Below are 47,290 nucleotides of genomic sequence, written 5' to 3' on the forward strand. Positions count from 1 at the left end.
TTCCTGTGCATGAACGTGCGCCTGAATCTGATGATGCAATGTTCGAGGATAATGCGGAAGCTGCCGACGAAGTTGCTGAAGAAGAAGCTGCAGCGGTACTTGCCTCTGTAGAAAATGAGCCTGGTCGCACCACAGACCCTGTGCGTATGTATATGCGTGAAATGGGTACGGTTGAGCTGTTAACGCGTGAAGGTGAAATTAGCATTGCGAAACGTATTGAAGAAGGGATTCGCGATGTACTTCACTCGATTGCCTACTGGCCAAACGCAGTGCAAGTGGTACTGCAAGAATATAAAGATTATGAAGCAGGCGAACGTCGCCTTGCCGATATTTTATCAGGTTATTTAGACCCTGAAACCGATGAAGAAATTCCAGAAGTTTTAGAAGACGAAGCCGATTTAGACAAAGAAGAAGACACCAGCAACAAACCAACCAAAGACGTCAAACTTGATGATGACGATGAGGAAGAAGAAGCTGAAGCCGAAGAAGAATCTGAAGCAGATTCAGGTCCAGACCCAGAAATTGCAAGAATGCGTTTTGGTGAATTGGAACAGGCTTATCTTGCAAAAATTGCTGCCATTGAAAAACATGGTCGTGAAAGTGCCGAAGCTCAAGAGGCTTTAGAAGCTTTAGCGACTGTATTCATGATGTTTAAATTTACGCCACGTTTATTCGATATTATTTCGGAAATGATTCGTGGTACACATGAACAAATTCGTACTGCTGAACGTGAAGTGATGCGTTATGCGGTGCGTCGTGGTCGTATGGATCGTACTCAATTCCGTACCTCATTCCCAGGTCAGGAATCTAACTTTGCTTGGTTAGACGAGCACATTGCCAAAGCACCTGCCGACCAAAAAGGCTATTTGGAAAAAGTACGTCCAGATATTTTGGCGTTCCAACAAAAAATTGCCGACATTGAAAAAGAGTTAGGCTTAGATGTTAAAGGCATCAAAGAAATTTCTAAGCGTATGGCAGTAGGCGAAGCCAAAGCCCGTCGTGCGAAAAAAGAAATGGTTGAAGCCAACTTGCGTCTGGTTATTTCGATTGCAAAAAAATACACCAACCGTGGTTTACAATTCCTAGACTTGATTCAGGAAGGTAACATCGGCTTGATGAAAGCGGTAGACAAGTTCGAATACCGTCGTGGTTATAAGTTCTCGACTTATGCAACATGGTGGATTCGTCAGGCGATTACCCGTTCTATTGCCGACCAAGCGCGTACCATTCGTATTCCAGTACACATGATCGAAACCATTAACAAGATCAACCGTGTATCGCGTCAATTGCTTCAGGAAATGGGTCGTGAACCGACTCCAGAAGAATTAGGCGAACGCTTGGAAATGGATGAAGTTAAAGTTCGTAAAGTTCTGAAAATTGCCAAAGAGCCGATTTCTATGGAAACGCCAATTGGTGATGATGAAGATTCACATTTGGGTGACTTCATTGAGGACAGCAACATCACCTCACCTGTTGATGCGGCAACCTCTGAAGGCTTAAAAGAAGCGACCCGTGAAGTGCTTGAAAACTTGACTGAACGTGAAGCCAAAGTTCTGAAAATGCGTTTTGGTATTGATATGCCAACCGATCATACTTTGGAAGAAGTTGGGAAGCAGTTTGATGTGACCCGTGAACGTATCCGTCAGATTGAAGCCAAAGCCTTACGTAAACTTCGTCATCCTTCGCGTTCTGAACACTTACGCTCGTTCTTGGAAAATGACTAAGATTGCTGCATAAATGAGCTATTGAAATTTTTAAATTCAGCCTCATTTATTCAACAAGACAAAAAACGCCTGCCCTATGCAGGCGTTTGATATAGAGATAGAGACACACGCTTATGACGTTATTCAACCGTACCCCATCTCGTGAACTACAAGAGCATCTTTGGGTGTTTCCAATGGATTACCCAATTAAACTCATTGGTGACGCGGGTGATGAACTGCGTATTGCTGTGGTTGAAATTTTAGTGAAGCACTTCCCTGAGTTTGATGCACAAAGCATCAGCATTACCCCATCACGCACAGGCAAGTATCATTCAATTACAGCACAATTGCGTTTTGAAGAATTGGAACAAGTGCATGCCATTTATGCAGATTTGGCAGCTTGCCCACTGATTAAAACTGCATTGTAATTTTGTAGATTGATTTTCAAATAACACGCTTTCGGGCGTGTTTTTTGTTTCTGCGCTGCCAAAATCTTATTCAATCCACAAATCCCCTACAGCCGCCACATTTTCGTATAATAAAATCAATTTCTTGCTTTTATGGATAGGACTGCATCACTGTGGATACTGCACAACGGCCAAACCTGATTATTCGTCAATATCATGACCTGACTGACTATCAAGCTCGCTTTCAGGAAATGAAAGACTGGACTGAACAACGTGATGCAGACAGCCCTGACCAACTCTGGATTTTGCAACATCCGAATGTACTGACCCAAGGGCAAGCAGGCAAAGCCGAACATATTTTAATGGCGACAGATATTCCTGTGGTACAGACTGATCGTGGTGGTCAAGTCACATGGCATGGCCCAGGCCAATTGGTCGCCTACTTCATGTTTGACCTGAACCGTTTAGGCTGGAATGTCCGCACTTTGGTATCTTATGCTGAAAACTTGATGATTGAGCTGCTTAAAAAATACGGCATTGAAGCCTATGCCAAAGCCGATGCACCGGGGGTATATGTCAATGAACGGAAAATTGGCTCACTTGGTTTTAAAATTCGTAAAGGCCGTAGTTATCATGGTTTAGCCCTTAATATTGATTGTGACTTGACTGGTTTTCAAAGTATCAACCCTTGCGGCTATGCAGGTTTGGAAATGGTACGTGTGATGGATTTAGTCAATGACTATCCACATTTTGAAAACTTCTGCGCAGATATCATTGAAACTTTACAAAACAGCGGTTACTTTAATGACGTTCAAGTCATTCACGTATAAATGGCTTTCTTTTCAATAAGAAATAAAATAGAGTATTTACTCTAAATAATGATTTATAACACAGGGATTCAGCGCGTGATTTCAACTAAATCTGTGAAACCCGCTTTGCAACTGGCCTATGTCAAACTCATGATGGATGTGATTGGCAGAGGTTTAGTCATGGCAAGTCAGGTCGATGAAGAAATTAAACAAGAAGTTGCCAAATTTCCCAGCAACTTTGTGTTGTCTATGAAAGTTTTTCCGAATGGTCCAGCCTTTGTTGCCAAAGTCACTGCAGATCATCAATTAGAACTGTTACAGAATACGGCACAAAAACCCGATTTAACCATTACCTTTAAACACTTAAATCATGCATTTTTAGTGTTTTCATTTCAGGAAAGTACCGCACAGGCCTTTGCGCATGACCGCATGATTGCCGATGGTGACGTGTCTTATGCAATTCGCTTGGTACGTTGCCTGAACAAAATGGAAGCACTGATCTTGCCTAAATTACTGGCAGAACTGGCGGTAAAACAATATCCGACTGAACTCAGCTTAAAAGAAAAACTATCAGGTGCAGCCAATATCTATCTAAAAGTTGCCCAATCTTATTTCAAACGGAGTGCATAACATGGCGAAGCCTTATTACGAATTTTTTTGCCCAGTCAAAGTCATTGCAGGTCATGCCGCGCTTGAACATATTCCGTTTGAATTGGCGACACTCGGTTCGCAGCGTCCAATGATCATTACCGACAAAGGTGTGCGTTCCAACAATTTGCTTGCACCGATTGAAGCGGCTTTTGAATCTACCGATGCCGTGATTGGCTATGTTTTTGATGATGTCCCGCAAGATTCAAGTGTGGCAACAGTGCGTCGTGCGGCACAGTTGTACCGTGAAAATAACTGTGATGCCATTATCGCGGTGGGTGGCGGTTCAGTCATTGACACTTCTAAAGCCACCAATATTTTAGTCAGCGAGGGCGGTGATGACTTATTGCAATATTCAGGTGCGCATAACTTACCACGTCCACTGAAACCTTTTTTTGTGATTCCAACCACATCTGGAACAGGTTCAGAAGTGACTATGGTTGCGGTGGTATCCGACACAGAAAAGAACGTCAAAATGCCATTTGCATCGTATTACTTAATGCCACATGCAGCCATTTTAGACCCGCGTATGACGCAAACTTTGCCACCACATTTAACAGCAATGACGGCTATGGATGCCATGACGCACGCCATTGAGGCTTATAGTTGCATGGCAGCCAACCCAATTTCTGATGCTTATGCCACTGCAGCAATTAAAAAAATCAGCAATAACCTGTTCAATGTATTAGACAACCCAAGCGATGAACAAGGCCGTTTGGAATTGGCACAAGCATCTACTATGGCGGGCATTGCATTTTCAAATTCCATGGTTGGTTTAGTGCATTCCTTAGGTCATGCCTTGGGTGCTGTGGCACATTTGCCACATGGACTGTGCATGAATTTATTCTTGCCATACGTGTTGGAATACAACGAAGACGTCAATGCCGATAAAATTGCCGAGCTACTATTACCTTTGGCTGGCGCAGACGTCTATGCACAAACCCCTGCACATTTACGTGCCGATAAAACCATTTCGACACTCTTAGCCATTCGTGATCGCTTATATGCACTGACCAAATTGCCACGCACTTTACAAGAAACTGGTAAAGTCAGCGAAGCACAATTAGATGAAGTCGCTGAAAAAGCCCTGAACGATGGTTCGATTATTTACAACCCGAAAGAAGCCAATTTAGAAGAACTCAAAGCCATCTTAAAAAAGGCTTGGTAATTCCTACAAAATAGGCGAACATAGCCGAAAATCTAGCCTGATGTTTTTCTAAACATCGGGCTTTTCATTGGTAGACTGCTGCGTCTGATGTTTTTTCATCAATATGGCGTTTTTTCTGCTAAAAAAGAAAGCAAAGATACTGACAAAGCGCGTCATTATGGAGTAGATTGGCGCGTTTTTACTTTTTATGTAGGGGGGATTGTTCGTCTCAAACAATCCTGAACAAACATGACTGATCCTTGATCAACGATTAAGAGGATAACGCCGTTGACAAATATCTCTGGGACTCAATCGGCAGCTAAACTGCAAAAAACGCTAGGACTCTGGCACATTATTATTATTGGTTTAGCCTACATTCAACCGATGACGTTATTCGACACTTTCGGCTTAGTATCGGAAGAAAGTCATTTTCACGTACCCACATCTTATATTTTTGCACTGGTTGCCATTCTTTTAACTTCTTTAAGTTATGGTCACATGATTCGTCGTTATCCTTCTTCTGGGTCGGCGTATACCTATGCACAAAAATCGATTCACCCCAACGTTGGTTTTATGGTGGGTTGGTCATCTTGGCTAGATTATTTACTCTCGCCAATGGTCAACATCATCTTGGCGGTGATTTATCTGGAAGCCTTATTCCCTGATGTGAATCACTGGATTTGGGTGGTGGTACTCACGGCATTTATGACGGGTGTCAACTTGCGTGGCGCGCGTTTTGTCGCCAACTTTAACAGTATGATCGTTTTGGTACAGTTGGTGGTCATTGGCGTATTTACATGGATGATGTACACCAAACTTCAGGCAGGTTTCAATGCCGATGGTCCAATCACTGCCGAGCAACGCTATCAGTTATGGAGCTTAGAACCTTTCTGGAATGAACTGACTTCGGTAGGCGCATTGATTACAGGTGCAACCCTACTCTGCTTTTCATTTACAGGTTTTGACTCACTCAGCTCGCTTGCAGAAGAAACCAAAGACACTGAAAAAACCTTACCGAAGGCAATGTTCTTAACTGCGCTGATTGCGGGTGTGATTTTTATTGTCAGCACCTATTTCATGCAGATTTTCTTCCCGAATGAACCAGGCAGCTACTTTAAAAATATTGCTGAAACACAGCCAGAAATTCTGCTCTTGGTCGGCGGCTCGTTGTTCCAGTCATATGTGCTTGCCTTTGCTATTGTAACGGTAATGGCATCGGGTATTTCGGCTCATGCGGGCGTATCGCGTTTAATGTACGTGATGGGTCGTGATGGCGTGATCAACAAAAAAATCTTTGGTCATATCAGCCCACGCAGCTATACACCTTCATACAATATTTTAATTGTAGGTGCTGTAGCGTTAACTGCTGGTTTTATGGACTTGGATTTTGTCATTTCATTAATCAGTTTTGGTGCCCTCACCGCATTTAGCTTTGTGAATTTATCGGTGATTTCACGTTACGCGCTACGTGATGGTCGTACCAAAGGCTTTAAAGACCTTCTCAATTTTGTGATCGTACCGTTGTGCGGCTTTATTGCAGTCTTTGCTTTATGGCTCGAAGTCGATGAAACTTCATTGAAGTATGGCTTATGGTGGGCAATGTTTGGGGTTTTATACCTCGGTTATAAAACCAAAGGCTTTAAACACCCTGCTCCGCAGCACAATGAGTTTGATGATCGCTAAGACAAATAGCATCACAACTTTAAGATCAGGCGCTTTATGCGCCTTTTCTTATGCCTCAAATGGATTGCAGCGTTAAATCAGCAAAATAGCGAAAACAAAAATGCTAAGTACAATTTTGTCTCAGCTTTTTATCTATCAATGCATACAATTACGATGAAGATCGCATCAAATTTGAAATGAATTGATGCTCAAATTAGAGCAATGCTTTAAAACCTTGCTGACGCCATGCCTCATACACAATCACAGCCGTTGCATTGGACAAGTTTAAACTACGTGAGTTTTCTGCCATGGGTAAACGAATCCAGTGCTGCTGCGGAAACAACATGCGTACGGCTTCTGGCAAACCGCGTGTTTCAGGCCCCATCAACAAGGCAACAGGTCGGTTTAAATCCGAAGTATGTGGTGTTTCTGTGCCTTTGGTGGTTAATGGATAAATCGCATCTAAACCCACGCCTTTGCTGTCTAAATCAGCCAAGCATTGCTCAAGATTGTCCCAAATTTGCATACGTGCCCATTCGTGATAATCCAAACCTGCACGTTTCAGCTTTTTATCATCCAGCTCAAAACCCAATGGCTTAATCAAATGCAATTGCGCACCTGTATTGGCACACAAACGAATGATATTTCCTGTATTGGCTGGAATTTCAGGCTCATATAAAACAACGTGGATCACAAATTTTCTCTACTTTTCACAATCCCTCCTCAGCTCCCTTTAGAAAATGTGGGAACTCCCCTCTTTTTAAAAGAGGGGTTGGGGGAGATTCATTACCATTTCAACTGTTCACGTAAATTGACCACTTCACCAATAATGGTCAAGGTAGGTGCCTGAATGTGATGCTGTGCGACTTTACTGGCAATATCCGCCAACGTCCCCACCACCACTTTTTGTTCAGGTGTCGTGCCTTTAGAAATTAAGGCGACAGGCATATCCGCCCGTTGTCCATGTGCAATCAGTTTTTCACAAATGCTTTCTAAGCCAACCAAGCCCATATACAGCACCAAAGTCTGGTGTTCATACACCAATTCTGACCACGGCAATTCAGGCGAACCTTCTTTTAAATGCCCAGTAAGAAAACGCACACTTTGCGCATAATCTCGATGAGTCAGTGGAATGCCTGCATAAGCCGAACAGCCCGAGGCTGCGGTGATGCCCGGTACGACCTGAAATGACACACCTGCTTCATACAATTCTTGAATTTCTTCACCGCCACGCCCAAAAATAAACGGATCGCCACCTTTTAAACGGCAAACTCGCTTACCTGCTTGTGCATATTTCACCAATAATGCATTGATGCCTTCTTGCGGTACAGCATGGTTAGAACGTGCTTTTCCGACATAGACTTTTTCGGCATCACGGCGACACAATTCTAAAATAGGTGCAGACACCAAACGATCATAAATCACCACATCGGCTTGCTGCATTAAACGCAAGGCTTTTAAGGTCAGTAACTCAGGATCACCTGGCCCTGCACCAACCAAATACACCTCGCCTTTCGGTGTTTGCCATTCCGCTAAAGCCTGTTGGATACTTTGGTTTGCAGCGTCAAGATTGTCGTTGAACACCTGTTCTTTAAGAGGACTGGCATATAGCTCCTCCCAAAAAATACGGCGCTCATCTGGATTTACAATTTTCTGTTTTACTGCGGCACGCCACTGACCTGAAAACTCTGCCAGTTTGCCCATACCATGCGGAATGGTACTTTCCAGTTGTGTACGAATTTGACGTGACAATACAGGCGATGTGCCATTACTCGCGACTGAAATCACCAAAGGCGAACGGTCAATGATGGCAGGCACCATAAAACGGCAATGTGGTGGATCATCAACACTATTGACCAGCACATTTTCGGCTTCGCAAGCTGCAAAAACTTGCTGATTGACCAAATTGTTATCCGTTGCAGCAATCACCAAACGATAGTGACGTAACGCAGTAGATGGACTAAAAACATCCTGTACATACTGCCCCTGACTTTGTTGCACCAGTTGCAATAAATTGACATCAATTTCAGGGGCAAGCACATCAACTTTTGCGCCCGCTTTAGCCAGTAACACCGCTTTGCGATAAGCAATATGCCCACCGCCCACAATCAGACAAGGTTGCTGCTGCAACTTTAACGAGATTGGAAAAATATCCACACTAAACCTCAATATTTAAATCTGATTGTAAGCAATTTCATCCTAAGTCGACCTGCACTCAACTTAGTCAATAAACTCTAAACCGCCCATGTACGGACGTAATACTGCAGGAATTTCAATCGAACCATCGGCACGTTGATAGTTTTCCATAACAGCCAATAAAGTACGTCCTACCGCCAAACCTGAACCGTTTAATGTATGCACAAATTCAGTTTTCTTTTGGTCGGCACGGTAGCGTGCTTTCATACGACGCGCTTGGAAATCCCCCATGTTTGAGCATGATGAAATTTCACGGTAAGTGTTTTGACTTGGCACCCAAACTTCTAAGTCATAGGTTTTGGTTGCGCCAAAGCCCATATCGCCACCACATAGAATAATTTTACGGTACGGTAAACCAAGTGCCTGCAAAATACCTTCTGCATGTCCAGTCAATTCTTCTAAAGCCTGCATTGAGGTTTCTGGTTTTACAATCTGCACCATTTCGACTTTATCAAATTGGTGTTGGCGGATTAAACCACGAGTATCGCGACCATAAGAACCTGCTTCGCTACGGAAACAAGGGGTATGCGCTGCATATTTTAATGGCAAGCGTTCAGGGTCAATGATTTCATCACGCACAAAGTTGGTTACTGGAACTTCGGCAGTTGGAATTAGATAGTATTCTTTTTCACCTTGTAATTTGAACAAATCTTCTTCAAATTTAGGCAGCTGACCTGTACCACGCAATGAATCTGCATTGACCAAATACGGTACATACGCTTCGGTATAACCATTTTGAACAGTATGCGTATCTAACATGAACTGTGTAATCGCACGTTGTAAACGCGCCAATGGCCCTTTCAGAACGCTAAAACGAGAACCTGTTAATTTGGTTGCAGTTTCAAATTCCAAACCACCCATCATTTCGCCAAGGTCGGTATGATCTTTAATTTCAAAATCAAACTGGCGTGGTGTGCCCCATTTCAATACTTCCACATTATCAGCTTCATCTTTACCTTCAGGCACAGACTCATCTGGCAAGTTTGGAATAGACAATGATTTAGCTTCTAACTCATCTTGCAACTCTGCCAAAGCCACTTCAGCGGCTTTGATTTCATCGCCAATAGCAGCCATACGCGCCATAATTTCAGAAGCATCACCACCTGCTTTTTTAATCTGACCGACTTGTTTTGCGCCCGAATTACGCTCTGCCTGTAATGCTTCGGTTTTAGATTGCAATTCTTTACGACGTGCTTCAAGTGCTGCCCACTCTGCCACATCTAATTGCACACCACGTTTTGCCAAGGCTAAATTTACAGCCTCAATATTATTTCTGAGTAATTTCGGGTCAATCATAGCCAATCTTGGAATAAGAAAAAAACTGGCTATAGTGTAAGCGCTTCGGGTTAAAAAATACAGTAACCCGATTCACGGCTGCACCTTATTACAGCAATCTCTGCGTATTTTTGTGCAATTTTATTGGCTAGGATACTGCGGCAAACTTGGCAAATATTCAGACTTTATTAATTTTTCTGTCGCGTAGTAAGGCAGAATCAACTCAGGCATACCTTCTGCATAAGATGCCAATTCATACAACGGGTAGACAAAGACCAAACCATTGGCGCCATAATAAAAATTATCGCTCAGTTTAAACTTTTCACGGGAAATATCATGTTCATCTAGCCAGTTATAATTATGGTTAAATAATTCTTCTGTCATTTTGGCTTCCGTATTGGGCAGCATAATATCTTGCAACGCCAAACGCTTTTTCTGTTTTAAATCAAAAGTCACAAATTCTTGGTGATGAATACCATGTGCTGCACCCGCAGGGTAACTATAGCTTTGCAAACTAAACGTCGCTAAATTGGCATGTTGCCCGATATAACGCACATAGCTCGAACTCTGACTCAGTCGCATAGGATCGGTTTCTTCTACCTTTGGCGTTGCAGTTGATGCCGCAGCTTCAGAAAATGCAATTGGGTCTGCCTTTTGCAAACGCTGCATAAAATATTCATCAATCCACGCCACATTGGTTTTTACTGTCTGAATATCGTAAGCAGTACAGCCTTCTTCATCACAAATTTGCTGTTGTGGCAATTGAAGCGCCACCACTTTAGCTTGAATCACAGGAATCTCGGCTGTGACAGATGCAGGCGCAGCTTGCTCAGTTTCGGTTTTAGAAGTTGCCTCACTCTTTGGCTGACATGCAGTCAACAACAGAACCGAACTTAAAGCGACAGCACCCAAAAACACCTGTGATTTTAAATATTGCATTAAATTCCCCTCAGCCACGATTCACAAAGTCTAATGATTTGAAATGCAAGCCTGCACAAATCTTGCGATAAAATTGGTTCAATTGAATTAGTCAAGACTATAGATAACTCTCGCTGTTCAATCCTAGAGCAGTTGTGTAACGGAATAATCGGTGGATAAAACTGTTTAAAATTACTACTCAAATTTTTGCGTGATTATTTTTATTTTTTCATTGTAAATCAAAATTTTGATAACAAATCCTTAATATAAAATAATGATCTGTGATGACTCAATCTATATCCCGCATACTGCAAAATATGAATTATCCCGAGATTTATCCACAGAAATTGTGGATTTCTCAGGAAGAATATTCAAATAAATTTCCGCTGTATTGAAAATGCTTCAACTAAAAATCTATGATTAAAACCTAAATAATCGGATTAAATTTCTACAAGTACAGACTCACCTGTTGAACAATCACCATTTAACCATTGCCAACGTTCAAGCAATTTGATTTTTCCGTTTTCATCCAAAATGATAGTTGAGTTGCATTGACCAATACGTAGTTCATCTAACTGATTGACATGATGATAAACCATACTAAATGTATCTACTGAAGTCATGACTCCCAACAGATGCCCTTGCCTAATACTTCCGCCAGAATAAGTAGCTTCAATTGTTTCCCCTACTTGTTTATAGTAAAAAACTGTTGAGCCAGATACCTCACCATTCGCGGTGTTTTGCTGATTTACAAACTTTTTATTATGTAAAATTGACACCAGAGTCCTTCCATAAGCTAAAAATTATGAGCGATAAACCAAATTGGGATTAAAAGAGCCTTCTCCCTGTGGGAGAAGGCTAGAAAGGGATAGCAAATTATGCTTTTAAAAGAACGTATAAAACATTCAATTATTGATCAATAATGTCCGTGCCTTTTGGCGGCGTGAAATTAAAAGTTGAGGCTGGTATCGCCGCATTGACTTTTACATTATTAAAGCGCACATGCGTGGTTTGTCCCAATGAGTCCTGTAAAATCATTAAGGTTGGCGCGTTACGCGCACCAAAACTAATGGTTAAACTCTGAAATACGCCATCATCACTTTTTGGGTATAAGGTGTAATAAGTCTTTGACTTATTCGGCTGGGTCACACGATACGACTGCATGATTTGATTGGTATTGCCCGAAAGCAACAACGCAGGCGTATTTGCCACTTGATCATCTAGGCTTTGGCGTACAGCTTGTTGTAAGTCTGGGTCATAAATCCATACGGTTTTACCCGTAGTCACAATTGTTTGTTTGGCTGGACTGGTGGTTTCCCAAAAGAATTTACCCGGACGCTCAACTTTCATAACCCCTTTAAAATTCTGGTTCATGTGCTGTGCCGATAAACCACGGTTTGGCAAAGCCTTGCCATTGTTGCTAACTTTTGTGGTTTGCTCAAAATTGGCGGTAAAACTTTTAATACCATTCAATTGTTTAACAAGGTTTGCTGTCGCTTGTTGCTCCGATGCTGCCACTGGCGCAGCAAACACTGTAGTACTCATGATTGGCGCTAAAGTGGTTGCACCCAATGCCACAGCACACATCGTTTTACGAAGCATATTCATAGATTCACCTTTTTATATTTGCTCAATCGCAATGTTTTGGATGTCCCATCTTAAACCAATTTCTGGCGCTAATATGATAGAAAATAAGAAGTTTTGTATGCTTATTAATATAAAATGTAGAAATTTATCCATCATGATGAAGAACTAAAAGTTATCCTTTGACCCTAATTTTCCATCATACAAGCATAAAAAAACCCACAATCACTTGTGGGTTTTTTCACTATTTCAGCTTACGCTTCAACAGATACGTAGCGACGGCCAAATTGACCTTTCACTTCGAATTTTACTACGCCGTCAGCAGTAGCAAATAAAGTATGGTCACGGCCCATACCTACGTTTGCACCAGCGTGGAATTCTGTACCACGTTGACGAACGATGATGTTACCAGCAGTTACAGTTTGACCACCGTAAACTTTAACACCTAACATCTTAGGATTCGAATCACGACCGTTCTTAGTCGATCCACCGGCTTTTTTAGTTGCCATGTCTATTTACTCCTAGTGATTAGCCTGCAATACCAGTAATTTTCAACTCGGTAAACCATTGACGGTGACCTTGTTGCTTACGGTAGTGTTTACGACGACGCATTTTAACAATACGGATTTTGTCGTGACGACCATGACCAACCACTTCTGCAGTTACTTTAGCGCCAGCAACAACTGGAGCACCGATTTGAACGTTGTCACCGTTTACAACCATTAATACGTCATCAAACGTAATAGTTGCGCCAGTTTCAGCTTTCAATAATTCAACTTTAAGGGTTTCACCCTCAACAACACGGTGCTGTTTACCACCGCTTTGGATTACTGCGTACATAATGTACTCCAAACATGCCCGTGTCGTCGTGCCGATAAAGGGATATATCGATCTTAAAACGAACGCCACTGGGGGTTATTCAAGGGCAAAGATTTTAAGCGATATTCGCACAAACAACAAGCCATTTACGGCAATTATTGCACAACAAGGTTGATTGTTTAATACCCAGCCGCGTAAATGACTTTCTGCAGCCTCATCCATATTCAATGGATCAATCAATATAGACAGATTGTGTTGGCGTAAACTGCTGTGCTTGTTAAAATCAGGCCCAACTTGAGCAAATAACTGAATTTACCCACAAAGTTATTGACTTCATTTTCTAGTAGAATTAACAATTACAGCATTTGGCAGTTGCCTAACTATTGCATTCATTGCGTTATTTTCGCAGACTTAAGCAGTTTTCTTGGCTGTAACATAAGTTACAACTGATTCAACTAAGTTGTCATTCAATATTATTGAGGTTTCTCTTCACATGACCATCGACTTTAAGCAAGACATTCTCGCCCCTGTTGCTTCTGATTTTGCCGCGATGGATACATTTATTAATGAAGGGATTACCTCTAAAGTCGCGTTAGTGATGGCGGTTAGTAAGCATGTGGTCGAAGCTGGCGGTAAGCGCATGCGTCCAATTATGTGCTTACTTGCTGCCAAAGCTTGTGGTGCAGAAGATTTAGAGCGTCAACGTAAACTGGCTGCAATTATTGAAATGCTGCATACCGCAACTTTGGTGCATGATGATGTGGTGGATGAGTCTGGTTTACGTCGTGGTCGACCTACTGCTAACGCCACTTGGAATAACCAAACAGCGGTTTTAGTCGGTGACTTTTTAATCTCCCGCGCCTTTGACTTATTGGTCGATTTAAACGATTTGGTATTGCTAAAAGACTTTTCTACAGGGACTTGTGAAATTGCCGAAGGTGAAGTTTTACAATTACAGGCACAGCATCAACCTGACACTACAGAACAAATTTATTTAGACATTATTCACGGCAAAACTTCACGTTTATTTGAACTTGCCACTGAAGGTGCAGCAATTTTAACAGGCACGCCACAGTACCGTGAGCCGTTGCGTTTATTTGCAGGACACTTTGGCAATGCCTTCCAAATTATTGATGATATTTTAGATTACACATCAGACGCTGAAACATTAGGTAAAAATATTGGCGATGATTTAATGGAAGGCAAACCAACTTTGCCTTTAATCTCTGCATTAAGAAATACCACTGGCGAACAACATCAAATTATTCGTCGCAGTATTGCGACAGGTGGTACTTCTGACCTCGATCAGGTTATTGCCATTGTGCAGTCCTCTGGCGCTCTCGATTATTGCCGCCAACGTGCCACAGAAGAAACAGAAGCCGCTATTGCCGCTTTAGAAGCACTGCCAGACTCGGAGTATCGTCAGGCCTTAAAGAATTTAGCCTTATTGGCTTTACATCGCATTCAATAATTTAAGCAGCTTATGCATATAAAACTCAACGATTTATTTAGAAAAATGCAAGAACAGCTGGATACACCAAAAGCTGTTCTGGATGAAAATCTGCTGATTGAACTGGTCAATCGTATCCGTCCAAGTGACACTCAAGATTTAGAAGAAACTCATCAAAAGTTTCAAGCTTTCTTACAAGCCTTGCTGCTGACACCCGATGCCAGCTCAACCTTGCAACATTTTGTTTTACGTCTAATCAATCAATACAAACAAACCAGTTTATATGCCGACACGGGAATTTTATCGCTCGATGGTTTTTGGAATCAGTTGTTTCAGCGTTTGGGCGCGCACTTTTTACCGCTGATTAATGATGAAAGCCAACTGCAAGATTTAGTCCGTCGAGTTTTTCCACTACGTAGTGATAAATACTGGCTCGACAATATTGAAGATACCGAATGGCAGCAATTATTTACTTTACTGAATCGCGGACATGGCGGACAAACACAAAAACGCCTGATTCGCAGTGAAATTATTAAAGCTCTAACAGTGCTGTCATATCGGGTCAGCGGCATTGGTTTATATCCTGAATTTATTAGTGCCTATCCTGAACTAAGTGAATATGATTCACCTTTTTTGGCACAAAACCGCGAAATCAACGAGTTTATTCAGCTTTATAAAGTTGCCGATCAACAACACGATCAAATCAGTGCCATTCAACCACCCGATGCCTCTCAAGCTTTGGTGATGATTGACCAATGTCATGATGTCAGCAGTAAAATTCGTCGTGCCACCAAACGAACTGGCGTCAGCATCAGTCTGACCTACTTATTGTCTTTACTTGAACAATGTTTAGAGCGGATTGAACTGTTGCTGAATTTAATCGTGGCGCAAGACAAAGTCCGTTATGTTTCGGCAGGACAATTACTGGTAGATGTAACTGCGGCATTGTATAGCGAACGCAGTGTACGCTCCTTGCTTGCAGAAAACAGTGAGTTAATTGCCTTACAAGTCACTGAAAATGCCAGTAAAACGGGTGAGCATTATGTAAGTACCGACAAAGACGGCTTTTGGGGCATGTATAAAGCTGCGGCAGGTGCAGGTGTTTTAATTGCCACGATGGCGACTTTAAAAACCCTCGCCTCGCGTTTAGTGCTCGCTCCGATGATGCAGGCCATCATCAACAGCATGATTTATTCATTTGGTTTTATGCTGATTCATGTCTTGCACTTTACTGTTGCCACCAAACAACCCGCAATGACTGCTGCAGCATTGGCTTCTACGGTGCAACATCGTAAAGGCTCTAAAATGGCACAAATTGCCGAACTTGCTGCCTTAATTATTAATATTATCCGTACGCAGTTCGTCGCCATTTTAGGCAATATCTCGATTGCGATTCCAGTTGCAGCCTTAATTGCTTTTAGTTGGGATGCCATGTTACATGAACCGCTGATGTCACATGCCAAAGCATCGAATATGCTGCACGACTTGAATCCGTTTACGTCACTTGCCATTCCGCATGCCGCCATTGCAGGGGTATTTTTATTTCTGTCTGGTTTGATTGCAGGTTATTTCGATAACATGGCGGTGTATCGTAAAGTCGGGCCGCGCTTAAAAGCTCATCTGCATTTAAAGAAGTTACTCGGACAAGAACGTCTCAATATATTTGCCAATTATATAGAACGAAACTTAGGGGCTTTGGCAGGTAATTTCCTGTTCGGGATTATGCTCGGCAGTACCGCTACGCTGGGTTATATTTTGGGTTTACCGATTGATATTCGCCACATTGCCTTCGCTTCTGCCAACTTTATTCAGGGTTTAATGAATATTAATGGCTCACCTGAAATTGGCCTGATTATTGTGTCCTTTTTAGGCGTACTGCTAATTGGTTTAACCAACTTATTTGTCAGCTTTACTTTAACCATTATTGTGGCATTGCGTGCGCGTCGGGTACGTTTTGAACAGTGGAAACCTTTGGCAAAATTGGTGCTGACTCACTTCTTAACCCGTCCAAGTGATTTCTTTTGGCCACCGAAACAACCAATTACAGTGGATGACGATTCATCCTCAAATACTGAACGAAATGCTAAAATTTAGTGCACATTTACATTGCGCACAAAGTAACAAAAAAAGAAATTCTTCTCATTTACATTGGCTTGAAATAAAGTGTACTGACTAGTACACTTTATTCCATTCATCAACCGTGCTCAAATCGGTTAAACTTACAGGGATTTTTAGCATGCCTAAAATACTGCTTTATCTCGGTAGTTTACTATTTATAATCAGTGTGTTAGTGCTAAACATTCCAAGTTGGCAACAATTTGATGTTGCCAGTGTGGAGTTTTTAAGTACCCAGCGCACCGCACATTTGAATCAATTGGCAATCACACTTTCTGTATTAGGTGGCATGCCATTTGTATTATTTTTAACCTGCCTATGGTGTTTCTATTTGGCATGGTATAAAAAATACACAAAAATTGTTTTTATCAGTGTAGGACTGGTCGTAAGTATTGCGCTTTCATGGCTGCTCAAATACCTATTCGCGCGACCTCGCCCGCCTGAAGCATTGCATTTGGTGGAAACTTTTGGCGCATCATTTCCAAGCGCTCATAGTTTTTATGCTGCAACTTTAGGTTGTTTGGTGATTTACCTGAGTTTGCAACATCCAGCGCATAAAATTTTGTCTGTGTGCGCGTGGTTATGGATGTTGCTGATGGGCATTTCCCGTGTGTATCTGGGAGTGCACTATCCTTCAGATGTCCTCTCTGGTTGGAGCATAAGTTTTATTTGGATCACATTGTGGTATCTGTTTTGCGCTCAATATCTGCAAGACAAACCAATACATAAGTTTAGATAAAAATCTAATAGAGGTGAAAGAATGATGTCTGCAAAGCTTTGGGCTCCTGCCCTGACTGCTTGCGCATTAGCCACAAGTTTAGCACTTGTGGGTTGTAGCAAAGATCCAAAAGATGCACAGCAAGCAGGTGCAGCTCAGGAAATGCCACCGACTGAGGTTGGCGTACTGGTGGCACAGCCACAAAGCGTGGAACAGTCTGTAGAACTGTCTGGACGTACCACAGCCTTTGAAATTTCAGAAGTTCGCCCACAAACCAGTGGTGTGGTTCTGAAACGTTTATTTACCGAAGGCAGCTACGTGCGTGAGGGTCAGGCGCTTTATGAAATTGACTCACGTACCAACCGTGCCAGTCTAGACAGTAGCCGTGCAGCACTCACCCGCCAGCAAGCGCAATTGAATGTGTTACGCATTAAAGAAGGTCGTTACCGTCAGTTGGTAGGCAGCAATGCAATCTCTAAACAAGAATATGATGACATTGTGGCACAGGTAAAACTTGCCGAAGCCGATGTTGCTGCGACTCAAGCAGAAGTACGCAATGCCGAAATTAACCTAGGCTATTCGACTGTACGTGCCCCAATTTCAGGGCAAACTAACCGCTCTACTGTGACTGCAGGTGCATTGGTTACTGCGAGTCAGGCGGAACCGTTGGTGACGATTCAACGCTTAGACCCAATTTATGTAGACATCAATCAGTCCAGCGCAGAGTTACTACGTTTACGTCAGCAATTGAGTCAAGGTAGTTTAAATAGCAGCAACAACACCAAAGTAAAATTAAAACTTGAAGATGGCAGCTACTACCCTGTTGAAGGTCGTTTGGCTTTTTCTGATGCCAGCGTGAACCCAGAAACAGGCACCGTGACTTTACGCGCCGTGTTCCCAAATTCAAATCATTTATTATTGCCGGGTATGTTTGCCACTGCGCAAATTGTGCAAGGTGTGATTCCTAACGCAATCTTAATTCCACAAGCTGCGATTAGCCGTACCCCAACAGGTCAGGCAATGGCAATGATTGTGAATGCCAAAGGTATTGTTGAACCGCGTCCTGTGACCACAGTTGGTACGCAAGGCAGCAACTGGATTGTGACTGAAGGTTTGCAAACTGGCGATAAAGTGATTGTCGAAGGTATTGCCAAAGTAAAACCTGAACAGCAAGTGGTCGCTAAGCCGTATCAACCGCAAGGCGCTGCTCCTCAAGCTGCACCTGCTGCACCAGCAAAATCGGGTGATGCCAAACCAGCCTCAGAAGCCCAAGCAACTGAATCAAAAGCTACTTCAAATGCATAAGGGGTAGACTTCAATGGCACACTTTTTTATTCATCGCCCCATTTTTGCGTGGGTGATTTCATTGGTCATCATGCTGGCTGGGATTATTACTCTCACCAGCATGCCAATTGCCCAATATCCGACCATTGCACCGCCAACGGTCACCATTGCTGCGACTTATCCAGGTGCATCTGCTGAAACTGTTGAAAATACAGTGACTCAAATTATTGAGCAGCAAATGAATGGTTTGGATGGTTTACGCTACATTTCATCGAACAGTGCGGGGAATGGTTCTGCATCAATTACCTTAAACTTTGAACAAGGGATTGACCCTGATATTGCACAGGTTCAAGTACAGAACAAGCTACAATCTGCAACAGCTTTATTGCCAGATGACGTACAACGTCAAGGGGTGAAAGTTACCAAATCTGGCGCAAGCTTCTTACAGGTTTTAGCCTTCTACTCGCCAGATGAAAGCCTTTCTGCAGATGACATTAAAGACTATGTCAACTCCAACATTTCTGAACCGCTTAGCCGTGTTGCAGGTGTAGGTGAAGTACAAGTATTTGGTGGCTCATACGCCATGCGTATTTGGATGGATCCAGCCAAAATGGCAAGCTTGCAAGTTACACCAAGTGATATTGCACAAGCCATTCGTACCCAAAACGCTCAGGTGGCTGTAGGTCAATTGGGTGGTGCACCATCTGTTCAAGGTCAGGCGTTGAACGCAACGGTTACTGCGCAAAGCTTGCTACAAACACCTGAACAATTTAGCAATATTTTCCTTAAAAATACCGCTTCAGGTGCTCAAGTTCGCTTGGGTGATGTAGCACGTATTGAACTTGGTGCAGACAACTATCAGTTTATTTCTAAATACAACGGTAAACCTGCTGGTGGTGTGGCAATTAAATTGTCTACCGGTGCCAACGCACTAGATACCGCTGCTGCCGTAGAAGAACGTTTAAAACAATTACGCCCAAACTACCCTGCGGGTTTAAAGGATGAATTGGCGTTTGATACCACGCCATTTATTGAACTTTCAATCAAGAGTGTGGTTAAAACGCTGATTGAAGCGATCATCTTGGTATTTATTGTGATGTTCCTGTTCTTACAGAACTGGCGCGCCACCATTATTCCAACCATGGCTGTGCCTGTGGTGGTTCTCGGTACTTTTGCCGTGATCAATATGTTTGGTTTCTCCATCAACACCCTCACCATGTTTGCCATGGTACTTGCCATCGGTCTTCTGGTCGATGATGCGATTGTTGTAGTGGAAAACGTAGAACGTGTCATGGTGGAAGAACATCTTGACCCTGTGGCTGCGACTGAAAAGTCCATGAAACAGATTTCAGGGGCACTGGTCGGGATTACCTCGGTACTGTCTGCGGTGTTCATTCCAATGGCATTCTTTGGTGGAACAACAGGGGTTATTTATCGTCAATTCTCTATCACCCTTGTGACTGCCATGGTGCTGTCACTGGTTGTTGCTTTGACCTTTACCCCTGCCCTGTGTGCCACCATTCTGAAACAGCATGATCCAAACAAACCTGAAAGCAACGGCGTATTTGCCCGTTTCTTCCGTTGGTTTAACCGTAGCTTTGATAAGATTTCGGTCAAGTATCAAGGCGGTGTAGACCGTATGACCCACAGCAAAATTTTCTCAGGAATTTTATATGCAGTGGTGTTGGGTATTATTGTGTTGTTGTTCCAGAAACTTCCATCATCGTTCTTACCTGATGAAGATCAGGGTGTGGTGATGACACTGGTGCAACTCCCACCAAATGCGACTTTGGAACGTACTGATGCCACGATGACCAGCATGACTAACTTCTTCAGAGAAAATGAAAAAGAGCATGTGCAGTCGGTGTTTAGTGTTTCTGGCTTCTCGTTCTCGGGTGTTGGTCAGAACGCTGGTATGGCATTCATTAAGTTAAAAGACTGGAGTGAACGTACAAGTCCAGAATCACAAGTGGGTGCCATTATTCAACGTGGTATGGCGCTGAACATGATTGTGAAAGATGCGACCTACATCATGCCATTACAGCTGCCAGCAATGCCTGAATTGGGTGTGAGTGCAGGCTTTAACTTACAGCTGAAAGATGCTGCAGGTAATGGTCACGAAAAACTCACCATGGCACGTAACATTGTCTTGGGTGAAGCAGCCAAAGACCCTCGCTTAATGGGCGTACGTCCAAATGGTCAGGAAGATACACCACAGTACCGTATTCTGATTGATCAGGCGCAAGCAGGTGCAGCAGGTGTCAGCATTGCTGAAATCAACAGCACGATGGGCATGGCTTGGGGTGGTTCGTACATCAATGACTTTATTGACCGTGGTCGTGTGAAAAAAGTTTATGTTCAAGCTGAATCAGACTCACGCATGATGCCTGAAGACCTAAACAAGTGGTATGTGCGCAATAACCGTGGTGAAATGGTACCGTTCTCTGCCTTTGCAACAGGTGAGTGGACTTATGGTTCGCCGCGCTTAGAACGCTATAACGGCGTATCTGCCAAGAACATTCAGGGTGCACCTGCTCCGGGCGTCAGCTCAGGTGAAGCAATGCAAGCCATGGAAGAAATTGTCGCTAAATTACCGTCTATGGGCTTAAATGGCTTTGACTATGAATGGACAGGCCTATCGCTAGAAGAACGTGAATCGGGCGACCAAGCACCGTTCTTGTATGCGTTGTCTTTACTGATTGTATTCCTGTGTTTGGCAGCCTTGTATGAAAGCTGGTCTATTCCATTCTCAGTACTCTTGGTCGTACCGTTAGGGATTGTCGGGGCATTATTGCTCACCTTTGGGGGCATGATCTTGTTCAAGAACCCGAACCTATCCAATAACATTTACTTCCAAGTGGCAATTATTGCTGTGATTGGTTTGTCTGCGAAAAACGCCATTTTGATTGTAGAATTTGCCAAAGAGCTACAAGAAAAAGGTGAAGACCTATTTGAAGCCACTTTGCATGCTGCAAAAATGCGTTTACGTCCAATTATTATGACCACCCTTGCCTTCGGTTTTGGTGTATTGCCACTTGCTCTTTCATCTGGTGCAGGTGCAGGTAGCCAACATTCAGTCGGTTATGGAGTCTTGGGCGGTGTAATTAGCTCAACCTTGTTAGGGATCTTCTTTATTCCAGTGTTCTACGTTTGGATCAGAAGTATCTTTAAATACAAACCAAAACAACAAAATCAACAGGAGCATGTATCGTGATGCAAAACTTATGGTCTCTTACAGGCCGTGGCATTGCGGTTTCTGCCCTTGCGCTTGCTTTGACAGCCTGTCAAAGCATGCGTGGGCCAGAGCCCGTCGCTCAGGCGAGTATTCCGAGCAGCTATACAGCAACAGCAACGGGTACATCGGTTGCCGAACAAGGCTATAAAGATTTCTTTGCCGACCAGCGCTTATTGCAAGTGCTGGATATGGCACTGAACAATAACCGTGATTTGCGCACTGCAACCCTGAACATCCAGCGTGCGCAGCAAGCTTATCAAATTACAGAAAACAACCAATTGCCTACCATTGGTGCTAGCGGTGGCGTACTACGTCAAGATCAGGGCAATGGATTAGGTACACATACCCGTTATAACGTTGGCTTAGGTGTTACTGCCTATGAGCTGGATTTTTGGGGACGTGTGCGTAGCTTAAAAGACAATGCCTTAGATAACTTCTTGGCAACTCAAAGCTCACGTGATGCCACACAAATTGCCTTGATTGGTCAGGTGGCGCAAGCATGGCTCAACTATTCTTTTGCCAATGCCAATTTAAAACTGGCAGACCAGACGTTAAAAACGCAACTTGAATCTTACAATCTGAACAAAAAGCGTTTTGATGTCGGCATTGATAGTGAATTACCTGTCCGTCAGGCACAAATTTCAGTTGAAACTGCACGTAATGATGTCGCCAACTACAAAACCCAAGTCGCGCAAGCACAAAACTTGCTGAACTTGTTGGTGGGCGAACAAGTTCCAAGTGCGTTATTGCCAACGCAGCGTGTGACGCACATTACCAAAACTACCGCAATTGGCGCTGGCTTACCAAGTGACTTGCTGAATAACCGTCCTGATATTCGTACTGCAGAGTATCGACTATCGGCTGCGGGTGCCAATATTGGTGCAGCAAAAGCACGTTTATTCCCAAGCATTAGCCTCACGGGCAATGCAGGCTATGCATCAACTGACTTGAGTGATTTGTTTAAATCAGGCAGTTTTGTTTGGGCAGTGGGCCCGAGCATCGACTTGCCAATTTTTGATTGGGGCACACGCCAAGCCAACATCAAAATTTCAGAAACGGATCAACAAATTGCTTTGGCTGACTATGAAAAATCAATTCAGTCTGCATTCCGTGAAGTGAATGATGCTTTGGCAGTTCGTCAAAATATTGGTGATCGTTTAGCGGCACAAAAACGCTTGGTTGATGCGACCAATACCACTTATAAATTATCTAATGCACGCTTCCGCGCAGGCATTGACAACTATTTAACCGTGTTGGATGCACAGCGTACGTCTTATGCAGCAGAACAAGGTTTATTGTTGTTGGAACAAGCCAATTTGAACAATCAGGTGGAGTTGTATAAATCTTTGGGTGGCGGTGTGAAAGCCAATACTTCAGATGCCACATCACAACCTGCATCATCGGCAGAACGTAAAGCGCAATAAGTCTTTGCGTCTACCTTAAATTTGCTGCTTAACAGCTCAGATATAAAGACTAAATCAGCTCACTTCGGTGGGCTTTTTTATTGCTTTTTGCAAGCACATTTCATATCTTCAATACGTCTTGTTTTTAAATATTAGAATCTTATGTTGCTTAGTAATCTTGAATCTGTACCAGGTCATCGTATTTCACGGCAAATTGATGTGGTCTATGGCAGCACCGTACGCAGTAAGCATGTGGGGCGTGACTTCTTGGCAGGACTCAAAAATATTGTCGGTGGTGAATTAACGGCTTATACCGAATTACTAGAAGAATCACGCCAAGAAGCGATGGATCGTATGATTGCTAAAGCACGTGGTTTAGGTGCCAATGCTATTGTTGGGATTCGCTTTTCTACTTCAAATATCGCTCAAGGTGCTTCGGAATTGTTTGTTTATGGTACAGCAGTGGTGGTCGAGGCAGATATTCCTAAACTTCCAGACCCATTTCCAGCATCACACTAAAGCAAAGATTATTGAACAGGAATAACATCACATGGATAATTTAATTCTGCAAATTGTTGTCTTTGCGATTTTATTTGCCGTAGGCTTTGGTTTTGGGCGACACAACGAACGCAAACATTTCAAATATTTAGCCGAGCAAGAACTGCGTTTAAGTTATATTCAGATTGATAATAACCGCTTCCAGACCAGTCCCAATTTTGGGCAATTGATACACAGCAATGTGGTCATTTCTCATGATTATTTTAAGTTTGTGATTGCCAATATTCAGAACTTCTTTGGCGGGCGCTTGACCAGTTATGAAAGTATTGTCGAGCGGGCGCGTCGTGAAGCCATCGTCCGTTTAAAATTAGAAGCTGAAAAAATGGGCGCAAATCATATTATGGGGCTGCGTTTAAGCACCACAGAATTGGGGATGCAAGGCGGCATGGTCGAAGTCTTTGCTTATGGAACGGCGGTTCAAAATAGCGTTAGTCAATTCTCTGCAAAACGCTGAGTACATCTTTCAGCGTTTGTAAAGAATTTAGTATAAATACTGATCTCGATAAGGCTGAGGAATTTGATATTGCCGACCATCAAATTTTAAAGTGAAACGCTGTTGAGTAGACACTCGTTTAGTTTCTTTGCAATTTTCTAAATCGCCCGACATTTCATAATGTTGAATACGATCACGTAATTGCATATCAAAATATTGTCGAGTTGTATTTCGCAAGATCATTAAAATAGCTTTGCTTTCTATTACTTTGGCATTACAACGTGTATCGGTTTCTGCCTGATAGCGCGCTACGATTAAGCCGTTTAAAATTTTCTTGTTATGTTGTAAATCATATAAATCGAGTACTTGCGCCGAAAATGGATTGGCACTTGAACGTCCTGCATAATTCCTTCTTAAACCAATTGCCCTTAAGCTTTCAGAAACTTGATACGGCGCCAAATCTAAATGGATAGAACGCAGTTCAATTGCATCTGAAGGCAAAAGCTCTTTCACGTGATAGATTGAATGAAGCTTTTGCGTTTTACTATTTACGGTTAAAAAAGTCAGCTGATAATCATCTACAGGTTGATCATCTTTTGTCTGAGTTTCAGCATAAGCAATTAAAGTTTGTTCAGTAACATTGGGGAAATCTGCACAAGCCAAAAAGTCCTCATTCACTGTGGTTGTATTTGTGTGCTGTCGTAAAATCTTTTCAATATATTCAGGTTGTTTACACAACGAATCATCGTTTGTTTGTAATTTGGCAAATGTCGTTTGAGTCATCCCTAAGAAAGCGAAAAGCCACGCGCTGATAAAAAAAAACCTTTCATTATTAAACGCATGGCTCATCCTTCTTTTTGTTTTTATTATTTTATTTTGAAGTCACTTTGATTAAAAATTACTTCACTTTGGTTTTACGAATCATTTTATATAAAGTACTTGGCGATAAACGCGACACCAACACGCCCAGTTTTTCTTTAGCGCCCCCGACCACGATATATTCATCGCCTGCCATGAGTGCTTTAACTGTATTTTTAGCAAAAACATCGGCATCTAAACCATTTTCAATGGCTTCATCTTGATGCCCTTGTGGTTTGCCTTCACCATTCAACGCATTAAAAGACACATTGGTATTCACAAATCCTGGGAAAACAACTGAAACCTGTACGCCCTGCTCCGCTACTTCGGCACGCAAACTATTCGCCCACATGTGAATGGCACTTTTCGCTGCAGAATATGACGCGCGATATTGCGTACCCAATAATGCTGCAACACTAGATACAAAAATAATGCGACCATGTTTTTGCTGTAAAAAGGTCGGCAAGACAGTTTTGGTCAGAAAGACCTGAGAAAAATAATCCACTTCCATAATGGTGCGTTCAGTCTGCATAGTGGTATCGGCAATTAAAGCGCGCTGACTTAAACCTGCATTATTAATTAGCCAGTCAATGCGTCCTTTACGTGCCAAAACTTGTTCATACGCATGTAACACCTGACTTTCATTGGTAATATCTGCACATACAGAAAGATGACGTTCAGGATTCAGCAAACTCACGCGTACTTTTTCAAGTTCTTCATAACGACGTGCGGTTAAAATCACTTGTGCACCTTGTAAAGCACACTCTTTTGCCAATGCCTTACCAATGCCAGAAGATGCACCTGTAATCCACACCACTTTATGTTCCAAGTTTTCCCGTTTTGCCATAACCGTTTGTCCGCGTTATTTAAAAATTTAAGTCATCAAAATTTAAGTCTTAGGTTTTGCAGGATGCTGCAAAAACCCAAGAAAATGGTTTAAATATATCTCTGCACTTTCCAAATCGAATTGCGCACCCATTTTTTCTAGGCGTTTATACCCCAGTTGCGTAGTCAAATGAATCACGCCGTTTAAAGTTTTATCGACCACCAAATTAAATTTCAGCATTTTTTTCGGATCACGAATTAAATAACCCACGCCCTGATCAATAATTTGAGTAAACCCTTTAAATGCAGGCGCAATACATGCACTGTTGCCCTGCCGAATTTGCTCAATACAACCCAACGTTTCTTTCATAACAATACTATCGACAGGATAAGTCACAAAACCTTGCCCTTCCTGCTGATACATCATGCTTGCCAGATAATTCACCATAGGCGTTAAGCGTTCATTGCCAAAAAACGACACCGACCATGGCATATATTTTTGCATGGTTTGTATGACTTGCTGAATAATTTTTTCAGATTCACCATCCAGTGAATGACTAGAACGTGACAATTCACCAAAAAGTTGCTCAATAATTTCACAAGAAATATCGGTCAGTACCGCCCCCAAAGCTTTAGATAAACTTTCCGATTCACCTGCATTGAGTTGTTGATGAATGTGTTGAAATCTTTGATATGTTTCTGGTTTTAATTTTAAAGATACAGCATAAGTCATAACTGAACTTGCCTATTTTGACCGTATTGATGTGTTTTCATCTATTTTAAAATCCATTGCTTAAACCCAGTTTAAAACAGTGTTACAGGCAACGGAGAACTTGAAGTTTTTATCATACTTGTCGCCCATCATACGATGAGTTTGCCCAACTGCCAATTGCGATAAGTTTGGCTGAGTTGAATCTCGCTTAGCGGGCAATTTTTTTGCTACAATAGTTACAATTTTTTATTCACTTTTAACCTGTTCTTACTATGACTGATTCAGCGCAAAATATTGCTACAACCTACGATCCTACCGAGATCGAGAAAAAATGGTACAAGACTTGGGAAGAAAACGGCTACTTTAAGCCGTCTGAAAAAGGCGAATCATTCTGTATCATGATTCCGCCGCCAAACGTCACAGGTAGCTTGCACATGGGTCATGGTTTTAACAACGCCATTATGGATGCCCTCACGCGCTTTAACCGTATGTCGGGTAAAAATACTTTATGGCAACCGGGTACAGACCACGCGGGTATTGCCACACAAATGGTAGTAGAGCGTCAATTGGGCGCGCAAAATATCAGCCGCCATGACTTAGGTCGTGAAAAATTCATCGAAAAAGTCTGGGAATGGAAAGAACAATCTGGCGGTAACATTACCCGTCAAATCCGCCGTTTAGGTTCTTCGGTAGATTGGTCACGTGAACGCTTCACTATGGACGAAGGCTTATCGAATGCGGTGAAAGAAGTTTTCGTGAAACTACACGAAGAAGGTTTAATTTACCGCGGCAAACGCCTTGTAAACTGGGATCCAAAATTACAAACTGCCCTTTCTGACTTAGAAGTTGAGTCGGATAAAGAAGAACAAGGTTCATTGTGGCACTTCAAATATTTCTTTGAAGATAAATCACTACGCACTCACGATGGTAAAGATCACATTGTAGTGGCAACCACTCGTCCTGAAACATTGCTGGGTGATACTGCGGTTGCGGTTGCCCTTGATGATGAGCGTTACTCGCACCTTGTTGGTCAAAACATCATCCTGCCAATTACAGGTCGTGCGGTTCCAATCGTTAAAGATGAATATGTCGATAAAGAATTCGGTACAGGCTGTGTGAAAATTACCCCTGCCCACGACTTCAATGACTATGAAGTGGGCAAACGCTGCGAATTGCCAATCATCAACATCTTCAACAAAAATGCCGAAGTTCTGGCTGAATTTGAATATATCGAAAAAGCCGGTGAACAAATTTCTAAAACCATCCCTGCACCAGCAGATTACATCGGTTTAGAGCGTTTTGAAGCACGTAAGAAACTGATTGAGCAAGCGGAAGCTGAAGGCTGGTTAGATAAGATCCAACCATACACGCTAAAACCACCTCGCGGTGACCGTTCAGGCGTGATTGTTGAGCCATTATTGACCGACCAATGGTATGTCAAAATTGCACCGTTGGCGCAGCCTGCAATTGAAGCAGTGAAAGATGGTCGCATCAAGTTCGTGCCTGAGCAGTACAGCAATATGTACATGGCGTGGATGAACAACATTCAAGATTGGTGTATTTCGCGTCAATTGTGGTGGGGGCACCGTATTCCCGCTTGGTATGATGCTGAAGGTAATGTATTCGTTGGTCGTGACGAAGCAGAAGTTCGTGCGAAAAACAACATCCCCGCTGACGTTGAATTGAACCAAGACGAAGACGTACTCGATACATGGTTCTCATCAGGTCTGTGGACATTCTCAACTTTAGGCTGGACAGGCGATGCTGAAAAAGACAAAGCCAACTACTTCTTAAACACCTTCCATCCAACAGATGTATTGGTCACGGGTTTTGACATCATCTTTTTCTGGGTTGCCCGCATGATCATGCTGACCATGCACTTCATGAAAAATGAAGATGGTACGCCACAAGTGCCGTTCAAAACTGTGTATGTACATGGTTTGGTACGTGACAGCGAAGGTCAAAAAATGTCGAAGTCTAAGGGCAACGTACTTGACCCATTAGACTTGATTGATGGTGTTGATCTTGAAACTTTAGTACAAAAACGTACCACAGGTTTGATGAACCCGAAACAAGCGGCAAAAATTGAAAAATCGACCCGCAAAGAATTCCCAGAAGGAATTCAGGCTTACGGTACAGACGCGGTTCGTTTTACCTTCTGTGCATTGGCAAACACGGGTCGTGACATCAAGTTTGATATGAAACGGGTGGAAGGTTACCGTAACTTTGCCAACAAAATTTGGAATGCAACTCGTTTTGTATTGATGAATGTTGAAGGTCAAACGGTTGGTCAAGAAGCACGTCAAGACCTTTGGGAATTGCCTGAGCAGTGGATTGTGAGCCGTTTACAAAAGGCAGAACAAGCTGTTCATCAAGCGTTTGCAACGTATCGTTTAGACTTGGCTGCGCAAGCGATTTATGACTTTATTTGGAATGAATACTGCGACTGGTATGTAGAGCTGACCAAACCAGTTCTGAATGATGAGTCTGTTTCTGAAGAACGTAAAGCTGAAGTTCGTCGTGTATTGCTTGCGGTGATGGAAGCTTCTTTACGTCTTGCTCACCCAATCATGCCGTACTTGACTGAAGAAATTTGGCAAACACTTGCGCCAATGATTGGCTTGGGTGGCGAAAGCATTATGTTGGCAAACTACCCTGTTGCAGATGAAGCCAAAATCAACGAACAAGCCGAAGCAGATATGCAATGGCTACAAGGTTTAATTGGTGCGGTGCGTAACATTCGTGGTGAGATGGGTCTAGGTAATGCACGTTTATTACCTGTACTTTTACAAAACACCACTGAAGCAGAAAAAGCACAAATTTCTCGTATTGAGCCGTTGTTTAAAGCATTGGCGAAAGTTGAGAGCATTACCTTCTTGGCGGATGGTGAACAACCACCATTGTCTTCTTCTTCTGTAGTCGGCCATGTGTCTGTATTTGTTCCAATGAAGGGTTTAATTGACCCGAAAGCGGAATTGGGGCGCCTACAAAAAGACTTAGACAAGGTTCAAAAGCAGCATGACCAAATTGCCACTAAACTTAGCAATGAAGGTTTTGTAGCTAAAGCCCCTGCGGCTGTGGTTGAAGGCGAGAAAGTGAAACTTGCTGAATTTGCAGATCAGTTAGCGAAAATTAAAGCGAATATGGAGCAGATTGCGGCGCTTTAATGTGTTGTTAGTTTGATCTAAAATCCCCTCAATTGAGGGGATTTTTTATGCATCTAAAATTTTTAAAGCAGTTTCTATATCCATTTGCCAAATATTTTCATTTTCAGACAATTCAAGCATTCTTTTATATTTACTAACCATAGGACAATGACTATTTAAATGATCATTTTGATAATAGTATTGCTTCTGTTCTTGAAATTTACCCTGAATTTCAATTAAAAATCTTGTAAATCCAAGATATTCAGACTCATTATTACCATCAAACCCATTGAAAATACCATAACTATGTTTAGATAAATTTTCATCTTTTGTTCTGCGCTTCAAGTCTTCGATTGCTCGATATAAATCTAAAATATTTAATACAAATCGGCTTTCGTCTTCTGGCATTTCATTATCTATCCATTGATCTAACATTGAATAGAAAATCTCATAGCCATTTTCCAGAATTTGGATTAATTCATTATAATAATGAGCATCATTAGCATCTAATTTAGCTAATATTTTATATTGATTGATCAATATTAAACGATCTTTCTTGTCTAATTTCATTTGTATAACTACCTACAGAATTTTTGTCTTAATATGATTAGAAATTCCAACAATATCAGGATATATAGTAAATTCGTTTAAATTTGCCCATCTTAGAAACTTCCTAGCTTCCTCCTTCGCAGAAGCCTTTAATATGACTTTCCTAAAACACTCTGATGATGTATTTTCAAAATTACCTTGCTGAGTTCCAAAGATCGTAAAGCACCCAGATTGTGCTTTCAAACGATCACTAATATAGTTAGGTTGTATTGCTAGTGGTCTCTCAGCCTTTTGAGGTGTGTGTTCCCAATATATAGTTTTATAATCATATTTACGATTATCAGGAATATTAATAATTTCCTCTTTTCCACTTAAACGATTTAATTGAAGTGGGTTAAGGATATAGATAGCACTCTCTTTGTCATTAGAAAAATCTGAATGCAAAATAAATGCTAGAGCAACACCAAGAACACTTGTCCAATCTAATAACCTTGTAGGAATACCATAATGTTGCATATCAAACAAAGTTTCCCAATCATTAGTTCTGGTTGGAAAAAGTCCAACTGATAGACGTTTAAATTCCTCAAAAAGTATTTTTTCTTTTTTTTCCCAATCGTTAAATCTCGGCAAGCTTGGTTGCAACTCCCAAGTACAATCATATTGTCCTCTATACCAAACCTCATTAGGACTACCTAATTCATCCTCAGCTTTTTTAATTTCTTCTAGAAAATCATTCCAATCACTCATAATTATCTTAACTTATTAAAATTTATATAGATACTTTAACAATCCAATCCCTCCATTACAATGCTGTCATTTCGATATAGTTATTTAAAATGACTATCTTTATATTCACAACACACATTCCACAAATCTTCTAACACCACATCCATCCGACTCAAAACATCATGATTCCAATACCAAACCACTGTTAAGCCCAAAGCCTCTAAAAATTGACTGCGTTCTACATCATAAGCCTGACCATTTTCCGTATTGTGCTGACCGCCATCCAACTTAATGACCAAGCCAACCTCATGACAGTAAAAATCTACAATATACGGCGCAATTACCTGCTGACGTCTAAATTTAAGCGCCATAAAGCGTTTGGCACGAAGTAGTTGCCACAGCAAATTTTCAGCATCCGTAGCAGCATGGCGCATAGATTTGGCAAATTGTAAGAGTTGCGGATTCATCTTCTGATTCATTATTTTTTGTAATTATAGTTTTTAGACAATATAACAGTTTTTTATTTTTTTCTAAACCACTCAAATAATTGCAGTTCTTTACTCAAAACCACTATTTTACCCACTCAATTTAAGCATAGTATCAAGCATCAAAATAACAAAATAGACAATCTATGGATTGGTTTACCATCTTTATTCACGACACCACATGGACATTTGTTGCAGAATTAATGATTCGTGCTGCACTCATGTTTGGCATGATTATTCTATTTTTACGCCTCACAGGAAAACGCGGAGTACGCCAGCTTTCTATTTTTGAATTGGCCATTATTTTATCGCTCGGTTCTATTGCGGGCGACCCTATGTTCACTGAAGATTTACCCTTGGTACATGCCTTGGTGGTGATGACAGTGGTGATTGGGATGTATCGCCTGACCACATGGCTCATGATGAAATACCAACCCTTTGAAGATTTGATTGAAGGTAAATCGCTATATATTGTAGAAGATGGTGAATTGGTCTTAGAAAAAATTAAGTACGGTAAAATGTCGCATGATGAATTCTTTGCCGAAATGCGCCAACAAGGCGTGGAGCATTTAGGGCAAGTACGTGTTGGCTTACTAGAAAGTGATGGAAAATTCAGCATGTTGTTTTTTCATGGCGATGCCACACGCTATGGTTTACCCTTATTTCCTAAAGCTTGCCAACTCGCGTACCGCATAGTTCCACACACTTATTATGCCTGCATGTATTGCGGGCATGTCCGTTTACTTAAACATGCCAATGAAGTCTGCCCGCGTTGTAATCACCAACAATGGACACAGGCAATCAATACCCCATACCGCAGCTAGAATATGTTGATTTTAGCTGCAACACATCTCTATGCGACTTAAACTGTCGCAGGATTGTCATAATTTAAAGTTATACTGCCTGCGCTGCCGAAGTGAAGCACTGAAAGCGCAAATAATAATTTTTGAAAATCACAAAAACGAGATCGGTATCTACTTCAATGTGGATACCTTTTATACTCCAGCGACTCTTTAAGGGTCGCTTTTATTTTTTCACTCAATGTATTTTTTAAAGTGGTTTAAGTCTGTCATCCTGTCTTGATGATCTATATTCTTATTCAAGTGCTGATAAATGAGTGCTTTTCGCAAGCTTTGCCCATTTCCAGATCGGTACAAGGCAAAAAATCGCAACAATACAAATCAACAATAAGTAATTCGCATAGCCTAAAGCATCGCCCAACATTCCACTCAGGGTATAGAGTACCCCGCTCACAGTCGCCATAATCGCAACCTGAAATGTAAAGTCGGTCCCTGCGTATTGTTTACGGCTGTACTGCATAATCAAGGTCAGCATCACCACAAGTAACATGGCAGAGCACAAATCTTCTGCAGCATTAATGCTATAAATCAGCCAGTGTGCAACATCAACTTGCTGTTCATACAATTCAGCCAAATAAGCATAGGCCACTAAACTCAAAATTTTAAGCACAGAAAAAATGATGAGGGCATGCGCTCTAGACCACCATTTCAGCATCAACCCTGCGATGCCTGCACCCAACAAAGCGGCCATTGCTCCCAACATGGTCACATAAATGCCAATTTGAGAAAAGCTTAAGCCTAAATCTACCATTAAAGGTTTTAATAAAGGGCCAGCCAAACCATCGGCAATTTTAAAGCTGAGTAACACCCATAGCCATGCGTACAGTACAGGCGTTTCCACAAAATAGCGCAGATATTCACGAATCGCAGCAAGACGTGCGTGAAATGACATTTTACTTTGAGCTTGAACAAGCACTTGTTTAGCAGCATGTTGTGGCTCTTTAAACATTAAAATTGGCAAGGTATTTAAAAACACCAATCCCGCTAAAATTAAGAAAGTTTTTTGCCAATCTAGCCAATCCAATGCCCACAGAATTGCACCACCACCCACAATAAAGCCCAGTCGTGAACCAACCACCTGAAAGGTATTACCCCAATGTTGCTGTTTGGCTTGTAAAATATTGACCGCCAAACCATCGGTGGCAATATCTTGGGTTGCACCGACCAAGTTCATACCGAGCAAAGCCACAAAAAACACCCACAAATATATAGGATGATTTGAGGACTCAATCGGTAAAAAGGACAGCCCAATCAGCACCAAAACACTCAGCCACTGGCACGGCAAAATCCAGCTACGATAATGCCCAAAATATGAATGTCCAAAGCGATCCACCAAAGGTGCCCAAAACACTTTGATTGACCATGGCAGCATTAACAAACCGAAACCGCCAATATGTGCCAAAGACACACCTTGCGCACGTAAAATCACAGGCAAGGCATGGGTCATAAAACCAACAGGCAAGCCCTGCGCCCAATACAGAGAAAATAACAACAAATAAGTTTGGCGCAAATTGGGCATAGCATCTCAATTTAGATATGGGCAAAAGATCAAAAAAACGCAGTACTACACTAAAATTTTGAATAATGGATTGTTATTTTTCATCACTTTCACATTCAGATTTCGACTATTTTGCCAATGAATCAGACAAAGCGAAAGTCTAATATCTTGAATAGATTTAGATTCATGCGTCATGATATTGGGTATTTATTGTTGTTAATCACGCACGTCAGGATGACATCGCATTCATGAAAATCACCAATCCTTTTGCACGCAGTGCACGGCAATTTCCACAGTTACCCGACCAAGTTCCACAACGTGGAACAGCCAGCAGTCGTGCTTTATTTAAAAATATTTTTTTGGCGCAAGGCTGGCAAATGGTGGGCGAATTTCCCAACTTGACCAAAGCAGTTGCTATTATCTCACCGCATACGTCAAATATTGATGCGTGGCATGGTTTTACCGCCCTACTCGGTTTAGGTATTCAAATTACTATTTTTGGTAAGCACACTTTATTTGAAACCCCACTCAAGCCACTTTTAAACTGGATTGGGGTAATTCCTGTGGTGCGCCATTCTCCTCAAGGACATACCCAAGATATTATTGAGATTGTACGAAAAAAAGAAAAAATCTGGATTGGTATGGCGCCCGAAGGCACACGTAAACAAGCCGAAAATATCCGCAGTGGCTTTTACCATATTGCCTACGGCGCCAATATCCCAATTGTGATGTTCTCTTTTGATTATGCACACAAAACCATTCATATTTTGGGCGTGTTTCATCCTACGGGCGATTATGCTCAAGATTTAGATGCAATTTATACGCAATATCACGGCAAGTTTTCGGCTAAAAATCCACATTGGTTGGCAAAACCGTTACAAAAGCTTTTGAAAAAGGGCTAGTCAAAGTTTCTATTTTTTGTTCAGATGGGCGCAATATTCTTTGATCTAAATTTAGATTTGATATGCAACTGATTCGTTATTCTTTAGTGGGCGTACTAGCTCTAACTTTGGCTGGCTGCGACAAAACAACAAAAACACCGCCAAGCACCACACCTATCCAAGCACGTGAACCTGTAATTGCACTGGCGCTGGGTGGCGGTGGTGCTAAAGGTTTTGCACATATTGGCGTCATTAAAGTTTTAGAGTCTCACGGGATTAAACCAAAAATTGTCACAGGCACCAGTGCAGGCAGCTTTGTCGGCAGTTTATACGCCAGTGGTAAAAGTCCTTATCAGCTCCAACATATTGCCCTAACCTTTAAAGAATCCGACATTCGTGATTTAACCTTAAACCGTCAGGGTTTTATTGCAGGTCAAAAGTTACAAGACTTTGTCAATCAACACGTAGCCAATAAACCGATTGAAAAATTTCCAATTCGTTTTGCTGCCGTTGCCACACGTTTAGATAATGGACGTAAAGCCGACTTTATTAAAGGCAATGCTGGTCAAGCCGTACGTGCCTCTTGCAGTATTCCGAATGTTTTTGTACCTGCCACCATTGGCGGAACACAATATGTGGATGGCGGCTTGGTCAGCCCAATTCCCGTACAGACGGCTAAAGCCATGGGTGCCGATTTAGTCATTGCGGTGGATATTTCTGCACGTCCGACAGGCAATCAACCTGTCAGCATGTGGGGCTTACTCGATCAAACTTTAAATATTATGGGACAGCAAAGTATCAATCAGGAATTGGCGCAGGCCAATATCGTGATTCAACCGAAAGTTGGACATATTGGCACACTGGATTTAAAAGCCAGTAACCAAACCATTTTAGAAGGTGAAAAAGCTGCGCAATTACAGGTCAAAGCAATTCAGCAAGCCATCACTCACTTTAAAAAATCACCTGCCGCCCTGAAACCTGCACCGCGTCCGAAATTTTAAGATTCAGTGATTTTTTTAATATTCATAAACTTATTGATCTGTTAAAGTGATGAGAGCGCATCTTTTTAAGTCGATGCGTTTCTCTAAGCAACTAGAATCAACCTATCGTAAAAATACGCGAGTAGATGTATGGAATTCGTTCTTGAACCTTGGCACTGGTTTGTACTAGGCGTTTTATTAATGCTTTCAGAACTGCTCTTGCCTGCGTTTGCCGCTTTATGGTTTGGCATTGGGGCAATCATGGTCGGTATTTTATACTGGATGTTCCCCATGATGGGCACCACAACCCAATTAGTGATGTGGATTATCTTGTCGGTACTGTGTACCTTGGCGTGGTTTAAGTTTATCAAACCCTTATCTACCGATAAAACTAAAGCAGGTTTATCACGCGAAGCCACCATTGGACAAATTGGCATGGTCATTCAAACCAACTTGGAACATGATCAAATTAAAGTCCGTTTCCCCATGCCTGTGCTGGGTTCAGACGAATGGAACTGCCGTACCACGAGCCCTGTACAAGTGGGAGATCGGATTCGCGTGATTGATATTTTGGGTAATGATTTAGTGGTGCAGCCGCATCACAGTGCACATGACAACGAAAAAGTGAGAAATTAAAATGTCTGGTGGATCTATTATTGTTTTAGCGATTTTAGCCTTTGTTGGAATTACGATTTTTAAAGGCGTGCGAATTGTTCCGCAAGGTTATAAATGGATTGTGCAACGTCTGGGTAAATACCACACCACACTTGCACCAGGACTCAACTTCGTCATTCCTTATGTCGATGAAGTGGCCTATAAAGTCACCACCAAAGATATTGTATTAGATATTCCATCTCAGGAAGTTATTACCCGTGACAACGCAGTTCTACTCATGAATGCGGTTGCGTACATAAACCTCACGACTCCTGAAAAAGCAGTGTATGGCATTGAAAACTATACTTGGGCGATTCAAAACCTTGTTCAAACCTCATTGCGCTCTATTGTGGGTGAAATGGATTTGGATGATGCCTTGTCTTCACGTGATCACATCAAAGCCAAACTCAAAGCAGCCATTTCTGATGATATTTCAGACTGGGGAATTACCCTTAAAACTGTTGAAATTCAGGATATTAAACCATCGCATACCATGCAGGCAGCTATGGAAGAACAAGCTGCAGCAGAACGTCAGCGTCGTGCTACCGTAACCAAAGCCGATGGTGAAAAACAAGCGGCTATTTTAGAAGCCGATGGTCGTTTGGAAGCTTCACGTCGTGATGCAGAAGCGCAAGTTGTATTGGCAGAATCTTCTCAACGTGCCATTGAAATGGTCAGCTCTGCGGTAGGTGATAAAGAAATTCCTGTGGCATACTTATTGGGTGAGCAATATGTAAAAGCCATGCAAGATATGGCGAAATCGAACAATGCCAAAACTGTGGTCTTACCTGCAGATGTCTTGAATACTATTCGTGGTGTTATGGGTCGCAATAATCCATAAGCAAATCAGATAAACATCAAGATGATAGGCAGCTTTCAAGCTGCCTATTTTATGCCCATTCAGAAAAAAATCTGAAATATTTTTTAATGTATGGTTAAATTTCGCGTTTCTTGATGAAATCAGCACCGCAGATGAGATGTCTGCACTCACCAAATTGAGTGACTCACATCTAGCAGCGGTCTGTATTTTAGTCGACTGTCCAAAACCCAAATGGATACTGTATGAGCGCACTCAACCCCACCATTATTACTTTCCTGTTTTATATTGTCGCCATGATTGTCATTGGTTTATTGGCTTATCGCGCGACTCGAAATTTCTCGGACTACATTTTAGGTGGTCGTCGTCTTGGCAGTTTTGTCACCGCACTTTCTGCAGGCGCATCCGATATGAGTGGTTGGTTGCTGATGGGCTTGCCTGGTGCCATTTATCTTTCAGGTTTGTCTGAAATGTGGATTGCCGTTGGTCTGATTATTGGCGCATGGCTAAACTGGCTTTTGGTGGCAGGTCGTTTACGAGTACACACCGAAGTACAGCACAATGCACTGACTTTGCCTGATTATTTTTCTAACCGTTTTAATGATCAAAGAAAAATTTTAAGGATTGTATCTGCCTGCGTAATTCTAATTTTCTTTGCGATTTATTGTGCTTCGGGCATGGTTGCAGGTGCGCGCTTATTTGAAAGTATGTTTGATCTGCCTTATAGCACTGCATTGTGGATTAGTGCTATTGCCACCATCAGCTATGTGTTTATTGGTGGTTTCTTGGCAGTCAGCTGGACGGACACCATTCAGGCTGGCTTGATGATTTTTGCGCTCTTGCTGACCCCTATCATTACCCTACTCAGCTTTTCTGACCTCAGCCAAGTCACACTTGCTTTAGAAGCGGCTCGTCCGCAGGCGCTGAATTTAGTCAGTGATTTAAGCTGGGTCGCGATCATTTCCCTCATGGCATGGGGCTTAGGCTATTTTGGACAGCCGCATATTTTAGTGCGTTTTATGGCGGTTGATTCAGTCAAGTCTATTCCGAATGCACGTCGTATTGGCATGACATGGATGACACTATGTTTAGGCGGTGCGGTGGCTGCGGGCTTTTTTGGTATCGCCTACTTCCAGCAACATCCTGAACTGGCAGGTGTGGTCAATGCCAACCCTGAAACAGTATTTATGGAACTGACCAAAATCCTGTTTAATCCGTGGGTGGCAGGTGTGGTACTGGCTGCAATTTTAGCTGCTGTGATGAGTACCCTAAGCTGTCAACTTTTGGTCTGTTCAAGTACTTTAACCGAAGATTTTTACAAATCGTTCCTGCGTAAAAATGCCTCACAAAATGAATTGGTGTGGGTCGGACGCGGCATGGTACTCATGATTGCGCTGCTTGCTATTTGGATGGCGGGTAATCCTGAATCAAAAGTCTTGGGATTGGTTTCTTATGCTTGGGCAGGCTTCGGTGCAGCATTTGGTCCACTAATCATTTTGTCTTTGTTCTGGAAACGCATGACTTTAAATGGTGCATTGGCGGGGATGGTTGTCGGCGCACTTATGGTCATTCTTTGGAAAAACCTTTGGGCAGATACGGGTATTTATGAAATTATTCCAGGCTTTGTGTGTTCTTGGATTGCGATTGTCGTGGTGAGTTTATTGGGTAAAGCGCCAAGTCATGAAGTGACAGACCGTTTTGAACAGGCCGATCAGCAATATAAAGAATCGCACTCAGCTGTAGATTGATCTGCATAGAGATAAAAAAGCAATTAAAAAAAACCAGTGCCTTGAATTGCACTGGTTTTTTTATGTCTAAAATTAGTTTTGGTGCACTCAATTCAAGTCAATGAATCGGTGGTTTTTTCTTTCTCTGCTGCGGCTTTTTTTCTTGCCTTACTAAACCGTTTGGCAGGCCAAACCATCATAAAACGTGCACCACCCAAGTTCGGACTCTGATCGACTTCAATTTTGCCACCAAACCAATAAGCAATGCGGCTTACAATAGACAAACCTAAACCATAACCACCTGAAGCACGGGTGCGGCTGTCATCTAAACGAGCAAAGGCTTCAAATACACGTTCTCGGTCTTGTTCGGGAATCCCCGGCCCATCATCTTCCACACAAACATAGGCCATGCCTTGTTCGTTAATACCGCCACTGATCAAGACTTTATGGTCACAGTAACGGACTGCATTGCCCACCAAGTTCTGTACCACACGGTGCAAGTAACGGCGTTCAGCTTCCACTTCCAAAGTCACAGGTGGGGCAAGCAATTGAATATCTTTTTGGGTTTTCAATGCTTCTGTTTCCGTAGCCACCTGCTCTAGCACTTCAACCAAAACGATCTTTTCAATTTCTAAAGATGGCATGCCCTGTTCAAGTTTGGCATAGGTCATGATCTCATCAATCAAGGTGTTTAAAGCCTCAATATCTTTATCAATCATTTCGACTTGCTGTAAGCGATATTCGTAATCATCTTCTTCTGCCAGCATTTCCATACCAAAACGAATACGTGCCACAGGCGTGCGCAGCTCATGCGATACAGCGCGCATCAGTTCACGCTGCGCTTCAATCAAACGCTGAATATGGTCAGACATGCTGTTATAGCTAGATGCCAAACTTGCCATTTCATCTGTGCCATCTACAGGCAAACGCATGTTTAAATCACCCGATTTGGTGCGGTTTAAGGCATAGTTCACTTGGCGGATCTTACGTTGCATAGGCAAGATCAGACCATAAACCCCCAAACTCAACATAAACATACTGAGCAAGGTAATGCCTGCTGCCAACTGGAATGGCATCCAGTTAAATAACGGCACAGGCCCTAAAACCAAGACTTCTGAGGGTGAATTTGGCATCGGTGACACAATCGAGATGGTTGTACCACGCACGGTGGCATTGTCACGATATAAAATAATGCTGTGATCGAGTCTTAAACGCCCAATCTGTTCAGAATCGAGTGGCAGTTCCTGAATATTTTTAATATTGACTGGATAAGAAAAGTGCTGCTGAATTTTGGCTAGATATTCTTTTTCCTGACCCGGGTAATACACCAAATAATCTAAAACAAAAATCGGCAAAGCTTTCATTTGCCGTTCTGTAATTTTATCTGCCTTGATATATAAATAATGATTTGGATCATCTTTCATACCCAAAATAATATAGGCAATCATATTTTCGGCATCATAGCGCACAGCGGCTTTACGTTCTTTAATCCGTCTAAGCTCTGTGCGCGACAAATCTACTTTGTCTGCCTGCACATAATAGATGGGCAATTCCAGCAAATCGGATGCATCAGAAATCCAGTCTTTCTTTTGCTGTTCGTTTTGCTGTCGTGCAATCCCTTCACTAATAATATAAGCCATACCATCAGTTAAAGACTCACGATATTCTTGCGCACGCTGATAGTTGATGATTTGCACCAATAAGTACGCCAAAATGGCAACTACTGCAACTAAGATCACCAATCCTGCATATATGCGCAAGAATATACTGTGTTTAAGCACAAAACCCGTCCTATGTGACTTATTTTATATTTGAGTCAGTATTTGACTCAGAAAAAAGCGTATTACATGCCGTTGGTTTCTTTAACGAACAAATAACCTTTACTGCGCACAGTTTTAATACGTTTTGGATTTTCAGGATCATCGCCAATTTTTGGACGAATACGTGAAATACGCACGTCAATTGAACGGTCTTGACCATCATATTCAATACCACGCAGACGCTCAAAAATATCTTCACGAGATAAAATACGCCCTGCATTTGAAGCCAATAACCATAACAAGTCATATTCTGCGCTGGTGAAATCAACCAGTTCACCATTTAAAGTCACAGAACGACCACCGTTATCAATCACTAAATCATCAAATTCAATGCGCTGTGCGACTTCATCTTCAGTCACTTTGTCGGTACGGCGCAATAAAGCACGAATACGCGCCAACAACACACGCGGCTGCACAGGTTTTGCAACATAGTCATCTGCACCCATTTCCAGACCTAGCACCTGATCCATATCTTCAGTACGCGCAGTCAGCATTAAAATCGGTTGATGATAATGTGGACGAACTTCACGACAAATGGTTAAACCATCGGCACCTGGTAACATCACATCAAGCACCACAAGGTCGGGCTGCTCGGCAATAATACGGCGAATCGCGCGGTTGCCATCTGGTTCTACCCCAACTTCCAAACCATTGCGAATTAAGTATTCCTGCGTAAGTCGTGCAAGGCGTTCATCATCTTCAACAATTAAAATTTTTGGTAACTTTTCTTCTTGACTCATAACCTGTCCCTTTATTGGATTCGACCTATCCTTTTAAAATCTGAGAGATAGGTCTTGATATAATTTGCAATATACACACGTTTACATTGTAAACAAGATACTGTTCACCAAACTGATACATCTGCGTATTATTTTGTTATATTTTTATTAAGCATTGAATTTATAGCACTTTTCTAGTTTTGGTGATTTTCAAACAGATTTAAGAAATATAAAGTTACAAAATGGGTATTTTTTGCACTAGATCAAGCCTTTGCAGCCTTTGGAAAAATTATCTCACAACTTTTAAAGTTATCCACAAGGTTATCTATAAGCAGTTTTTCCGAGCTTTGCTATGCTATGCCCTTGTCTGATAAGGCTTATAGCCGAAAGGACAAAATTCGGTATTTTTGAGATAAATTTGAATCTTAAAATAGTCAAAATTTAAAAGAAAAAGTCAATATTGATCTACCCTCAATTTTCCCGTATCTTGTGTTCAATTCAATTTTAAACCACTAAGTCTTGTGTTTATCCCTCAATCACTGCGGCCTAAATTTTGCCCAGTTTAATGGTCCATAAACATAACAATAGATGACAATGGAGCTATGCTGACATGAGCGTAATCACCTCAACCCCTGGTCAATTACAAGTGATTAAACGCACTGGTGATGTTGCCGCTTTTGATGCTGAAAAAATTGCAGTTGCAATTGGCAAAGCGTTTTTGGCTGTAGAAGGTCAACAAAGCGCCGATTCAAGCCGCATTCATGATCGGATCGAACAACTGACTGAAATGGTGTTGAACACATTCAACCGCCGTTTACCGTCTGGCGGAACTATTCACATTGAAGAAATTCAAGACCAAGTTGAACTTGCGCTCATGCGTACAGGCGAGCAAAAAGTTGCTCGTGCTTATGTCATCTACCGTGAACAACGCTCAGAAGCGCGTAAGCAAGCAGGTGAAAACCATCACCCGACGTTACAAGTGACTGATGCAAACGGTCAGCTTAAACCACTAGATTTAGGTGCGTTAAAAGCAACCGTAAATAAAGCGGCAGAAGGTTTAGAAGGCATTGATGTAGATGCCATCATTGATGAAACCGTGAAAAACCTTTACAACGGTGTAAAAGAGTCTGACATCTCAACCACCATGATGATGGCGACTCGTACCCGTATTGAGCAAGAGCCGAACTATACCTATGTGACTGCGCGTTTATTGCGTAATGACTTGGTCGCAACAGGCTTAGAATTTTTAGGTTTAGCAACAGATACACCTGAAGGCGAAGCATTAGAAACTTTCCTGAAAAAAGGTGTTGAGCTTGATTTGCTTTCTGCAGACTTACTTGAGTTTGACCTTGCCAAACTTGCTGCAGCGATTCAACCTGAGCGCTCAAACCAGTTTACCTATTTAGGTCTGCAAACCTTATTTGACCGTTATTTCATTCACTCAAATGGCGTACGCTTTGAACTTCCGCAATTGTTCTTTATGCGTGTATCAATGGGTCTGGCGCTCAATGAAGATGACCGTGAAGCACGTGCAATCGAGTTCTATAACTTATTGTCTAGCTTCGACTACATGGCATCTACGCCCACCCTGTTTAACTCAGGTACGCTACGTCCACAGTTATCAAGCTGTTACTTAACTACAATTTCCGATGACCTTTACAACATTTATGGCGCAATGCGTGACAATGCGATGCTGTCTAAATGGGCCGGTGGTTTAGGTAATGACTGGACGCCAGTACGTGCTTTGAACTCATACATCAAAGGAACTAACGGTAAATCTCAAGGTGTTGTTCCGTTCCTTAAAGTTGCGAACGATACTGCTGTTGCGGTCAATCAAGGTGGTAAGCGTAAAGGTGCGGTATGTGCGTACTTAGAAACTTGGCACCTAGACATCGAAGAATTCCTAGAACTGCGTAAAAACACAGGGGATGACCGTCGTCGTACCCATGATATGAACACAGCGAACTGGGTGCCTGACTTGTTCATGCAACGTGTCTTTGAAGATGCAGAATGGACACTGTTCACGCCATCTGAAACACCAGACTTACACGACTTGACAGGCGAAGCCTTTGCCGAGCGTTATGCGTACTACGAAAGCATTGCCAAAGAAACTAACATGCTGCATAAAAAACTTCGTGCGAAGGACTTATGGCGCAAAATGTTGTCAATGTTGTTTGAAACAGGTCACCCGTGGATCACATTCAAAGACGTATGTAACCTACGTTCACCGCAACAACACGTTGGTGTAGTGCACTCATCTAACTTATGTACTGAAATTACCCTCAATACCAACCAAGATGAAATTGCGGTTTGTAACTTGGGTTCTATCAACCTTGTGCAACACGTTCAAGGTGGTGTGTTAGACCGTGAAAAATTAGCACGTACTATTAAAACTGCAGTACGTATGCTCGACAACGTCATCGACATCAACTACTACGCAGTGCCACAAGCGAAAAATTCAAACTTGAAACATCGCCCTGTGGGTATGGGCATCATGGGCTTCCAAGATGCACTATATGAAATGAACTTGGCTTATGGTTCAGATGCTGCGGTTGATTTTGCCGATGAATCTATGGAAGTGATTAGCTACTACGCAATTCAAACTTCAAGTGACTTGGCGGTTGAGCGTGGTACTTACGAAACATTTAAAGGTTCATTGTGGGATCAAGGTATCCTGCCAATCGACTCTTTAGACATCGTAGCGAAATCACGTCCTGAGCGTATGTTTGAAGTTGATCGTACTCAGCGTTTGGATTGGGACAGTCTACGTGCCAAAGTTCAAAAACATGGTATGCGTAACTCAAATGTAATGGCTATTGCACCAACAGCAACCATTTCAAATATTTGTGGTGTTTCTCAGTCTATTGAGCCGACATTCCAAAACTTATATGTGAAATCGAACTTGTCTGGTGAATTTACAGTAATCAACCCTTATCTCGTTCGTGCATTAAAAGAGCGTGATTTGTGGGATTCTGTGATGGTTAACGACCTGAAACACTTTGAAGGTTCAGTACAAAAAATTTCACGTATTCCTGAAGAGTTAAAAGCAATCTTCGCGACTGCATTTGAAGTTGAGCCACGTTGGATTGTAGATGCAGCATCACGTCGTCAAAAATGGATTGATCAGGCGCAATCGTTGAACTTGTATATTGCAGGTGCAAACGGTAAGAAACTTGACCTGACTTATAAAATGGCATGGTTACGTGGTCTGAAAACGACTTATTACCTACGTGCATTGGGTGCGACTTCTGCAGAGAAATCGACCATTAACACAGGTGCATTGAACGCAGTAAAACCTGCAACCGTAACTGCAGCTCCTGTGGCAGCCGTTGCACCAGAAGCAGCTGCAGCAGTTGATGAAGATTTTGCTCAAGCAGCGCCAGTGCCAATGGCATGTTCAATTGACAACCCTGATTGTGAGGCATGTCAGTAAAATAAATAACTAGAAGTCAGAAAACATTATTAGCTACCTACGTGGCAAATAATGTGACTCTAGTAGATGTTTTTACTAGCACATCGCCATGAAAGTAGCTTCTTACAATATAAATGGAGCTACCATGAGCTTATTAATCATTACATTTTTACTAGCTTTAGCTGATATTTTAAACAGTTTTGCAAATTTAGTAGAAGCAACATCAAGCCTTTTACTAGCGATTAATATTCTGTTAGAGAATGAGTTAGTAACAAAATTATTGAGTTCAACTTTTAATTTATAAGATTTTTTGGTTGTCTTAAAACTTAGGGCAACCAATCCAGATGAATAACCAAGGAAATCACCATGCCACACATGACCCACAACTATATGTTAGGACTTGCGGTCTTGCTGATTTCCTTTGTTGTATTGTTTTATGCACCCATTGCTTACTTTTGGGTGCAAGCGGCAAAACAACAGCGAAAGCAAAATAAGTCGTGAGCAAACTGGTCGGAATGTACATTTTTCAGACCAAGATGAGCAAAACTTAATTTTGCTTTCACAAATTAAGCGTATATTAAGACATCTCAGCGTAGCTGGATGTCCATAAAAGATATAAAGCAACGAAGAGAGAATTGATATGTCTATCCTAAGTTGGGACGATTTCGAAGATGATTCGCAAAAACCGGCTGCTCCTGAACACAAGTCTGCGCCCGTCGAGCCGCAAAAAGCGCATGATACGCAGATGGTATCTGATGCAGAGCAACCACAGACGCCTGTGGCAACTGCACAACCCGCTGCAGCCCCTAGAAGTGGAGCAACAGATTCAACCGATCCGTTGGCAAGAGCATCTAACGCTCTAGAACAACTGGATGTTGCTCCAGGTCTTGAAGAGTTGGAAATGGGTGCGTCACGCGTACAGGTTGATGATAAAGCCATGATCAACTGTCGTGCAGACTTAAACCAGCTTGTACCGTTCAAATACGAATGGGCATGGCAAAAATATCTAGATGGTTGTGCAAACCACTGGATGCCACAAGAAGTGAACATGAACCACGACATCGCGTTGTGGAAGTCTGAAAATGGCTTAACTGAAGATGAGCGTACCATTGTTATGCGTTCACTTGGTTTCTTCTCTACTGCAGACTCATTGGTTGCTAACAACTTGGTATTGGCAATTTATCGCCACATTACCAACCCTGAATGCCGCCAGTACATTTTGCGTCAAGCCTTTGAAGAAGCGATTCACACTCACGCTTACCAGTACTGCATCGAATCTTTAGGTATGGATGAAGGCGAAGTCTTCAATATGTACCGCGAAGTACCATCGGTTGCGCGTAAAGCAGCATGGGGCTTGAAGTACACGCAATCTTTAAGTGATCCTACTTTCAAAACAGGTACACCTGAAAACGACCAAATTTTGCTACGCAACTTAATCGCATTCTATTGTGTACTTGAAGGTATTTTCTTCTACTGCGGTTTCAGCCAAATCTTGTCGATGGGTCGTCGTAACAAAATGAATGGTGTTGCAGAGCAATTCCAGTACATTTTACGTGATGAATCTATGCACTTGAACTTTGGTATCGACATGATTAACCAAATCAAGATTGAGAACCCGCACTTGTGGACTGCAGAATTCCAGCAAGAAGTGATTCAAATGATTCTTGAAGGCACGATGCTTGAAATTGAATATGCACGTGACACTATGCCACGTGGTGTATTGGGCATGAACGCAGGTATGATGGAAGAATATTTGAAATTCATCTGTAACCGTCGTTTAAGTCAGCTCGGTTTACCTGAACAGTTTGTTGGCGTAAACAACCCGTTCCAATGGATGTCTGAAATGATGGACTTGCGTAAAGAGAAGAACTTCTTTGAAACGCGTGTGACTGATTATCAGACGGGCGGTGCGTTGAGCTGGTAATACAGCGCTGCGTCACTCGATACATATGCTGTCATTGTGCGACACATGAGTTGTCATTGAGAAAACCGCCATTCATGGCGGTTTTTTTAAAGATTCGACCTAGTATTTAATGGCTTGGTTATACAAACACATAACACTAGGCGGATTCAAGCGGCAAGTGCAACAGTATAAAAACCAGCCATAACTTCACTCGGTGTATACCAACCTAGTGTTTTTCTAGGACGATGGTTGAGTGCAAATTCTATCTGCTCTATTTGTTCGTTTGACACGTCATCAAACGATGATGATTTTGGCAGATATTGACGGATTAAACCATTCGTATTTTCATTTCTA

General features: G+C 42.1%; 43 protein-coding genes (1 of these 43 only partly in view). 25 read left to right on the top strand and 18 right to left on the bottom strand.

Annotated elements, in window-relative coordinates; genetic code table 11:
- From rpoD to HYG89_RS04385, 6 genes are all read left to right on the top strand, one after another.
- Nucleotides 1-1,724, top strand: partial view of an RNA polymerase sigma factor RpoD gene (rpoD, locus tag HYG89_RS04360; protein ID WP_004972247.1) — the 3' portion only. Its footprint begins 163 nt before the window's first position; 1,724 of the gene's 1,887 nt are visible here — the last part of the coding sequence; its start codon lies off the left edge, out of view; the stop codon is at nucleotides 1,722-1,724.
- Between the two features lie 113 nt (nucleotides 1,725-1,837).
- Nucleotides 1,838-2,131 carry a YbeD family protein gene (locus HYG89_RS04365; protein ID WP_019837061.1) on the top strand — a complete coding sequence of 98 codons (294 nt, stop codon included), beginning with the start codon at nucleotides 1,838-1,840 and terminating at the stop codon, nucleotides 2,129-2,131.
- 152 nt (nucleotides 2,132-2,283) lie between these two features.
- Nucleotides 2,284-2,940 (top strand): lipoyl(octanoyl) transferase LipB, encoded by a 657-nt coding sequence (gene lipB, locus HYG89_RS04370; protein WP_004972253.1) that lies wholly within the window; start codon nucleotides 2,284-2,286, stop codon nucleotides 2,938-2,940.
- Between the two features lie 75 nt (nucleotides 2,941-3,015).
- The gene (locus tag HYG89_RS04375) at nucleotides 3,016-3,549 is read left to right on the top strand and encodes a hypothetical protein (protein ID WP_026438100.1); all 534 of its coding nucleotides are present in this window, start codon (nucleotides 3,016-3,018) and stop codon (nucleotides 3,547-3,549) included.
- A 1-nt stretch (nucleotide 3,550) separates the two neighbouring features.
- Nucleotides 3,551-4,735, top strand: coding sequence for an iron-containing alcohol dehydrogenase (locus tag HYG89_RS04380; RefSeq protein WP_178866174.1), 1,185 nt, complete (start codon nucleotides 3,551-3,553; stop codon nucleotides 4,733-4,735).
- Between the two features lie 267 nt (nucleotides 4,736-5,002).
- Nucleotides 5,003-6,397, top strand: coding sequence for an APC family permease (locus tag HYG89_RS04385; RefSeq protein WP_178866175.1), 1,395 nt, complete (start codon nucleotides 5,003-5,005; stop codon nucleotides 6,395-6,397).
- A 193-nt stretch (nucleotides 6,398-6,590) separates the two neighbouring features.
- Here the strand turns inward: HYG89_RS04385 and HYG89_RS04390 are convergent, their stop codons facing one another.
- The 8 genes from HYG89_RS04390 to rplU all read right to left on the bottom strand — a co-directional run bounded on the left by HYG89_RS04390 (nucleotide 6,591) and on the right by rplU (nucleotide 13,189).
- Nucleotides 6,591-7,070: a tRNA (cytidine(34)-2'-O)-methyltransferase gene (locus tag HYG89_RS04390; RefSeq protein WP_004972260.1), complete on the bottom strand. Its 480-nt coding sequence runs from the start codon at nucleotides 7,068-7,070 to the stop codon at nucleotides 6,591-6,593.
- 92 nt (nucleotides 7,071-7,162) lie between these two features.
- Entirely contained in the window at nucleotides 7,163-8,533 is a 1,371-nt protein-coding gene (gene cysG / locus HYG89_RS04395; protein WP_131260688.1) for a siroheme synthase CysG, read from the bottom strand.
- Between the two features lie 63 nt (nucleotides 8,534-8,596).
- On the bottom strand, nucleotides 8,597-9,868 hold the full coding sequence (gene serS, locus HYG89_RS04400; RefSeq protein WP_104853137.1) for a serine--tRNA ligase: 1,272 nt from the start codon (nucleotides 9,866-9,868) through the stop codon (nucleotides 8,597-8,599).
- A 120-nt stretch (nucleotides 9,869-9,988) separates the two neighbouring features.
- Nucleotides 9,989-10,786: an RsiV family protein gene (locus HYG89_RS04405; protein WP_178866176.1), complete on the bottom strand. Its 798-nt coding sequence runs from the start codon at nucleotides 10,784-10,786 to the stop codon at nucleotides 9,989-9,991.
- Between the two features lie 419 nt (nucleotides 10,787-11,205).
- On the bottom strand, nucleotides 11,206-11,544 hold the full coding sequence (locus tag HYG89_RS04410; RefSeq protein ID WP_004972270.1) for a hypothetical protein: 339 nt from the start codon (nucleotides 11,542-11,544) through the stop codon (nucleotides 11,206-11,208).
- Nucleotides 11,545-11,674: 130 nt separating this feature from the next.
- A complete protein-coding gene (gene lolA / locus HYG89_RS04415; protein ID WP_096902723.1) occupies nucleotides 11,675-12,373 on the bottom strand; it encodes an outer membrane lipoprotein chaperone LolA in 699 nt (232 codons plus the stop codon).
- Between the two features lie 230 nt (nucleotides 12,374-12,603).
- Entirely contained in the window at nucleotides 12,604-12,858 is a 255-nt protein-coding gene (rpmA, locus tag HYG89_RS04420; protein WP_004760935.1) for a 50S ribosomal protein L27, read from the bottom strand.
- Between the two features lie 19 nt (nucleotides 12,859-12,877).
- Nucleotides 12,878-13,189: a 50S ribosomal protein L21 gene (gene rplU, locus HYG89_RS04425; RefSeq protein ID WP_004972275.1), complete on the bottom strand. Its 312-nt coding sequence runs from the start codon at nucleotides 13,187-13,189 to the stop codon at nucleotides 12,878-12,880.
- 472 nt (nucleotides 13,190-13,661) lie between these two features.
- Between rplU and sdsA the strand changes: the two genes are divergently transcribed.
- The 8 genes from sdsA (at nucleotide 13,662) to HYG89_RS04465 (ending at nucleotide 24,385) form a co-directional block, all read left to right on the top strand.
- A complete protein-coding gene (gene sdsA, locus HYG89_RS04430; RefSeq protein ID WP_104853134.1) occupies nucleotides 13,662-14,639 on the top strand; it encodes an All-trans-nonaprenyl-diphosphate synthase in 978 nt (325 codons plus the stop codon).
- A gap of 12 nt (nucleotides 14,640-14,651) precedes the next feature.
- A complete protein-coding gene (locus tag HYG89_RS04435; protein ID WP_004972279.1) occupies nucleotides 14,652-16,712 on the top strand; it encodes a site-specific recombinase in 2,061 nt (686 codons plus the stop codon).
- A gap of 142 nt (nucleotides 16,713-16,854) precedes the next feature.
- Nucleotides 16,855-17,472 carry a phosphatase PAP2 family protein gene (locus HYG89_RS04440; protein ID WP_004972280.1) on the top strand — a complete coding sequence of 206 codons (618 nt, stop codon included), beginning with the start codon at nucleotides 16,855-16,857 and terminating at the stop codon, nucleotides 17,470-17,472.
- A gap of 21 nt (nucleotides 17,473-17,493) precedes the next feature.
- A complete protein-coding gene (locus HYG89_RS04445; RefSeq protein WP_178866178.1) occupies nucleotides 17,494-18,756 on the top strand; it encodes an efflux RND transporter periplasmic adaptor subunit in 1,263 nt (420 codons plus the stop codon).
- 13 nt (nucleotides 18,757-18,769) lie between these two features.
- Complete coding sequence (locus tag HYG89_RS04450; RefSeq protein WP_178866180.1) at nucleotides 18,770-21,949, top strand: efflux RND transporter permease subunit; 3,180 nt, start codon at nucleotides 18,770-18,772, stop codon at nucleotides 21,947-21,949.
- Nucleotides 21,949-23,394, top strand: coding sequence for a multidrug efflux RND transporter AdeIJK outer membrane channel subunit AdeK (gene adeK / locus HYG89_RS04455; protein ID WP_104853130.1), 1,446 nt, complete (start codon nucleotides 21,949-21,951; stop codon nucleotides 23,392-23,394). Before HYG89_RS04450 ends, adeK begins: the two co-directional genes overlap by 1 nt.
- Before the next feature lie 141 nt (nucleotides 23,395-23,535).
- Nucleotides 23,536-23,892: a YbjQ family protein gene (locus HYG89_RS04460; protein ID WP_004972285.1), complete on the top strand. Its 357-nt coding sequence runs from the start codon at nucleotides 23,536-23,538 to the stop codon at nucleotides 23,890-23,892.
- A 31-nt stretch (nucleotides 23,893-23,923) separates the two neighbouring features.
- Entirely contained in the window at nucleotides 23,924-24,385 is a 462-nt protein-coding gene (locus HYG89_RS04465; protein WP_004972286.1) for a YbjQ family protein, read from the top strand.
- Nucleotides 24,386-24,412: 27 nt separating this feature from the next.
- Here the strand turns inward: HYG89_RS04465 and HYG89_RS04470 are convergent, their stop codons facing one another.
- The 3 genes from HYG89_RS04470 to HYG89_RS04480 all read right to left on the bottom strand — a co-directional run bounded on the left by HYG89_RS04470 (nucleotide 24,413) and on the right by HYG89_RS04480 (nucleotide 26,780).
- Entirely contained in the window at nucleotides 24,413-25,147 is a 735-nt protein-coding gene (locus HYG89_RS04470; protein ID WP_096902728.1) for a hypothetical protein, read from the bottom strand.
- A gap of 115 nt (nucleotides 25,148-25,262) precedes the next feature.
- Nucleotides 25,263-26,069 carry an SDR family NAD(P)-dependent oxidoreductase gene (locus tag HYG89_RS04475; RefSeq protein ID WP_004972288.1) on the bottom strand — a complete coding sequence of 269 codons (807 nt, stop codon included), beginning with the start codon at nucleotides 26,067-26,069 and terminating at the stop codon, nucleotides 25,263-25,265.
- Nucleotides 26,070-26,111: 42 nt separating this feature from the next.
- Nucleotides 26,112-26,780, bottom strand: coding sequence for a hypothetical protein (locus HYG89_RS04480; protein ID WP_004972289.1), 669 nt, complete (start codon nucleotides 26,778-26,780; stop codon nucleotides 26,112-26,114).
- 251 nt (nucleotides 26,781-27,031) lie between these two features.
- Between HYG89_RS04480 and HYG89_RS04485 the strand changes: the two genes are divergently transcribed.
- Complete coding sequence (locus HYG89_RS04485) at nucleotides 27,032-29,926, top strand: valine--tRNA ligase (protein ID WP_178866182.1); 2,895 nt, start codon at nucleotides 27,032-27,034, stop codon at nucleotides 29,924-29,926.
- Between the two features lie 45 nt (nucleotides 29,927-29,971).
- Here the strand turns inward: HYG89_RS04485 and HYG89_RS04490 are convergent, their stop codons facing one another.
- The 3 genes from HYG89_RS04490 to HYG89_RS04500 all read right to left on the bottom strand — a co-directional run bounded on the left by HYG89_RS04490 (nucleotide 29,972) and on the right by HYG89_RS04500 (nucleotide 31,659).
- Nucleotides 29,972-30,475, bottom strand: a complete 504-nt coding sequence (locus tag HYG89_RS04490) for a YfbU family protein (protein ID WP_178866184.1) — start codon at nucleotides 30,473-30,475, stop codon at nucleotides 29,972-29,974.
- 12 nt (nucleotides 30,476-30,487) lie between these two features.
- Nucleotides 30,488-31,201, bottom strand: a complete 714-nt coding sequence (locus tag HYG89_RS04495) for an FRG domain-containing protein (protein WP_178866186.1) — start codon at nucleotides 31,199-31,201, stop codon at nucleotides 30,488-30,490.
- An 80-nt stretch (nucleotides 31,202-31,281) separates the two neighbouring features.
- On the bottom strand, nucleotides 31,282-31,659 hold the full coding sequence (locus tag HYG89_RS04500) for an endonuclease domain-containing protein (protein WP_178866188.1): 378 nt from the start codon (nucleotides 31,657-31,659) through the stop codon (nucleotides 31,282-31,284).
- A gap of 152 nt (nucleotides 31,660-31,811) precedes the next feature.
- Between HYG89_RS04500 and HYG89_RS04505 the strand changes: the two genes are divergently transcribed.
- Nucleotides 31,812-32,489 carry a YetF domain-containing protein gene (locus tag HYG89_RS04505; RefSeq protein ID WP_178866190.1) on the top strand — a complete coding sequence of 226 codons (678 nt, stop codon included), beginning with the start codon at nucleotides 31,812-31,814 and terminating at the stop codon, nucleotides 32,487-32,489.
- A gap of 271 nt (nucleotides 32,490-32,760) precedes the next feature.
- Here the strand turns inward: HYG89_RS04505 and HYG89_RS04510 are convergent, their stop codons facing one another.
- Nucleotides 32,761-34,044, bottom strand: a complete 1,284-nt coding sequence (locus tag HYG89_RS04510) for an MFS transporter (protein ID WP_178866193.1) — start codon at nucleotides 34,042-34,044, stop codon at nucleotides 32,761-32,763.
- A 227-nt stretch (nucleotides 34,045-34,271) separates the two neighbouring features.
- On the opposite strand from HYG89_RS04510, the gene HYG89_RS04515 reads away from it, so the two are divergent.
- The 5 genes from HYG89_RS04515 (at nucleotide 34,272) to putP (ending at nucleotide 39,103) form a co-directional block, all read left to right on the top strand.
- Nucleotides 34,272-34,925, top strand: a complete 654-nt coding sequence (locus tag HYG89_RS04515; protein ID WP_178866195.1) for a 1-acyl-sn-glycerol-3-phosphate acyltransferase — start codon at nucleotides 34,272-34,274, stop codon at nucleotides 34,923-34,925.
- A gap of 62 nt (nucleotides 34,926-34,987) precedes the next feature.
- Entirely contained in the window at nucleotides 34,988-35,905 is a 918-nt protein-coding gene (locus HYG89_RS04520; RefSeq protein ID WP_178866197.1) for a patatin-like phospholipase family protein, read from the top strand.
- Between the two features lie 129 nt (nucleotides 35,906-36,034).
- A complete protein-coding gene (locus HYG89_RS04525) occupies nucleotides 36,035-36,520 on the top strand; it encodes an NfeD family protein (protein WP_019837036.1) in 486 nt (161 codons plus the stop codon).
- A 1-nt stretch (nucleotide 36,521) separates the two neighbouring features.
- Nucleotides 36,522-37,379, top strand: a complete 858-nt coding sequence (locus HYG89_RS04530) for an SPFH domain-containing protein (RefSeq protein ID WP_004972306.1) — start codon at nucleotides 36,522-36,524, stop codon at nucleotides 37,377-37,379.
- A gap of 221 nt (nucleotides 37,380-37,600) precedes the next feature.
- Complete coding sequence (gene putP / locus HYG89_RS04535) at nucleotides 37,601-39,103, top strand: sodium/proline symporter PutP (protein ID WP_178866199.1); 1,503 nt, start codon at nucleotides 37,601-37,603, stop codon at nucleotides 39,101-39,103.
- 92 nt (nucleotides 39,104-39,195) lie between these two features.
- Here putP and bfmS read toward each other — a convergent pair whose 3' ends face one another.
- The gene (gene bfmS, locus HYG89_RS04540; RefSeq protein ID WP_372595703.1) at nucleotides 39,196-40,863 is read right to left on the bottom strand and encodes a sensor histidine kinase BfmS; all 1,668 of its coding nucleotides are present in this window, start codon (nucleotides 40,861-40,863) and stop codon (nucleotides 39,196-39,198) included.
- Nucleotides 40,864-40,925: 62 nt separating this feature from the next.
- Nucleotides 40,926-41,642: a response regulator transcription factor BfmR gene (gene bfmR / locus HYG89_RS04545; RefSeq protein WP_096902057.1), complete on the bottom strand. Its 717-nt coding sequence runs from the start codon at nucleotides 41,640-41,642 to the stop codon at nucleotides 40,926-40,928.
- 589 nt (nucleotides 41,643-42,231) lie between these two features.
- On the opposite strand from bfmR, the gene HYG89_RS04550 reads away from it, so the two are divergent.
- The 4 genes from HYG89_RS04550 to HYG89_RS04560 all read left to right on the top strand — a co-directional run bounded on the left by HYG89_RS04550 (nucleotide 42,232) and on the right by HYG89_RS04560 (nucleotide 46,957).
- Nucleotides 42,232-45,054 carry a ribonucleoside-diphosphate reductase subunit alpha gene (locus HYG89_RS04550; protein WP_178866201.1) on the top strand — a complete coding sequence of 941 codons (2,823 nt, stop codon included), beginning with the start codon at nucleotides 42,232-42,234 and terminating at the stop codon, nucleotides 45,052-45,054.
- Nucleotides 45,055-45,178: 124 nt separating this feature from the next.
- Nucleotides 45,179-45,337: a hypothetical protein gene (locus tag HYG89_RS04555; RefSeq protein WP_178866203.1), complete on the top strand. Its 159-nt coding sequence runs from the start codon at nucleotides 45,179-45,181 to the stop codon at nucleotides 45,335-45,337.
- Nucleotides 45,338-45,399: 62 nt separating this feature from the next.
- On the top strand, nucleotides 45,400-45,534 hold the full coding sequence (locus HYG89_RS15985) for a hypothetical protein (protein WP_256733927.1): 135 nt from the start codon (nucleotides 45,400-45,402) through the stop codon (nucleotides 45,532-45,534).
- Nucleotides 45,535-45,673: 139 nt separating this feature from the next.
- A complete protein-coding gene (locus HYG89_RS04560; RefSeq protein ID WP_178866205.1) occupies nucleotides 45,674-46,957 on the top strand; it encodes a ribonucleotide-diphosphate reductase subunit beta in 1,284 nt (427 codons plus the stop codon).
- 146 nt (nucleotides 46,958-47,103) lie between these two features.
- Here HYG89_RS04560 and HYG89_RS04565 read toward each other — a convergent pair.
- Nucleotides 47,104-47,290: IS30 family transposase (locus tag HYG89_RS04565; RefSeq protein ID WP_178866207.1), on the bottom strand; the 187-nt coding region annotated here is incomplete at its 5' end.

The organism is Acinetobacter sp. SwsAc5 (assembly GCF_013391485.1).
Classification (GTDB): domain Bacteria; phylum Pseudomonadota; class Gammaproteobacteria; order Pseudomonadales; family Moraxellaceae; genus Acinetobacter; species Acinetobacter towneri.

Bases quoted from the DNA above. Each gene is read 5' to 3' on its own strand.
- HYG89_RS04365 (WP_019837061.1), top strand. From the start codon at position 1,838: ATGACGTTATTCAACCGTACCCCATCTCGTGAACTACAAGAGCATCTT.
- HYG89_RS04380 (WP_178866174.1), top strand. From the start codon at position 3,551: ATGGCGAAGCCTTATTACGAATTTTTTTGCCCAGTCAAAGTCATTGCA.
- serS (WP_104853137.1), bottom strand. From the start codon at position 9,868: ATGATTGACCCGAAATTACTCAGAAATAATATTGAGGCTGTAAATTTA.
- HYG89_RS04405 (WP_178866176.1), bottom strand. From the start codon at position 10,786: ATGCAATATTTAAAATCACAGGTGTTTTTGGGTGCTGTCGCTTTAAGT.
- lolA (WP_096902723.1), bottom strand. From the start codon at position 12,373: ATGAATATGCTTCGTAAAACGATGTGTGCTGTGGCATTGGGTGCAACC.
- rpmA (WP_004760935.1), bottom strand. From the start codon at position 12,858: ATGGCAACTAAAAAAGCCGGTGGATCGACTAAGAACGGTCGTGATTCG.
- rplU (WP_004972275.1), bottom strand. From the start codon at position 13,189: ATGTACGCAGTAATCCAAAGCGGTGGTAAACAGCACCGTGTTGTTGAG.
- sdsA (WP_104853134.1), top strand. From the start codon at position 13,662: ATGACCATCGACTTTAAGCAAGACATTCTCGCCCCTGTTGCTTCTGAT.
- HYG89_RS04435 (WP_004972279.1), top strand. From the start codon at position 14,652: ATGCATATAAAACTCAACGATTTATTTAGAAAAATGCAAGAACAGCTG.
- HYG89_RS04440 (WP_004972280.1), top strand. From the start codon at position 16,855: ATGCCTAAAATACTGCTTTATCTCGGTAGTTTACTATTTATAATCAGT.
- HYG89_RS04445 (WP_178866178.1), top strand. From the start codon at position 17,494: ATGATGTCTGCAAAGCTTTGGGCTCCTGCCCTGACTGCTTGCGCATTA.
- HYG89_RS04450 (WP_178866180.1), top strand. From the start codon at position 18,770: ATGGCACACTTTTTTATTCATCGCCCCATTTTTGCGTGGGTGATTTCA.
- adeK (WP_104853130.1), top strand. From the start codon at position 21,949: ATGCAAAACTTATGGTCTCTTACAGGCCGTGGCATTGCGGTTTCTGCC.
- HYG89_RS04460 (WP_004972285.1), top strand. From the start codon at position 23,536: ATGTTGCTTAGTAATCTTGAATCTGTACCAGGTCATCGTATTTCACGG.
- HYG89_RS04465 (WP_004972286.1), top strand. From the start codon at position 23,924: ATGGATAATTTAATTCTGCAAATTGTTGTCTTTGCGATTTTATTTGCC.
- HYG89_RS04470 (WP_096902728.1), bottom strand. From the start codon at position 25,147: ATGACTCAAACGACATTTGCCAAATTACAAACAAACGATGATTCGTTG.
- HYG89_RS04475 (WP_004972288.1), bottom strand. From the start codon at position 26,069: ATGGCAAAACGGGAAAACTTGGAACATAAAGTGGTGTGGATTACAGGT.
- HYG89_RS04480 (WP_004972289.1), bottom strand. From the start codon at position 26,780: ATGACTTATGCTGTATCTTTAAAATTAAAACCAGAAACATATCAAAGA.
- HYG89_RS04485 (WP_178866182.1), top strand. From the start codon at position 27,032: ATGACTGATTCAGCGCAAAATATTGCTACAACCTACGATCCTACCGAG.
- HYG89_RS04490 (WP_178866184.1), bottom strand. From the start codon at position 30,475: ATGAAATTAGACAAGAAAGATCGTTTAATATTGATCAATCAATATAAA.
- HYG89_RS04495 (WP_178866186.1), bottom strand. From the start codon at position 31,201: ATGAGTGATTGGAATGATTTTCTAGAAGAAATTAAAAAAGCTGAGGAT.
- HYG89_RS04500 (WP_178866188.1), bottom strand. From the start codon at position 31,659: ATGAATCAGAAGATGAATCCGCAACTCTTACAATTTGCCAAATCTATG.
- HYG89_RS04505 (WP_178866190.1), top strand. From the start codon at position 31,812: ATGGATTGGTTTACCATCTTTATTCACGACACCACATGGACATTTGTT.
- HYG89_RS04510 (WP_178866193.1), bottom strand. From the start codon at position 34,044: ATGCCCAATTTGCGCCAAACTTATTTGTTGTTATTTTCTCTGTATTGG.
- HYG89_RS04515 (WP_178866195.1), top strand. From the start codon at position 34,272: ATGAAAATCACCAATCCTTTTGCACGCAGTGCACGGCAATTTCCACAG.
- HYG89_RS04520 (WP_178866197.1), top strand. From the start codon at position 34,988: ATGCAACTGATTCGTTATTCTTTAGTGGGCGTACTAGCTCTAACTTTG.
- HYG89_RS04525 (WP_019837036.1), top strand. From the start codon at position 36,035: ATGGAATTCGTTCTTGAACCTTGGCACTGGTTTGTACTAGGCGTTTTA.
- HYG89_RS04530 (WP_004972306.1), top strand. From the start codon at position 36,522: ATGTCTGGTGGATCTATTATTGTTTTAGCGATTTTAGCCTTTGTTGGA.
- putP (WP_178866199.1), top strand. From the start codon at position 37,601: ATGAGCGCACTCAACCCCACCATTATTACTTTCCTGTTTTATATTGTC.
- bfmR (WP_096902057.1), bottom strand. From the start codon at position 41,642: ATGAGTCAAGAAGAAAAGTTACCAAAAATTTTAATTGTTGAAGATGAT.
- HYG89_RS04550 (WP_178866201.1), top strand. From the start codon at position 42,232: ATGAGCGTAATCACCTCAACCCCTGGTCAATTACAAGTGATTAAACGC.
- HYG89_RS04555 (WP_178866203.1), top strand. From the start codon at position 45,179: ATGAGCTTATTAATCATTACATTTTTACTAGCTTTAGCTGATATTTTA.
- HYG89_RS15985 (WP_256733927.1), top strand. From the start codon at position 45,400: ATGCCACACATGACCCACAACTATATGTTAGGACTTGCGGTCTTGCTG.
- HYG89_RS04560 (WP_178866205.1), top strand. From the start codon at position 45,674: ATGTCTATCCTAAGTTGGGACGATTTCGAAGATGATTCGCAAAAACCG.